Consider the following 54,521-nt stretch of genomic DNA (forward strand, 5'->3'; position numbering starts at 1 on the left):
GACATCCACGACTTCAACGGCCAGGTCGCCCTCGAAGACTGCCGGCTCGTCGACGAGTTCCGCTCGATCATCAACATGGGCGCGGAAGCCATGAGGTTCCTGAGCCCGGACGGAGAAGTGGTGGGCGAGCTCCCCGACGACGGGGAGCTGAGCAACCCTGAAGTCCTGCGCGGGGAACTCCGACGCATCCTCATCGATTCGCTGCCGGACGGCACGATCCACTGGGGCCGCAAGGTCGACTCGATCGACGCCACCGGCGGCGGGGCGTACCGGATCGCGTTCACCGACGGTTCGACGGTCGAGACCGACGTGCTGGTCGGCGCGGACGGCGCCTGGTCGCGCGTACGGACGTTCCTCTCCGGGGCCACGCCGGAGTACCTGGGCACGGTCTGGGTGGAGACCTTCCTCCACGACGTCGACAAGCGCCACCGGCGAAGCGCCGAGTTGGTCGGCCGAGGCGCGATGCTGGCGATGGAACCCGGACGAGGGATCTTCGGGCATCGTGAGGCCAACGATGTGATTCACACGTACGTCGTCTTGAAGAAGCCCCTCGACTGGGTGCACTCGACCGACTTCTCGAACCGCGAGCAGGCACTGACCGGCATCGCTACCGAACTGGGTGATGGATGGGCGCCCGAACTCCTGGAGCTGGTCACGAGCGGCGAGACCACGCCGGTCGCCCGGCCGATCTGGGGACTGCCGCTCGGGCACACGTGGGACCGGGCGCCGGGAGTCATGCTCATCGGGGACGCCGCACACTTGACGCCCCCGGACGGAGACGGAGCGAACTGGGCACTCTACGACGGCGCCCAACTCGGCAAGGCAGTTGCCGCGTCGCCCGACGACATCGAGTCGGCGTTCTCGGACTTCGCTGCCGAGATGCTGCCGCGCAGCGCGGCGTCCACACAGGAGGGATACCAGTCGTTCGAGCAGACGTTCGGGTACAACGCGCCCGAGAACCTGCGGAACATGATGGACCGCGTGACGACCGACGGCCATCGACGCCGATGACACACCGCCCGGGTGCGAGCCACCGCGAGTTCGAAGCGGCGGGCCGCGTCCGCCGCGGTCCGGCTCACTCCGGCAGACGCGTGGGCACGACGACGGACGTGAACGTGCATTCCCGGCGAGGGTCGGGTAAGTCTTGAGCAGTGCGCCGGCCAGAGGTAGTGATCTTCGACTGCGACGGGGTCCTCGTGGACAGCGAACGCCTCATCCAGGAGGTCGACCTGGAGCTGATCCGGGGCCTGGGCTGGCCCATCACCCGGGCGGAGATCTTCGCCGAACACCTCGGACGCAGCGAGGACGCGGTCGTCGCCAACATCGAACGGCGGCTGGGACACCCGGTGCCGGACACGTTCCTCCGGGAGAAGGCGGCGGCCTACGAGGCGGTGCTGCGCGAGCGGTTGGTCGCCGTGCCGGGCGTGGCGGAAGCGATCGTCCTCTTGCGCGAGGGCGGGATGGGTCTGTGCGTGGCGTCTTCGGCCGGGCACGCCAGGATCCGGCTGAGCCTGCGCTTGACCGGCCTGCAGACCCTGTTCGCCGAGGAGCACCTGTTCAGCGCCGAGGACGTGGTCCGGGGCAAACCCGCTCCGGACCTGTTCCTGTACGCCGCCGCGTGCCTGGCCGCGACACCGCAGGCGTGCGTCGTCGTCGAAGACAGCCCGGCCGGCGTCGAGGCGGCCCGAGCTGCGGGCATGCGCGTCATCGGATACTGCGCTCTCACCCCGGCCGAGCTGCTGCACGAGGCCGACGCGCTCGTCACCCGCATGACCGACCTCCCCGCGGTGATCGCCGCCCTCTGACGGCCCCCGCACCGAGCACTCCGCCCCCGGCCCGGGCCCTGGCGGCTCAGCCCCGCGGGCCCCTGGCGGCTCAGCCCTGCGGGCCGTACGTCCGGAAGATCGGCTCGGCGATGCAGACCGGCTTGGCGACGCCCTCGGCCTCGATCACGGCGCCTACCGTGAGCTGGTACCCGCCCGGCACCTCGTCGACGCTCTTCAGCGTCGCGGTGAGCCGGATCTTCGACCCCACCGGCACCGGCGCCGGGAACCGCACCTTGTTCAGGCCGTAGTTGACGCCCATCGTCGCGTCGGTGACGTTCAGGACCTGCGCCCACATCGGGATCAGGAGCGAGAGCGTCAGGTAGCCGTGGGCGATCGGGCCACCGAACGGGCTCTGCGCCTTCGCCCGCTCCGGGTCGACGTGGATCCACTGGTGGTCGTCGGTGGCGTCGGCGAACAGGTTCACCCGCTCCTGGGAGACCTCGAACCAGTCGCTGACCCCCAGCTCGGTGCCGGCGAGCTTCGGCAGTTCGGCGGCCGTCGTCGTGGTGCTCATGCGGTGACATCCTTCCGGAGATCGGGCTTGCGGATCTTGCCCGTGGCGGTCTTGGGAAGCTCGTCGACGAAACGGAACCGCCGCGGAATCTTGAACCCGGCCAGCCGGGTGCGCAGCGCTGCGCGCAGCGCGTCCGGATCGGGAGGAACGGAAACCACGACGAACGCGAGCCCGACCTCGCCCCACTTCTCGTCGGGCACTCCGATCACGGCGGCCTCGAGCACGCCGGGCACCTCCAGCAACGCGGACTCGACCTCGGCCGGGTACACGTTCTCGCCGCCGGAGATGATCATGTCCTTGTAGCGGTCGCGGATGTAGAGGAAGCCCTCGTCGTCCAGTGAGCCGGCGTCGCCGGTGTGGTACCAGCCGTCCACCAGCACCTCCGCGGTCCGCGAAGGGTCCTCCCAGTAGCCGGCCATGATGTTCGGGCCCCGCACGATCACCTCGCCGACCTCGTCGGCGCCGACGTCGGAGCCGTCCTCTCCGACCACCCGGAGGTCGGTGAAGAACACCGGTTTCCCGGCCGAGCCGACCTTGCGCTCGGCGTCGGCGACGTCGAGGACCGTGCAGCCGGGCGCGGCCTCGGTCATGCCGTAGCACTGCTGCATGGTGACGCCCCGCTCGAGCCAGGTGCGCAGCGTCGGCAGCGGGAGCGGGGCACCGGCGGCGCCGATCGTGCGCAGCGCGGAGAGGTCCCGCGTCCCGAAGTCGGGCTGCCTGGCCATCGCGTCGAGCATCGTCGGCACCGCGAAGAACGAGTTCACCCGCTGCTCCTCGATCACCGCGAGCGTCTGCGCGGGGTCGAACCCGCGGACGATCACCGCGCAGCCGCCGCGGAGCAGCGTCGGGTTGACGGTGCCGTTGAGGCCGCCGATGTGGAACAGCGGCGCCAGCGCCAGCGTGCGCTCGTCCTGTGCGAAGTCCATCCCCAGGAACTGGTTGACCGCGTTCCAGGTCATGTTCCCGTGGGTGAGGACCGCGCCCTTCGGCTTCCCGGTCGTGCCGGAGGTGTACATGATCAGGCAGGGATCGTCGAGCGATACGTCCACGTCCCGGGGCGAAGGGTCGGCGAGGGCCGCCTCGTAGGACCCGTCGTCCACCGCCAGCCAGTGGCGCACCGACGTCTGCGCGGGCAATCCCTCCGGAAGATTCCCGTGGACGACGACCGACGCGCCGGAATGGTCGAGGACGTACGACGCCTCGGACGCCGTGAGCCGCGCGTTGACCGGCACCCAGATCGCACCGAGCTGCCCGCAGGCGAACAGCGTCTCCAGCGCGGCCGGGTGGTTGACGCCGAGCCACCCCACGCGGTCGCCGGGCCGCACACCGAGCCCGGCCAGCGCACCGGCCACCCGCCGCACGCGGTCGGAGAACTCCAGGTGGGAGGTGGTGACGCCCTCGAACCAGAGCGCGTCCCGGTCCGGCGAGATCTTCCGGCGCCGCTCGGGCCAGGAGCCCAGCCCGGCGTTACGCACGGCCCAGTCCCAGCGCCCGGATCGCGTTCTGCTTCATGATCAGCGGCCGGACGTCGTCTTTGATCTCGAGCTTCTCGAAGTCGTTCATCCAACGCTCCGGACGGATCAGCGGATAGTCCGAGCCGAACAGGACCTGGTGCTTGAGCTGGCGGTTCGCCGCGTGCACGAGCTGCGGCGGGAAGTACTTCGGCGACCAGCCCGACAGATCAATGTAGACGTTGGACTTGTGGGTCGCGACCGAGATCGCCGCATCCTGCCACGGCACCGACGGGTGGGCCATGATGATCGTCAGCCCGGGGAAGTCGGCGGCGACGTCGTCGAGCAGCATCGGGTCGGAGTAGCGCAGCTTGATCCCGCGGCCACCGGGGAGCCCGGCACCGATACCGGTCTGACCGGTGTGGAACAGCGCCGGGACGCCGAGCGCCTCGATTTCGGCGTACAGCGGATACACCCGCCGGTCGTTCGGCTCGAACCCCTGGAAGCTGGGGTGGAACTTGAACCCGCGGACGCCCCGCTCTTCGACCAGCCGGCGGGCGGCCCGCACCCCCGCGACCCCGCGCGCCGGGTCGATCGACCCGAACGGAATGAGGACGTCGGAGTGCTGGGCGGCGAGGTCGGCGATCTCCTCGTTCGACAGCGCGGGCTGGCCGGTGGCGGCCTCGGCGTCGACGGTGAAGATCACCGCGGCCATCGCGAGCCGCCGGTAGTCGTCGGCGATCTCGGGGACCGTCGGGTCGTACGGGTCGCCCTTGAAGTACTTCGCGGCCGCGCCCGCCAGTTCGGGATCGATGGCCATGTGCCCGTGCTGGTCGGCGTGCACGTGCACGTGGACGTCGATCGCGGTCAGGGCGTCGAGGTTCATCGCGGGGCCTCCGGGAGCTGCTGGCCGACGGTCTGGGACGACGGGGCGAACCGGTCCGCCCAGACGTCCGCGATCGCGTCCGCCGACCACCCGGTTCCGTCGGCGAACTCCACCGCGACCTCCGCCGGATGGCTCCACAGCGCGAGCCGGTCACCACCGACGCCGATGGCCTGCCCGGTGATATCGGCAGCCGCGTCCGACGCCAGGAACGCGACCAGCCCGGCCGCGTCCTCCGGCGGGCCGAACCCGAGCTCCCGGCGGGCGAACGGCGGCAGCTCCTCGCCGTTGCGCAGTGCCTCGATGTACGGCTTGACGAACGGCAGCGTCTCGGTCATCGCGGTCGCCGCGACCGGCACGATCGCGTTCACGGTGATCCGCGCGCGGGCCAGTTCCATCGACCAGGTGCGCACCATGCCGACGATGCCGGCCTTGGCCGCGGCGTAGTTCGTCTGCCCGAAGTTGCCGACCTGCCCGGTGGGGGAGCCGACGCAGATGATCCGGCCCCCGTTGTCCGCGGCACGCATCTGGATCGCCGCGGCCCGCGTACACGTGAACGTGCCCCGGAGGTGCGTGGTGATCACCGCGTCGAACTGCTCGTCGGTCATTTTCCACAGCGTCGTGTCGCGCAGGATCCCGGCATTGTTGACGAGGACGTCGAGGCGTCCGAACTCGCCCACGGCCCGGTCGACCAGCGCCTGGGCCGCCTCGCCGGATCCGACCGCCGCCACCTCCGCGACCGCGGCGCCGCCGATCGATTTGACCGCGGCCTCGGCCGTCTCCGCGTCGGCGTCGTTGACGACGACCTTCGCGCCGGACGCCGCCAGCCGCTGAGCGTAGGCGAGACCCAGGCCCCGCCCGCTGCCGGTGACGATCGCAACCTTGCCGGACAGATCCATGTGGCGCCTCTTCGCGTCGCGGGGGAGATCTCCGTCGTTCCGAACGCTAGGGTCAACTATTGAGAGTGTCAATTGATGAGGAGCTCATCTAATGCCGTTCGTCGACGACATCGGGTTCCTCCTGTCCCGGGCCAGTGGCCAGCTGGTCCGGAGCGTGAACGCGGCGCTGGCCGAGGAAGGGCTGCGGGTGCGCCAGTACTCCGTGCTCTGCCTGTCGTGCGAGTCGGCCGAGGGGAGGTCGCAGCGCGATCTCGCCGAGGTGCTCGGCCTCGACCCGAGCCAGGTCGTCGCGTTCGTCGACGACCTGCACCGGGCCGGGCTGGTCGAGCGCCGCCCGTCGCCGGCCGATCGCCGGACGAAGCTCGTCGCGCCGACCGGGCCGGGCCGGGCCGTCGCGGAGCGCGCGACCGCCCGCGTGAACGCGCGGGTGGCCGAGCAACTCGGCGTGCTGACCGGCGGCGAACAGGACGTGCTGCGTGCGCTCCTCGCCCGGATCGTGTCGCTGCCGGTGGCCGCGAACTCCTGACCGGACGGCGACTTCGCTGTAGCCCAGGCGCGGCGTGTCGCTTTTTCTCGGGCCTTTCCCGCGGGCTGAGCGCGACGGCCGCCTCTCGCCCCGCGCGGACGTCGTCCCGGCCGCGAGTGGTCCAGACCCGCGTCGCCGAGGGAACAACACGCTGGTCAGGGGCTGTGGTGACCGCTCGGCCGCTCGCCAGGACGCCGGCGCCGCCGATTTGCGCCCTCCCTCGGGACCGCTGTCCGGGGTTTCCGGGCGACGCTCGAGGGGTGCCGAGTTCACGGTTTGAGGACCGAATCGGCGGGGCAAAGTTGGCAGGGCTTGTCAGGCCTGGAAAGCTATCGGTTGGTGGTCCGCAATGGGACCGCGTTTTCGGAGGAACAAAGTATGGCTACTGGCACCGTGAAGTGGTTCAACTCGGAGAAGGGGTTCGGGTTCATCGCGCCCGACGGGGGCGGCCCGGACGTTTTCGCCCACTACTCGGCGATCCAGACGCAGGGCTACAAGGAGCTCACCGACGGCCAGACCGTCGAGTTCGACGTGACCCAGGGTCAGAAGGGCCCGCAGGCGGCGAACATTCGTCCGCTCTGAACCAAGGGCTGATCACCAAGAGCCCGGAGCGCCTCGCGCGCTCCGGGCTTTTGCTTGCCCGCTCGCCCTCGGCCTTCGCCGCCCGGGTGGCCCACACTCCCGGCCCGACCTGCGGCGCCGCGTGACCGGAGCGCTGTCCGGCTCGCGCGAACCGGTATAGGCAGGGCTGATATTCGGTATCGCAGGTTCCGTCTTCCCGATGGCCGGGCTCGTCGCGGATAGTCGTGCGCACCGAGGCGTGACGCGCGCCACTCGGTTTCGTCGTTCACCGTCGAGGGGCGCCCTGATGCCGGAAGCTCTGTTGACCACGCCCACCGGGGCGCGGCGTCGCACGGCCGGGATGCCGCAGCTGATCCTGCTGCTCGCCGGTAGTTGCCTGTCGATCCTGGGTGCCGTGCTCATCGCGCCGGTGCTGCCGGCGATGACCGACCATTTCGAGGGCGTGTCCGGCGTCGACGTGCTCGTCCCGATCGTGCTGACGATCCCGGCGCTGCTGATCGGCGTCATGGCTCCGTTCGCGGGGCTGATCGCCGACGCGATCGATCGCAAGCGGGTGCTGATCGCCGCGATGATCGCGTACGCGATCGTCGGTACCGCTCCGCTGTACCTGAATTCGCTCGGGCTGATCATCGGCAGCCGCGCGCTGGTGGGCCTCTGCGAGGCCGCGATCATGACGTGCTGCACGACGCTGATCGCCGACTATTGGGACGGTCCGCAGCGCAGCCGGTATCTCGGCCTGCAGGTGCTGGTGGCGGCCGTGGCCGGAACCGTGTTCCTGGGTGTCGGCGGCGCGCTCGGAGGGGCCGGGTGGCGAGCGCCGTTCTGGCTGTATCTCGTCGCGCTGGTACTGGCGGTGCCGATGGCGCTGTTCATCTGGCAGCCGGCGCGGCCGGCGCTGTCGGCGCGGTCAGCCTCGTCGGTCCCGTCGGCGCTGTCGGCGCGGCGGGCGCGGCCGGACCCGTCGGCCTCGTCGGCCGGAGGCGGGTCGGCGAAGCCGGTCGGGACGCTGCCGTCGATGCCGTGGCGGGAGTTGCTGACGCCGTGCCTGGTGACGGTCGTCGGCGGCGTGGTGTTCTACGCGCTGATCGTGGAACTGTCGTTCGTGCTCGACGACGCCGGGGTGACGTCGACCGCCGCGATCGGCGGATTGTCGGCGCTGGCGTCGATCGCCACCGCGACCGGGGCCGGGATGTTCGGGCGGCTCGCGCACCGGAGCGCGCGCCAGTTGCTGCCGGTGACGTTCGGCCTCTCGGCGGTGGGGTTCGCGGTGGCCGCGGCGACCGACTCGGTCGTCGTGATCATGCTCGGGGCGGTGATCGCCGGCGCCGGCACCGGGCTGATGCTGCCGACGCTGCTGACCTGGGCGGTCAACCGTCTGCGGTTCGATCAGCGCGGGCGGGGGACCGGGCTCTGGACCGGAACCCTGTTCTTGGGCGAGTTCCTCGCGCCGCTGCTGATCGCGGGGCTGTCCGCGGGCGCCGGAGGGCTCCGCCCGGCCCTCGGCGTGCTGGCGGTCGTGGCGGTCGCGTTCGCCGTTCTCACGGTGCTCGTCGTCCCGCGCTCCGCGGGACCGCTGAACGTCACCGCCGAGAACTGACGTCCCCGGGCGCGGAGCGCTGCGCGGCCCGCCCCGGGCACGGAGCACCGGGCGGCCCGTCCCCGGGCACGAGCACCGGGCGGCCCGTCCCCGGGTGCGTTGCCTCCGCGTATCGTCGGCTCGTGACGCATCCGAGGAACTTCGACGATGCGGACCCCCTGCTGCGCCGGGTCCGCGCCCTCGCCCTCGCTCTCCCGGACGCGGCCGAGAAGATCTCGCACGGCATCCCGGCCTTCTACACGACGAAGGTCTTCGCCTACTTCGGCGGCTCGATCAAGATCGACGGCGAGTACCACCGGCACGAGCACTCGATCCTCGTACTGCTCGACGAGGAGGAGCGCACCGCGCTGACCGAGGATCCGCGCTGCTACGTACCGGCCTACCTCGGGCCCTCGGGCTGGCTGGGTATCGACCTCACGGCCGAGACCGACTGGAACGAGATCGCCGAGTTCCTCGATGCCAGCTACCGCCTGACCGCGGGCCCCCGCCGGGTGGCCCGCCTCGACGCCCGCTGATCAGCGGGGGACCGCACCGACCTCGGGCCCGCGCCGCTTCACCGGGGCCGAGGAGCAGTCCGAACCCGCGGCCGGGATCGCGGTCTCGCTCGCCGCTTTGCCCTGCTCGACGCCGACCTGCGTCAGGACCCCGTTCGTGTACCGGTAGTAGGTCAGGCCCCACGCGTACGACTGGGGCGGCCCGAAGTCGGTCAGCGAACTCCGGGTGACGAACAGCGGCTTCCCGCCCGAGCGCACGCACCCGAACCCGAACCCGCTCGTGTACCCGGCCCCACCGCCGTCGGCCAGATCGAACACGTCCGCACCGGACCGCACCGCTCGCAGGTCGTTGCCGACCAGGGCCAGCACGACGCTGTGCGTCGTGCTGCTGCCCAGTACGAGAGACACCACGGCCGCCGCCCGCGTGTCCGCACCCAGGTGCACGACCTGACGGAAGTGGAACAGGCTCCCTCCGCCGAGGTCCGGACCCCACCCCCCGACGGGGTCGGCCATCCGGTGGAACGACCCGTCGTCGAGGTACGCCACCGCGCCGAGGCTGGCCGCGTCGAGCGGCGTGAACAGGTCCGGCGATCCCGGACGCCAGAGAATCAGCCGGTCCGGCTTCCCGTTCCCGTTCAGATCCAGGGGGACGCTCTGGTAGCAGAGCGACGGATCGGGCATCCCGGCCGGAGGGAACCGGGCCGACGGCAGACGTGCACACCCGGTGGTGAACGAGCCGGCCGGATCCGCGGCGGCGACCGGCAGCGCGGCGGCCTCCGGCGACGTCATCACCCGGCTCGGCTGGATCGTCACCGACGTGTCGAGGTGGCCGAAGAGCTGCGCCGGGATCGTGGTGAGCCCTGCGATCTCCGAGCGCGCGATGTCCATGAAGTCCTCGATCTTGGCGACGACGTCGAGCTGCCGCCCGAGGAACCGGCCCAGCCGCTTGGCGAGCCCGTTCGACACCGCCTTTCCCGCGATCTTCGTCAAACCGGCTTCCAGCGCCTCGTAGATCGCGCCCTTGCACTTCCAGACGAACGTGAACAGCGTCCGGAACGTGCTGCCGGACGACTGCTTTTCGCCGGCCGCGTCGGCGACGCAGTTCCAGAGTTCAGTGAGCCGGAACGAGGCGTCGAGGAACTCCCGGGCCTTCGAGTTGTCCGGCTCGTCCGCGCCGAGCATCGCCGACATGATCTGACGCATCATCGTGACGAGGTAGATGCTCCAGTCGATCTCGCCGTCGAACTGCGTGGTAGCGGAGACGGCGCTGCCCGGGAACGTCACCTCCAGCGACTTGCCCGGCCGCACGATCACCCCGTCCAGATGCTGGTGTTTCTGCAGAACCGTCTGCAGAAAGACGTCCGAATGAAGGTCTTTGGCGGCGGAGCGGAAGCCCGGCGGCAGGTCGGACACGACCGGCAGGCCGGTCGTGTTGACCCAGTGCAGACGGTAGGTGCCGTTGTCGAGGGCCTCCTGGCACAGGGGGATCTCACCGAGGGCGATCGTGCTGGAGATCCGGGCCGGGAGGAGCAGGTGCTTCGCGTCGCAGCTGAGCGGATCCTGCTCGCCGACCGTCATCAGCGAGGCGATCCGGCCGCTGAGCGTCCAGTTCATCCGCTCCTGGAACGCCTTCATGTCGTCGAGCTTCCGCGGGTCGGTGACGGCGAGGACCCAATCGGACAGGTGCGGAGTGGACGCGGTGATCGTGTGCGCGCCGGTGTCCACCGTCCCGGCGGCCGGGAGCCACAGGCCCGCGTCCGGGACGAACGTGAGGATCTGCAGGTCGGCAGTCGGGTCCGCTCCCTTCGGGAGCGTCGCCGGGCCGTAGGTCATCGTGACGCGGGCGTCGCCGTCGAAGCTCCCGGCTTCGATGCGCACCGGCTTCGACAGCGCCTGCACCGCGCTCGGCAGCCGCGCCGGGTCCACGGCCGGTCGAGCCTCGATCGTCGGCTTTCCCGCCTCACCGGGCACGGTCACGGTCACCGGTGCGACGCCGTCGGCGGCGAACTCCGCCGTGTACCTGTCCGGACGCAGGGCGCGGACGACGAGGAGCGTGGCGACGATCGCGACGACCACGACCGCCGCGACGATCGACAGAATGACGAAACGGCGACGCATGCCGTTCATCGTCGGAACCGGACACCCGATAACACATCGGTCGCGAGACTGACGTCCGGCGCCGAAGCGTCCCACTCCGGTGGCGAATCGGCGGGGCAGCCGCGCTGTTCGGGTGGCGGCCTCCTCCTCCGGCACGAGCTCCCGGATCGAGATCTCCCGCATCTCGGTCCTCCGGACCGTGCCGGTCACCCTGCTCCACGCACCGCCGTCGGGCGGCTCGTCGTCCCGGACGCGTCCGATCAGGACGTCGGTGCGCAGGCGCCGTCGGAGCCTTCATCCTCGCCGTACTGCAGGACGAGCCGCTCTACGGCTACGCGATCATCAAGAAGGCCGACCTGCTCTCCCACGGGCGGGTCACGCCGGCGACCGGCACGCTTTACTCCGCGCTCGTCGCGGTGGGGGCAGCGCTCGTCCGCGGCCGGGTCGTCGGCCCGGATCCGTCGGCGTTCCTGTTCCTGGCGGCGGCGGCCGGTCTCGGACCGGTGGTGCTGCTCACCGTGTCCACACTGGCCGTCCGTCACCAGGCCCGCGTCTGAGCGCGGCGCAGTCGGTCAGGAGGTCCGGGGAAACCTGGCGGCCGGTGAGTCGTTCGAGGTCTTCGCGCAGGTGGTCGGCCTCGGCGCCGCGGGGGCGGCCGGCGCGATCGGACGGGCGGCCCGGACCGTCGCCGCGATCCGGTCGCCGGTGGCCCTGACCGTGACGGTCTTGACCCCGACGACCCGGTCCACCGCGCGCTGGACGGCGGCGTGGACCACGTCGGCGTCGGCGTGGTGGTGGAGGGTGACGGCGTCGTCGGCCCTGGTGCAGGCGTGAGCGGTCTCGCCGGAGAGGTCGAGGTCGGCGGAGGGGTGGACGATCGGGAGAAGCTCGCGGCGGGCGACCGTGTACGTCTCGCCCGGCCGCGGCCGTCCGGGCGCCGGGCCGGATGGCCGCGGGCGGGGCCGGCCGCGGGCGGGGCCGGACGCGGGCCTATCCGGTCCGCGGTCAGTTCAGCAGGCCGGCGATCAGGTTCACCGACCCGCCGACGATGACCGCGCCGAACAGGTACGAGAGCAGGGCGTGGGTGAGCGCGGTGCGGCGAATCGTCCGGCTGCGCAGCGTGGTGTCGGACACCTGGTAGCACATGCCGATCGTGAACGCGACGTAGGCGAAGTCGCGGTAGTCGGGCTTCTCGTCGCCGTCGGAGAACTCGATCTTCGGCGCGCGGTGGTTCAGGTCGGCGTAGCGGGTCGTGTAGACCGTGTTGATGACCAGCCAGGACAGGGCGACGGTGAGGATCGCGGCGCCGGTGAGCAGAGCCCGGGTCTGACCGTGCTGGCCACCGGCGGCTCCGAGCGCGGACGCCGCCCCGAAGAGGCTGCCGACGCTGGCGCCGATCAGCAGCACGGCGGCGGCGCCGCGCCGTTCGTCCTCGCGCTGGGCGAGTGCCTCGGCGCGGTCGCCGTCGGCGCGCAGGATGATCGGCCAGATCGTGGCCAGGTAGGTGAGGGCAGCGGCGTCCCAGCCGGTGACCACGGCGAGTTCCCAGCGGACGAACGTGCCGGTGACGGCCCCGACCAGGGTGCCGACGAGGACGGCGAGCACGGCCCGCCGCAGCGCGGGGGCGTGCCAGCCGAACAGGCGGTGGTACAGGGTCTTCGGAGGCATGCCCAGACTGTAGAAGCGCCGGCCTCGAATCAGCGCGACCGCCCGAGCGGCCACCGCCGCGTCGGCGATCCGGATGTGCCGCGTCAGTGCACGGCCGGCAGGTACGGGTCCAGGTTGCGCCAGGCCCGTTCGACGTACTCGTCCTTCTCTCCGACCGGGGCGACGTAATGCAGGGCGTACCCGGCGCCCATGATCGCCGGATCCTCGACCATCTCCCGCGTCGCGATCCCGCTGCCGACGATCACCGCGTCGGCGTCGCACGCCTCGGTCAGCGGGGCCATCGCCTCGATCACCACGCCGTTCATCGAGCGCACCCGCCGCGACGGCGACGCGATCGTGACGCGCAGACCCTGCACCCGATTCAGCACGCCCAGGGCGATCAGGGAATCCAGCTCGTTGTAGCCCTCGAAGGTCAGAATCGCGATGTGCATGGCTCGCACGGTAGGAGCGCAGAACCAGTACAGTCCACAAATTGTTCTGCATACACTCGCGGCATGGCCGCACCGCGTTACAAGGCCCTGGTCGACGCGTTCGCCGCCGACATCCGCAGCGGACGGCTGGGTCCCGGCGCCCGCCTGCCGACCCACCGCGCGCTCGCCGGCGACCACGGCATCGCCGTCGTGACCGCGACCCGGGTCTACGCCGAGCTCGAAGCGATGGGCCTGGTCAGCCGCGAACAGGGCCGCGGGACGTTCGTGCGCGACCTCGCGCTGCCGCCCGGCCACGGCGTCGACCAGGACACGGTCGCCGCGGACGCCACCGACCTCAACTTCAACTACCCGTCGCTGCCCGGCCAGGCCGACCAGCTCCGCCGCGCGCTCCGCGACCTCGCCGCCTCCGGCGACCTCGAGGGCCTGCTCCGCTACCAGCCCCACCGCGGCCGCAGCCGCGACCGCGAGGCGATCGCCGGCCATCTTCGCCGCCGCGGGCTCCCCACCCTCGCGGAGCAGGTCCTGATCGTCAGCGGCGCCCAGCACGGGCTCGCCTCCACGCTCATGGGGACGCTCGGCCCAGGCGACGTCGTCGCGGTCGACGCGCTGACCTACCCCGGCTTCCGGGCACTGGCGTCGACGCTGCACCTCGAACTCGCGCCCGTTCCGGCGCACGGCGACGGCCCGGACCTCGACGCGCTCGAACGTCTCTGCGCGGCACGGCCGGTACGCGCGATCTACACTATGCCGACGCTGCACAATCCGCTCGGCTGGGTGATGCCCGCCGCCGACCGGCAGCGGCTGGCCCGGATCGCCCGGCGCCACGCACTGCTCCTCGTCGAGGACGCCTCCTACGCGTATCTGGTCGACGACCCGCCGCCGCGCTGGCCGCGATCGCGCCCGACGTCACCGTCCACGTGTCCGGCCTCTCCAAGAGCGTCGCGACCGGCCTGCGGGTGGGGTTCGTCGTCGCGCCTGCGGCGCTGGTCCCCGCGGTGGAGCGGGCGATCCGCGTCACGACCTGGAACACGCCGGCGCTGACCACCGCGATCGCCTGCCGCTGGCTCGAGGACGGCACGGTCGACTCGCTGGAGTCGCAAAAGCGTGCGGACGCGCGGACCCGGCAGCTGATCGCCAGGGCCGAGCTCGCCGGCCTGCCCTACGTCAGCCACCCGTCGTCGTACTTCACCTGGCTACCGCTGCCGGAGGACGCGCGGGCCGACCGGCTGGTCGCCACGCTCGCGCGGCAGCGCATCTCGGTCACCACGGCCGAACCGTTCGCCGTCGCGAGCCCCGCGCCGCAGGCGCTGCGCCTCGCCCTCGGGTCGACCGACCCGGAGACCCTCCGGACGACGCTGCGGACGGTCCGCCGCGTGCTGTTCGAGGACGCCTACCAGTGAGCCGCCGCGACGAGGAGTTCCGGTCCTTGACCTTGACCCTCGGTGAAGCCGCAGCGTAGGGCACGCCGGTCACGGTGACCGGTGCGAGGAGGATGTCACCGGTGCAGCTGCTGACGATCGGCGCGTTCGCGCGCGAGACCGGTCTGACGCCGAAGGCGCTGCGGCTCTACGACTCGTCGGGGCTGCTGCCGCCGGTGGCGGTGGATCCGGAATCGGGCTACCGGTTCTACTCGGCCGCGCAGCGCGACACCGCGCGGCTGATCGCCGAGCTACGGCGGATCGGGATGCCGCTGGCGGCGATCCGGGACGTCTGCGAGCTGGACGGTCCGGCGGCCGCCGAGGCCATCGGCGCCTACTGGGCGCAGGTGACCGCGGAGACCGCCGCCCGGGCCAGGGTGACAGCCCTCCTCGTCGAGCACCTCTCAGGGAGAGCTGCGATGTCCGACGTCATGAGGATCCGATTCGCCGCCGCGTGCGAGGCAGGCGCGGTACGAACCACCAACGAGGACGCGGTGCACGCCGACGACGGGCTGCTCGCCGTGGCCGACGGCGTCCGGGGCGGCCGGGGGGCCGCGGCGGCCGAGGCGGCGATCGCCGCGCTGCGCCCGGCCGCACCCGAGTCGGCCGGGCGGTCCGGCGGGGGGTTGCTGGCCCGGCTGGCCGAGGCGGTCGAGGAGGCGGACCGCGCGGTACGGGCCGCGAGCTCCGGCGGTGAGCAGGCCGCGACCACACTGACCGCGCTGGTGCGGCAGGGTTCCCGGCTGGGGCTGGTGCACGTGGGTGACACCCGGGCGTACGTCGTACGCGGTGGTGAGCTGGTCCGGCTCACCACCGACCACACCTGGGTGCAGTCCCAGATCGACCAGGGCAGGCTCGACGTCGCCGGTGCCGCGGCCCACCCGGACCGGCCGCTGCTGACCCGGGCCCTCGGTGTGGACGCGCCTCCGGTCGAGGCCGACCTCGCGCTGCGGACCGCGCTGCCCGGCGACCGCTACCTGCTCTGTTCCGACGGTCTGTGGGCGGCCGTCGACCGTCGTGCGCTGCACGCGACGCTCCGCGCCAATTCCACTCCGGAGGAAGCGATTCTGGAATTGGTGCGTCTCGCCTATGCCTCCGGCGCACCCGACAACATTGCGTGTGTCGTCGCCGACGTGGAATGAATTCGACTCGCTCGCGCGCCTCGCGCAATTCGCGGGTCGCCCCCGTAGGTTGAGCGCCGAATCGTTCAGCGCGCTCGCAATTCCGGAGCGCACGGGGGAGGAGTTTGCCATGCCGGTGAGGCCGTACGGAGTTCTGTCCGGTGTCGTGGTCGACGTCAAACGCGAGGGCGGCCACGACGACACACCCCACTACCAGGTACATGTCGTCGACAACAACGGCATCAATTACCGGGTCGCGGTCAACGTGCGATCGCAGGAAGAGCCGTCGGAACTGCTGTATCTGGTCGACGAGAATTTCGACGCGTCGAAGCTCGGCGAAATGCCGGCCGGTGGCAGTGGGTGGACGGAGCTCCGGTCGGACGAGGGCGGCGCGGCGCTGGACTACCTCCGCGGGAATCTGTTCGACAAGGGGTCGATGCGGACTCTCCCGTCGGAGATCGGCGGTCCCGACAACGATCTCGCCGATATCTTCGACCACTACGTACGCGGGGCGATGGGCGACCGCAGCGTGGTGATCTACGTCTTCGGTGAGCGCTGGGGGCCGGAGAGCAAGCGCGACAAGGTCTTCCATTTCGAGCCCGGTAACGGCGTCCACAACGTCCATCTGAACCAGGGCAACGTGCGGCGGTTCCGCGGTGACGACGGCATCTGGCAGGACGGCGGCGTGCTGCTGCACCTGACCCGCGAAGAGCGCTGGGTCGCGGTGTTCCTCGCGTTCCAGAGCCAGGTGTGGCAGACCGACGAGGACGGCCACGCGGTGCCGGGCGTGCCCCCGGGGCCGTTCGCGACGCACGTCCACGGGATGGCCTGATCTCCGGCCGGACGTTCTCCCCGCTCGCGGGCAGGGAGAACGTCCGGATGGGTAGCGTTGCGCCGGAACCGCTGACCGGCAGGAGCCGGGCGCGATCCTGAACCCGTGCAACACGGGGGTGCCGGGCGGTGACTGACTAGTGTGACGACCTCCGATCGGCAGTTGTGGGCGGCCACGGCCGCCGGTGACGACGACGCCTTCGGCGTGCTGTTCGATCGCTACCTCAAAGCGGTGAACAACCACTGCTTCCGGCTCACCGGCAACTGGGCGCTGGCCGACGACGCGACGTCCTCGACGTTCTTCGCGGCCTGGCGGCAGCGCAACGCCGTGACGCTGGTGCACGACTCCGCGCTGCCGTGGCTGCTGACCGTGGCGACGAACACGATCCGCAACGAGTACCGCTCCCGGCGTCGACGGGAGGCGCTCCTCGAACGCCTCCCGTCGCCGGTCCCGACCCCCGACCACGCCGACGACGTCGCCGAACGCCTTGACGACGAGCAGCGGATGGCTGAGGTTCTGGCCGCCTCCGAGGAGTTGCCCCGCGCCGAGCGCGAGGCCCTGGCCCTCTGCGTGTGGGCCGGTGTGTCCTATGCGGACGCCGCTGAGGTGCTCGGTATCGCGGAGGTGAGCGTCCGCTCCCGGGTGAGCCGGGCGAAGTCCCGTCTGACCAGAAGATTCGAACCGGCGAACGTCGGGAGGGGGAACCGATGACCAGCACGATTCCGACGCCACCCCCGGAGCGCGACGTCTCGGCCGAGCGCCGCGACGCGATGCGCGACGCGGTCCGCCGCCGGATCGCGGCCGAGCGCCGCCGTCCGGGCCCGCGGGCGGCGGGGATCCGGCGGCACCTGATGCCCCTGCTGGCCGCCGCCGCCGTCGCGGTGCTGCTCGGCGCGACCGTCACCGTGCTGAGCCTGATGCGTTCCGCCACCCCGCCGCCGGCGCACCCCCCGGCCCCCACGTCGTCCCCGGCGCCGTCCCCGTCGGCCACGCTCGAAGGCTTCAGCGACGTCCAGAAAACCGTGCTGCGCAACGCGTGCGTGACCGAGCTGAAGAACCAGGTGCCCGGTCAGAACAGCGCGCAGCCGCGGATGGCGAAGGAGTTCGTCGACCTCGACGCCCTCCGGCTGATCAATGCCGTCACCAACACCGACAAGACCGTCACCGTGCTCACCGATGACGAGACCCTGGTTTTCTGCAGCTGGCATTCGGTCGCGCACGGCTCCTCGCTGCCGCCGGCGTCCCGGCTGGATCTGGTCGGTTACCGCGCGCACGCGCAGTGGATGCCCGGCCCGATCACCATGGAGCTCGCGGTCGGGCCCGGCCTCGCCCCGAGCTGGTATCTCGTCGTCGGCCGGACGCGTCCGGAGGCACACACGGTCCGGGTGACCGCCGGGGACGGAACGGAGACGGTTCCGGTCGTCGACGGCACGTTCGCCGCGTCGGTCAGCCTGCGCCGTGAGACCGGTGTCGTCCCGGCCGTGCAGGCGCTGGACCGGAACGGGCAGTTCCTCGCCGAGTGGCACGCGGGTCAGCGGGCCTGCGCGGTCGATCCGCGCGGGACCGTGGTGTTCGGCGTCAGGGGGGACCCGCCGGAGTGCGTGAAGGCGGTGCCGTGGCACTGAAACCGGTACGGCCGGTGCAACCGGCCGGGAGCTGACCCACCGACGTGATTGTTGGCACGATCGTGGGTAAGCCGGTCGGCACCAGCGTCGCTGCCGCACCGGGAGGCCAGATGAGTCAGGTCCAGTCACCCCCACAGCAGAACGATCGGCTGACCGGGTCCGTGATCGTGGTCGCGCTGGTCTCGGCGATCTCCGGGCTGTTGTACGGCTACGACACCGGAATCATCTCCGGCGCGCTACTCCAGATCGGCGACGACTTCGGGATCGGCCACGTCTGGGAGCAGACGATCGCGGCCTCGATCCTGGTCGGCGCGGTCATCGGCGCGCTCACCTCGAGCCGCTTGGCCGAACGGCGCGGCCGGCACGGCACGCTGCTGCTGATCGGCATCGTGTTCGTCGTCGGTGCGGTCGCGGCGTCGCTCTCGCCCGAGCCGATCACGCTGTCGCTGAGCCGTCTGGTGCTCGGCTTCGCGGTCGGCGGCGCCACCCAGACCGCGCCGGTGTACGTGGCCGAACTCGCGCCGTCGGCGTACCGGGGACGTCTGGTGCTGTTCTTCCAGATCGCGATCGGCGTCGGGATCGTGATCGCGACGATCGTCGGCGCGACCGAGGTGATCGACTGGCGGGTCGCGATCGGCCTGGCCGCGGTTCCGGCGGCGCTGATGTTCGTTCTGATGCTGCGGTTGCCGGAGAGCCCGCGCTGGCTGGCCCGGGAGGGCCACGACGACCGGGCCCGCGAAGCGCTGGGCCGGGTACGGCACGAGGACGCCGACCTGACCGCCGAGCTGGACGAGATCCAGGAGAACGTCCGCGCCGAGCGGGAGGCCCGTACCCGCGGCTGGGCCGGGCTGAAGCAGGCATGGGTGCGACCGGCGCTGGTCGTCGGCTGCGGGCTCGCGATCTTCACCCAGCTGTCCGGCATCGAGATGATCGTCTACTACACGCCCACGATCCTCACCGACAACGGCTTCTCGGACTCCACCGCGCTGCGGGTGTCGGTCGCGCTCGGGCTGACGTACCTGATCGCCCAACTCGTCGGGCTGGCGATCATCGACAGGGTCGGCCGTCGCCGGCTCACGCTGATCACGCTGCCGTTCGCGGCGGTGGCGCTGTTCGTGCTCGGGCTGTTCTTCGTCACCGGCAACAGCGGCAAGTCGATGGTGCCGTGGATCATCGCGACGCTGATCGCGTTCATGGCGTTCACCGCGGGCGGCATCCAGCTCATGGGCTGGCTGACCGGCTCCGAGATCTACCCGCTGGCGACGCGCGCCGCCGGGGCCGCCGCGCAGTCCGCGTCGCTCTGGGGCACGAACGTGCTGATCACGCTGACGCTGCTGAGCCTGATGAACGCGATCGGCACCGGGCCGACGTTCTGGTTGTACGCGGCGTTCAACGTCCTCGCGTTCGTGTTCTTGTACCGGAAGATGCCGGAACTGACCGGCCGGAGTCTGGAGCAGATCGAAGACCACCTGCACGAGGGCAAGTTCAAGCCCGCCGACTTCTGATCCCCGCCGCCGCCGCGACGGTAATAGTCCGAAGTAGATTGACAGGCTCGTCGAGTTCCTCCCAGGATGGAAACCTTAGGTCGTCGCGGCGCACGGGGGTGCCATGCAACGTCCACGGATCAAACCTGAGCTGGCACCGAATCGCATCTCCGCCGGTCGTATCCGTCTCGGCGGCCACACGTACGGCGTCGCGGCCGAGGTCGCCGACCCGACCGGCGCGGTATGGACGCTGCTCGAAAGCATGGACGGTCACCACGACGTCGAGCAGATCGTCCGCCGGGTGCGGGCCGCCCACCCCACCGAGTCGGAGCAGTCGGTCCGCGACGGGCTGGACGCCTTCGCCGGCTCCGGTTACGTGGAAGACCTCGGCGCGCCCGACCCGCCGGAGCTGACCGAGCGCGACAAGGACCGCTACTCCCGCAGCCGGGCGTACTTCCGCTGGCTGGACGGCACTCCCCGGGTCAGCACCTGGGAACCGCAGGTCGCGCTGAGCCGGGCCCGGGTCACGCTGATCGGGCTGGGCGGCACCGGCGGGACGGCGGCGCTGGCGCTGGCGGCCAGCGGCGTGGCCCGGCTCCGCTGCGTCGACCCGGACGTCGTCGAACTCTCGAACCTCAACCGTCAGGTGCTCTACGGCGAGGCCGATCTGGGCCGGCCCAAGGTGGAGGCCGCGGCCGACCGGCTGGCCCAGCTGAACTCCGACGTCGAGGTCGTGACGCTGCGGGAGCGGGTGACGAGCACCGCGGACGTCGAACGACTGGTCGCCGACTGCGACGTGCTGGTTCTCTCGGCCGATCGCCCGACGGCCCTGCGCCGGTGGACGAACCGGGCCTGCCTGGCCACCGGCACGCCCTGGGTCGACGCCGGCTACCACGGTCCGATGGTTCAGGTCGGCCGCTACGTGCCCGGCGCCGGTCCGTGCTGGGAGTGCATCCGCACGGCCGACAACGCGCACTTCCGCGAGATCGGCGTCAACCTGGACGACGCCGAGCCGCGCAACGCCGCGGTGGCCAACGCCGTCGCCGCGCCGACCGCGGGCATCTCGGGATACCTCGCCGCGCACCACGCGATCGCGCTGATCACCGGCGTGCCCGCGCTGCCGGCCGGCCGGATCGACGCGCTGAACCTGCTGGCGCCGGACGCGACGTTCGTCCGCGACGATCCCCGCCACCCCGACTGCCCGGCGTGCGGCGGTGCGGCGTGAGCGCCCCGGTCAGCGACGCCACCCGGGTCCGCCTGCACCACCTCCACCTGCGCGAGGACGGCGAATCGTGGATCGTCGGACGGGTCGAGACCGGTGACTTCATCGCGATCCCGCCGGTCGGGCGCCGCGCTCTGACCCTGCTGCCGGACCACACGGTCGCCGAGGTCCGCACCCGGTTGCGGGACGAGACCGGGGACGAGATGGACGTCGTCGACTTCGTGTCGTCGCTGGTCGAGGTCGGTTTCGTGGCCGAGGTCGACGGCACCGAGGTGGACTCGGCCCCGGTACCGCGTTCGATGCTGGCCTGGCTGCGCCCGGCGCACGTGCGATGGCTGCTGCACCCGGCGTCCGCGCTGGTCTCGGTGGCCGTCGTGCTGGCCGGGCTGGCGGTCCTCGGGTTCCGGCCGGAGCTGACGCCCGCGCCGCACGACCTGCTCTGGAGCGACCTGGGTGCGGTGGTTCTGCTCGGCAACCTCGCCATTCTCTGGACGCTCATCCTGCTGCACGAGTTCGCGCACCTGCTGGTCGCCAGGGCGACCGGTGCGCCCGGCCGCATGAGCCTCGGCACCCGGCTGCAGTTCCTGGCCGCGCAGACAGACGTCAGCGGCGTATGGGCGGCGCCGCGCCGGGCCCGGTTCAGCGTCTATCTCGCCGGCATCGTCACGAACCTGGTTCTGGCCGCGGTGGCCGTGCTGGCGCGCGCCGCCGGCATCGGGGGGCGTCCGGGCGAGGTGCTGGCCGCGGTCGCCCTGCTCTCGGTCAGCCTCATCCCGGCCCAGTTCCTGGTGTTCATGCGCACCGACCTCTACTTCATCCTCCAGGACGTCGCCGGCTGCGCGAACCTGTACGCGGACGGCTCCGCGTACGCCCGCTACGTGGCCGGCCGGCTGGTGGGCCGGGCGACGCCGGACGACGACCCGAGCCGTCGGCTGCCCGGCCGGGAGCGCCTCGCCGTCCGCTCGTACACCGTCGTGCTGGTGGCCGGAACTCTCGCCTGCCTGGCGGTCGAGCTCCTGGTGACGCTGCCGGTGGCGATCGCGGTGCTGACCTCGGCCGCCGACACGGCGCTGACCGGCGGCACCGGCACCCAGCTCGCCGACGCGGGCGCGCTGGCCTTCGCCACCGTCCTGTTCGCCGTCCTGTGGTCGCGCGCCTGGTGGCGCCGGCACGGAGCCCGGGTCCGCCGGGGAATCAGCCGCGTCCGCGGCTCGGAGACGGAGGGAGGTGAACGGCCATGAAGAAGACCGAGACGGAGAAGGTCGAGAAGGTCCAGCCGGGCAAGCTCAGCAAGATCGAGATCCGCAAGCTCGACAAGATCGAGACGACGTCGCTCGTCAACAGCAACCCGTCGGGCTGACCGGCACCCGGGCGGGCGCCGGCAGGGGGCCGGCGCCCGCTCCGCTACTTGAACGCGATCGCGTTCGCCGGTGAGCCCACCCCGCCGACGATGTTCAGCGGCTTCGCCGTGACGAAGAAGTCGTACCGGCCGTCCGCGGCGCACGCCGACGCCAGCTCGTCGAGCTTCCACATCTCACCGACCGCCATTCCGAGCAGCGCGATCAGCGGCCGGTGCAGCATGCCGTTGTGGTTCACCCCGCGCGGCGGGGGCGGTGCGTCCGGCAGGAAGAAGTCGGACGACACCACCGGGTCGGCCTCCAGCGCGAGGTTGTCGGCCGCCGTCAGCGCGATCTCGTGATCCCAGAGCCAGCGCAGCACGTCGGTGGTCTGGGCGAGGCCGGGACCCTTGTTGCGCCGGGTGAACTCCACCCGCTCGTCGTGCGACTTGGCCAGGTAGTTCTCGGTCCACCCGGTGCGGATCAGCAGCAGGTCGCCGCCGTGCCAGCCGACGCGCTGGTGAGCCGCGATCTCGTCCAGCAGGGGAGCGTCGAGCGGCACCGTCGACTCGACGTCGTAATCCCGGCCGGACTCCGCGAAGAACCGCGGCACGTCCAGCAGCACACCCCGGCCGGCGATGCCGGGGCCGGCCCAGTTGTGGATGCCGAGCCGGGGCCCGGTGTTCTCCGCGGGCGGCAACCCGCCGTAGAAGCCGAACGTCGGATGACCGATGTGCCGCAGCGAATCGATCTGCGTCGTCGACTGCAGATAGAACGAGTCGAGCCAGTCGTCCCGGTGGAACTCGTTGTTCTCGAACACGTGGTGCTGCGTCGCGGGCCGGGTGCCGGTCGGATACGGCTCGAACACGTTCACGGGATAGTCCAGCCCGAACTGCTGCCCCGTGCGGACCAGCTGTGCCGCCGCCGCCACGCGGGCAGGTGTCAGGAAGTTGATCGTGCCCCGCTCGTCCGACGGGCCGAAGTACTCCCACGACGAGTACGGCGGCCGCGCCGCGGCCAGGTCGTCGAAGGACGGACGGTCACGCTCCGGCACGCGAGGCTCCCGCTCCGAGTTGCGCACTGATCGCGTTCGCGGTCGCGAGCAGTTGGTCCAGCGCCGGGGCCAGATCGGGGATGTCGCCGGGGGACAGGATCGCCAGTGTGGCGACGAGCTCGCCCTCGTCGAACACCGGCGCCGCGACGACGCTCGGCGCGCCGCTCGGCCGGACGAAGCTGAAGCCCTGCTGGCGGGCGGTGTTCACCTCGGCGTCGAGGCGGGCGCGCTCCACCGGGGTGAGTTCCGTCAGCAGGTGCTCCATCGTGGAGCCGTCCGTGTACGCGAGGAACAACCGGGTCTGCGCCGCCCCGGCGTCCAGCCGCGTACCGGGATGGACGGTCACCACGACCATCCGGCTCGTGTCTTCCTCGACCAGGGTGGCCACCGGCCCCTGTGCGCCCGGGACACTGAGCACCGCCGTCATGCGGACGGCGGCCCTCAGCTTCTGCAGATGCGGACGGGCGATCTCCACGATCCGCTGACGCCCGAGGGCCAACGCCCCCAGCTCCAGCATCAGCGGGCCGAGCGCGAAGGTTCCCCGCCGGGTTCCTCTTTCGAGGATCCCGGCGGCGACCATCGAAGCGCAGTACCGGTAGGCCGTGGTGCGGTTCAGGCCGGTGCGGTCGGCGACGTCCGCCGCCGTCAGCTCGGAAGTCCGAGGGCCGAACAGTGCACAGATCTGGCCAACACGGGCGACCGCCTGGATATCGGAGGTCGAGGCATCGCTCGGTTCAGAGTTCGCCATGTACGAATCCTAGTTCACATAGAGGACGTTATCCGACGAGCCAGTTGTTCAGCTGAGTCGTGACCTGGTCGAAGTTCTTCGCGTACCAGCCGACGTCCTGCTGGACCGTCACCCCGGTGTTCTGCGGACCCGCGACCTGGACCTTCTTCGCGTTCTCCGACAGATCGAGCTTCGCGTTCTTGTTGATCGGCTGGGTGCCCAGCGCCTCGGAGATCGCCTTGACCCCCTCCGGGCTCACGACGGTCTCGATGAACCGGCGCGCGGCCTCCTTGTTCGGCGATCCCTTCGGGACCGCGAACGCGTTGAGGGCGGTGACGGTCTTGTCCCAGATCACGGTGATCTTCGTGCCCGAGTTCATCAGGGGGACGAGACGCGAGTCCGGCATGATGAACATGTCCACCTGCCCGGCGCCCGCCGCCTGCTGGAGCGCACCGACGTTCGGGGCGAACGTCGTCGACGCGCGAATCGTGTCGAGCTTCTTGAGCGCCCGGGGCACGTCCAGGGGGTAGAGCTTGTCCGGCGCCACACCGTCGGCCAGCAGCGGGTACTCGAGGATCCCGTTCTGCAGGTTGGTGAGCATGCCGCGCTTGCCGGGGAACTTCTTCAGGTCGAAGAAGTCCGCGACCGTCTTCGGCGCCTTGCTCGGATCCGGGTAGGCGTCCGTGCGGTAGGCGATCGGGTTCGCGTTGATCCAGTTCGCCAGGTAGCAGTCGCTGACCACGCCGTCGACCAGGCCGGACTTGTCCACATCGGAGAAGTCGAGCTTCTCGAACAGCTTCCCGCAGTTCTGCTGCGCCGCCGCCGGTGCGACCGCGACGACGTCCCACTTCACGGACTTGCTCAGCACCTGGGCCTTGACCTGCGCGAGGTCCGGGGGAGAGGTGTTCACGAACGAGATGTTGGTGTGGGCGGCGCTGTAGGGCTTCTGGTACGAGCTGATCATCGCCTTCTGGCCGTCGCCGCCGTAGGCGGTGAACGTCAGGGTGATCTTGCCGTCCGGGTCGTTCGCGGCGGAAGTGCCGCCGCCGCCGCAGCCGGCCAGCAGCGCGACGGCGACCGCCGCGCTGAGGACGGCCAGGGCACGTCTGGTCTTCGGCATCGTTGCCTCTTCTCTGAAAGGGGGGGTCAGACAGCGACGAGATGTTGACGTTCGACCGGCCACCACGCGGTGACGGTCTGGCCTTCGGTTACTTCGCTCTCCCGCGCGCCGAGGCGGGCTTTTCCGGCCGTCGGACCACGGCCGATCGACAGCACGGCCATCCGGTACGAGCCGAGGTACTCGATGTCCCGCACGGTGGCGGTCACCGCGTTGCTGCCGCTCGGCGGCTCCGCGCCGTCCACGGCGATCCGGACGTCTTCCGGGCGCACGACGAGGGCGACGCGCGCCTCGGCGGCGGACGCCTGCGCGGACACCGTCTCGGGGGCGATCGACCAGACGTTGTCCTCCCAGGGGATGCTCTCGCCGAGCGGCCCGGACAACTCGAAGACGTTCGAGTCGCCCAGGAACCGGGCCGCGAACAGCGTCTCGGGAGACTCGTACAGCGCTTCGGGCGTCCCGATCTGCTCGATCCGCCCGTTGTTGAACAGCGCGATCCGGTCCGAGAGGTTCATCGCCTCTTCCTGGTCGTGGGTGACGAACACGAACGTCGTCCCGACCTCGCGGTGGATGCGGTGGATCTCGGCCTGCAGCGTGGCCCGGAGGTTGCGGTCCAGCGCCCCGAGCGGCTCGTCCAGCAGCAGTGCGTTGGGGCCGAACACGATCGCGCGGGCCAGCGCGACCCGCTGCTGCTGCCCACCGGAGAGCTGCGACGGGTAGTGGTCGTCCCGGCCGGTCAGCTGCACCAGCTCGAGCACCTCGCCGACCTTGCGGGTGATCTCGGGCTTGCCGAGGCGACGCTCTTTCAGCGGGTAGGCCACGTTCTGCGCCACGGTCATGTGCGGGAACAGCGCGTAGTTCTGGAACAGCATCCCGAGGTTGCGCTTGTGCGGCGGCAGCGCGCTGACGTCGGCACCGTTGAACTCGATCGCGCCCGAGGTCAGCGTCTCGAACCCGGCGATCAGGTTCAGCGTCGTGGTCTTTCCGGAGCCGCTCGGCCCGAGCAGCGTCATGAACTCGCCCGGTTCGATCGTGAGCGAGACGTCGTCCACGGCCGGCGTCGCCAGCCCGTAGTGCTTGGTGACGTTCGTCAGCAGGATCTGCGTTCCGGCGGACGCGGTGACCGTCGCCGGCGCGGCCGGACGCCCGGTCGTGGAACGTGCAGTGGTGGCAGGCATTTACTTCTCCTGTTTCTTGCGGCCGCCCACGAGTTGCAGGAGGAGGCAGGCGACCGTGACGACGGTGACCACGACGCTGGACGAGGCCGCGATCGTCGGGTCGATCTCGACGGTCACGCTGTTGTACATCTGCACCGGCAGCGTCTGGAGCGCCGGTGAGCGCAGGAACAGCGCGATGACGACCTCGTCGAACGACGTCACGAACGCGAACACCGCGCCGGTGAGGATTCCTCGGCTGATCAGCGGCGCCGTGACCCGGAGGAACGTCCGCACCGGCGGCGCGCCGAGCGACGCGGAGGCGCGCAGCAGCTTCGGGTCGAAACCGCTGAGCGCACTCGACACCGACACCAGCACGAACGGGACGCCGATCGCGGCGTGCGCCAGGACGTAACCGCCGAGCGTCCCGACCAGCTGCCACTGCAGGAACGAGATGTAGATCGCGACCGCGATGACGATCGCCGGGGTGACGATCGAGATCATCAGCAGCGTGCGGGCGAACTGCGCCAGGCGTCCCTGCAGGTTGTGCAGGCCCAGCGCGGCCGCGGTGCCGACGACGGTCGCCAGCAGCGAGGCCAGCAGCGCGACGACGACAGAGTTACGCAGTGCATCGAGCCAGACCGGGTTCGTGAAGAAGTTCTGGTACAGGTGGAGTGAGAAGCCCTTCGGAGGGAACTGGAACGTCGTCGCGGTGCTGAAGCTCATCGGGATGACGAACAGCGTCGGCAGGATGAAGTACACCGAGACGACGCCGGCGACGAGCTTGAGCCACCAGGGGATCGCGTCGACGCCGCGTTCCTTCTTCGGAGGCGCTTTCTCCAGCGTGACGGTCATCGCCGGCCCTCCGTCCGGGTAGCGGCGACGGCACCGATCGCCGAGATCGTTCCGCCGACCCGGTTGGCCCAGGCGACGAGCACCAGCGTCACGACCAGCACGAGCATCCCCAGCGCGCTCGCTCCCTCGAAGTCGAGCAGCTGGGTCGTGCGCTGACCGAGCAACTGGGCGACCAGCGACTCCTGCGGCGACCCGAGCAGTGCCGGGGTCACGTAGAAGCCGAGGCTGAGCGTGAAGACGAGGATCACGCCCGACACCACGCCACTGCGGGAAAGCGGCCAGTAGATCCGCCAGAACGCCTTCACCGGGTGCGACCCGAGCCCACGGGCGGCCAGCAGCAACCGCCGATCGATGCTCGACAGGGCACTGAACAGCGGCAGGACCATGAACGGCAGCAGCACCTGGCTCATCGCCACGACCACGCCGGACACCGACTCGTAGAGCACCACGTCGAGGCCGAAGAGCTGGAAGAACGAGTCAACTGGTCCGTTTCGTTGCAAGATGAGAATCCACGCGAAGTTTCGCGCCATGACCGACGTCCAGAACGGGACCAGGACGATCACCATGAGGAGGCCGCGCATACGAGGACCGACGCGGGTCATCACGTACGCGTAGGGATAACCGAGCAGAAGTGCGATCACGGTGACCGCCGCCGCGGTCATGGCCGTGCGGCCGAGCACCGTGAGCGTCACGCCGTCGGTGAACAGCGCCTTGTAGTGCTCGAAGGTCCAGTCGGGTGCCCCGATGCTCCGCCCTACGCTGCGGCCGAGCGGCACGAGCAGGATCACGGTGAGCAGCGCGAGCGCCGGTAGTACGAGAAGCCATTGCGGGCTCGGAACGCGCCGCTTGCTCATCTCACGCCTCCTTGCGTGCGGGGTGAACGGCGTTTGAAGTGCCGCTAGTGAAGCAGGCTAAAGTTCAACATGCAACCTCAAGGATCGCATTGCGAACTCAAGCCGCGTAGACGATGCTGTGTTGCGTCCGTAGTGTGAACACGCATTGCGTCATACGAACAAAGGAGGCTCCCGGATGGTTACGACCCCGGAGGCAACGCCGGCCCTGCTCAAGGTCCTGGACGGCACCGTCGACCTCCACTGCCACTCCGGTCCGAGCCCGTTCCCCCGCCGGTTCGACCACGTCGACGCCTCGCACGACGGCGCCCGGATCAACATGCGCGGCATCCTGGTCAAGTCCCACCACCACAACACGGTGATGGACGTGCTGGCGATGAAGAAGCTGCTCGACGGCGCGCCGACGCCGGTGTTCGGCGGCGTCGCACTGAACTCCGAGGTCGGCGGCATCAACCCGTCCGCCACCGCGCTGGCGATCAACATGGGCGGGCGCTGCGTCTGGGGCCCGACGGTCTCGGCCAAGCAGCACATCTGCGCGCACAGCCACGGCGACGGCTTCCCCAGCGCGGCCGGCGAGCTCTACGAGAAGGAAGTCTCGATCTACGACGAGTCGGGCGACGTCTCCGCCGACACCCACCTGGTGTTACAGCTGGTGGCCGACGCCGGGATCATGCTCACCGGCGGTCACCTCGACGGGCCGGCGATGAAGACGTTCTTCCGGACCGCCCACGACAAGGGCGTCCGGCGGATGCTGCTGCACCACCCCGACTACATCGTCAACGTCGCCGAGAACGACATCGACGACATGCTCGCGCTCGGGGTGTACGTCGAGCACGACCTCGCGATGTACCACCCCGACGTGAAGGCCGTCGGGTGGCCGATCGAGCAGCTCGTCGACTGGATCCGCAAGATCGGCCCGGAGCGCACGGTCATCAACTCCGACCTCGGTCAGGAGGGCAACCCGCTGCCGGTCGACGCCTACCTGCACATCGTCTCCGGCCTGCTCGACCACGGGATCCCGGCGTCCGACGTCCGGCAGATGATCTGCCACAACACCGCCTACCTGCTCGGCCTCGAAGAGAAGGCCTGATGCGGCGCGCGGACAAGGTCATCATCAGCACGGCGGTGACCGGGTCGGTGAACGTCCCGTCGCAAAGCCCGTACCTGCCGGTGACGCCGGCCGAGGTCGTGCAGGCGGCGATCGAGGCGGTCGAGGCCGGGTCGGCGATCGTGCACCTGCACGCCCGGCACCCCGACGGGCGTCCGGCGTTCGAACCGGAGGTGTTCGAACAGATCGTGCCGCCGATCATGGAGCGCACCGACGCGGTCATCAACATCACGACCGGCGGCTCGTCGGCGATGACGATGGACGAGCGGCTCGCGGCGGCGATCCGGTTCGAGCCCGAGATCGCGTCCCTGAACATGGGGTCGATGAACTTCGTGTACTCCGGCATCGCCGACAAGGTGACCGACTGGAAGCACGACTGGGAGAAGCAGTACGTCCTGAACACGTACTCGCACCCGTTCATCAACTCGTTCGACCGCATCGAGCACACGCTCAAGACCCTGGGCTCGAAAGGCACCCGGTTCGAGTTCGAGTGCTACGACATCGGGCACCTGTACTCGCTGGCGTACTTCGTCGACCGGGGGCTGGTCCCCACCCCGCTGCTCATCCAGGGCGTGTTCGGGATCCTCGGCGGCATCGGAGCCGACCACGAGAACCTCGCGCACATGGTCCGGATCGCCGACAAGCTGTTCGGCGACGACTACCAGTTCTCGGCGTTCGCGGCCGGCCGTGACCAGATGCAGTTCGGCACCCACAGCGCCTGGCTCGGCGGCCACGTCCGCGTCGGGCTGGAAGACAGCCTCTGGATCGGCAAGGGCCGGCTGGCGAAGTCGAACGCCGAACAGGTGCTGAAGATCCGCGACATCGTCGAGGATCTGGGCAAACAGATCGCGACCCCCGACGAGGCCCGCGCGATGCTCGCGCTGCGCGGCCGGGAGAGGACGAACGCATGAGCACCTACGCGGCAGATGACATCCGGTCGCAGCTCGCGGCGGCGGCGCCGGTCCGCACGATCGACCCGTCGACCCCGATCAAGGCGTCGCAGTGGATCGAGTTCCTCTCGAACCCGCCGACCGAGACCGCGCCGAACGGCAGCCGGACCTGGCTGGCCCGCGCGACGAACCTGGTGATCGCGTACACCGAGGCCCGCGCCGGAGACGTGTTCCCCCGGGCCGGTCAGCCGGACGAGTACGCGGTGCTCCAGTACTCCGACAGCGCGCCGGTGACCGTGACCGCGGGTGACGCGACCGCGTCGGTCGACGAAGAAGCGTTCGTCGTGGTTCCGCCCGGTGACAGCGAGGTCCGCGCCGACGCCGACGGCGTCCTGATCCGGCTGTTCTCGACCGCGGCGTCCGACCTGGCCGACGCGGCGCTCAACGCGGACGCCTACGCCGAGCCGGACGCCCGGGCGACGCCGCTGCAACCGTGGCCGGACCCGGTCGGCGGGTTCGCGCTGCGCGTGTACCGGCTGGCCGACACCCCGATCGCCGAGGGCCGGTTCGGGCGCATCTTCCGGACGACGAACCTCATGGTGAACTTCCTCGCCGAGGAGTCGCAGCCCCGCAACGTCCGGAAGCTCTCCCCGCACCACCACGACGACTTCGAGCAGATCTCGCTCGCGGTCAAGGGCCGGTTCAAGCACCACATCCGGTATCCGTGGGGGCCGGACTCGTCGCAGTGGCGCGCCGACGAACACGCCGAGATCGCGACGCCGTCGATCTGCGTCATCCCGCCGCCCACCGTGCACACCACCCAGGGCATCGGCGACCACCAGCAGCTCATCGACATCTTCTCCCCGCCGAGGGCCGACTTCTCGGCGTCCGGCTGGGTGCTGAACGCCGACGACTACCCGGCGAAATGAGCCCGTTCCAGGAGGCTCTGCGCACCAAGCCGCTGGTGCTCGGGACGTGGGTGAAGATCCCGGCGATGGAGATCATGGAGCTGGTCGCGCTGGCCGGTTTCGACTTCGTGGTGATCGATCTCGAGCACTCGCCGATCAGTGTCGAGACCGCGTACCGGCTGATCGGCACCGGCCTGCAGACCGGGGTGGCGCCGATCGTCCGGGTGCCGCAGGTCGACGGGCTCGTCGGGCGTCTGCTCGACTCGGGCGCGGCCGGGATCATGGTGCCGCACGTCGACACCCCCGAGCAGGCCCGGGCGGCCGCCAACGCGGTGCGGTTCCCACCGCGCGGCACCCGCGGGGTCGGGTCCACCAGCCGGGCCGGCGCCTGGGGGGCGATGCCCCGCGACGAGTACCTCCGGTACGGGCAGGAGGAGGTCGTGCTCATCGCCCAGATCGAGAGCGCGGAAGGCGTCCGCAACGCCGGACGGATCGCCGCGACCGACGGCGTGGACGCGCTGCTGGTCGGTGCGGCCGATCTGGCCGTGAGCGAGGGCCGCACGGACGTCGGCGACCTGATCGCCGAGACGGTCGCGGCCGCCGGGGAGGCGGGCGTGCCGGTCGGCAACGCCGGCGCCGCGACCGAGAACTCGGCGCGCGTGGCCCTGGCCGCGGGCTTCAGCTTCACGATGCTCGGCAACGACGCCGGCCTGTTCGGTGCCGCCGCCAAGGCAGCGGTGACGGCCGGGCGTGCCGCCGCGTCGGACCCCACGACAGCGTCGCGCGGAGTCGCGCGCGAAAGGAGTGCGAATGCCTGACCTCGACGGCAAGGTCATCCTTCTCGTCGGCGCGAGCGGCGGGATCGGCGCCGAGGCGGCGCGGGTCTTCGCCGCCGACGGGGCCAAGCTCATGCTCGTCGCACGCTCCGAGGAGCCGCTCGCCGAGCTCACCGCCGAGCTCGAGAAAGAGGGCCACGACGTGGCCTACACGACCGGTGACGTGTCGGTCGCCGCCGACGTCACCCGGTTCGTCGACGCGACCGTCGAGCGCTTCGGCCGCCTCGACGGCGCGTTCAACAACGCCGCGATGACCCAGGCCGGCCGCCTCGACCAGGTTTCCGAAGACGACTTCGACCGCATCCTCGCGATCAACGTCAAGGGCACCTGGCTCTGCCTGCGCGAAGAGGTCAGGGTGATGCGCGACCACGGTTCGATCGTCAACGTCAGCAGCATCGGCGGCCTGCGCGGCAGCTCCGGCATGGGCGCCTACCAGGCCAGCAAGCACGCGGTCATCGGCCTCACCCGCACCGCCGCGCACGACTTCGGCCCGCTCGGCATCCGGGTCAACGTCCTCGCGCCCGGCCCGACCGAGTCGCCGATGCTCGACGCGACCCGCCGGGCGATCCCCGGCGGCGTCGAGGCCCGGATCGCGGCTACCCCGCTGCGCAAGGCCGGCACCGGCACCGAGGTCGGCGCGACCGCGTCGTTCCTGCTCAGCGACCGCGCGTCGCATCTGTCCGGGGTGATCCTCCCGGTGGACGGAGGCTTCGTTGCCTAGCGTCGGAACCCTTCGCCTGCCCGACCGGGTGCATTTCGGCTACGGCGCCCGCGCCCAGCTTCCCGAGGCGGTGCGCACCCACGGGCGCCGCGCGCTCCTGGTCGTCGACCCGTTCCTCACCACCACGCCGTTCCTGGCCGAGGCGGTCGACGGGCTCACCGCCGCCGGGGTCGAGGTCCGCGTGCATTCCGACGTCACCCCGGAACTGCCGGTCGGCTCTCTGGACGCCGCCGGCGCGGTCGCGCTCGAGTTCGCGGCCGACGTCATCGTGGCCATCGGGGGCGGCAGTGCCCTGGACGCCGCGAAGCTGATCGCGCTGCTGGCGGTGTACGGCGGCCCGCTCTCGAGCTACTACGGCGAGAACCTGGTGCCGGGGCCGGTCGTCCCGATCGTCGCGCTGCCGACCACGGCCGGGACCGGGTCGGAGGTGACACCGGTCGCGGTCGTGTCGGATCCGGACCGGGAGCTGAAGGTCGGCATCTCGAGCCCGTTCCTGGTGCCCGCCGTGGCGATCGTCGACCCGGAGCTCACGCTGGGGTCGCCCGCGACCGTGACCGCGTACTCCGGGATCGACGCGCTGGTGCACGCGGTCGAGTCGTACACCGCGCGACCGCTGGAGCTCGACTTCGTCGGCGCGCTGCCGGTGTTCACCGGGCGTAACGTCCTGATCGAGCCGATCGCGCTGCAGGCGGCGCGGCACCTCGGGCCGTGGCTGGAGGTGGCGGTCCGGTCACCCGGAGACCGGCGGGCCCGCGAAGAGGTCGCGGCCGGCGCGCTGCTGGGTGGAGCCGCGTTCGGCTCGACCGGCACCCACCTGTGCCACGCCCTGCAGTACCCGATCGGTGCGATGACCAAGACCCCCCACGGCCTGGGCACCGGGTTGATGCTCCCGTACGTGCTCGACGCGATCTCCGCGGATGCCGCGACCGCGGACCGCGTCGCCGCGCTGGGCGCCGCGATCGACGGCAGCCAGGCCGCGGACGGCCACGCCGCGGACGGCCACGCCGCGGACGGCCACGCCGCGGACGGCCACGCTGCGGACGGCCGGGCTGCGGACGGCCGGGCCGCGGACGGCGGCGGGGGTGAACGGTCGGCTGCGCGGACGATCGCGCGCGTCGCGGCGATCAACCGGGCGATCGGGGTGCCTCGCACGCTGGCCGAGATCGGGCTCTCGCGGGATCAGCTGCCGCGGATCGCGGAGCTGGCGATGGGGTCGCAGAGATTGCTGGCGATCGCCCCGATCGAACCGTCCCGGGATGTTCTGCTAGAGATCTTGGTACGGGCCCACGACGGGCTGCTCAGCGATCGGAGTGCCGCATGAACTTCTTCACCGACCTGTTCATCGACGGTGAGTGGCGGCCCGGCTCGGACGGACGTCGCTTCGACGTCATCGACCCCTCGGACCTCTCCACCCTGGCCGAATTCGCGATCGCGACCGAAGACGACTGCCTGGCCGCGGTCGACGCGGCCGCCGCCGCGCAGGAGTCCTGGGCCGCGACCGCCCCGCGCGAGCGCAGCGAGATCCTGCGCAAGGCCTACGAGATCCTCACCGAAGAGGCCGAGCTCTTCGCCGAGATCATGGTCCGCGAGAACGGCAAGTCCTGGGCCGACGCCAGCGGCGAAGCGAACTACGCCAAGGAGTTCTTCCGCTGGTTCGCCGAGGAGGCCGTCCGGGTTCCGGGTGACTACCGGCTCTCCCCGGCCGGCGACAAGCGGATCATCGTCGACCGGCAGCCGATCGGCGTCTCGCTGCTGATCACGCCGTGGAACTTCCCAGCCGCGATGGCGACCCGCAAGCTGGCACCGGCACTGGCCGCGGGGTGCACGACGATCCTCAAACCGGCCCGCGAGACGCCGCTGACCGCCGCGTACGTGGTCGACGTGCTGCGCCGGGCGGGCGTCCCGCGCGGCGTGGTCAACCTGGTGACGCCGGTGCCGACCGGTCCGCTGGTCAAGCTCATGATCGACCGGCCCGAGGTGCGGAAGCTGTCGTTCACCGGTTCGACCGAGGTAGGCCGTGACCTGCTGCGGGCGTGCGCCGACTCGGTGGTGAGCACGTCGATGGAGCTCGGCGGCAACGCGCCGCTGGTCGTGCTGCCCGGCGCCGACCTCGACGAGGCCGTGGCCGGTGCCCTGCTGGCCAAGATGCGTAACGGTGGTTCGGCCTGCACGGCGGCCAACCGGTTCTACGTCCACAGCTCGGTGCACGACGAGTTCGTCGAGCGGATGGACGCGGCACTCGCGAAAGTGGCCGTCGGGCGCGGTCTCGACCGGTCGAACGACTTGGGCGCGCTGGTCTCGGTCGGGGAGCGCGACAAGGTCGCGGAGCTGGTCACCGGCGCACTCGCCGACGGGGCGACGCTCGTGCGCGGCGGGCACTCGTCCGAGGAGGGCGCGTTCTACGACGCGACGCTGCTGACCGACGTGCGGCACGGGTCGACGATCAACACGACCGAGATCTTCGGGCCGGTCACCGCGGTCGTGAAATTCGACGACGTGGACGAGGCCGTACGGATGGCCAACGACACGATCTACGGGCTGATGGCCTACGTGTTCGGCGAGGAGCGCGAGGCGATCGCGGTGGCGCGGCGCCTCGAGGCGGGCATGGTCGCGGTGAACCGCGGGGTGGTGAGCGACCCGGCCGCCCCGTTCGGTGGCGTGAAGCAGAGCGGTCTCGGTCGCGAGGGCAGCTCCGAGGGCATCCTGGAGTTCCTCGAGGAGAAGTACATCGCGCTGACCGCGTAGGCGCGGCGGGGCGCCGGTCCACAGTGGCCGGCGCTCCGAGCAGAACTACTCAGGCGCCCGGCGGCGAAACCCGAGAACCTCGTTCCATGATGGATACGGATTCTCGTGAAAGCGCGGGGTTGCCCGATGACCTTCTACATCATTGACGTCAGCCGGTACAACGGGTCGATCGATTACGAACTGGTCGACAAAGCAGGTATCAAGGGCGTGGTCTGCAAGGCCACCGAAGGTGTCCCTTCGCAAACCTCGGCGCTGACGCGGAAGCATTTCTCCGCCACCGCGGAGCGGATCAGGGGATTTCCGATCCGGGGCGGATACCACTGGCTGCACCGCGGGAACTACGAGGCTCAGGCCCGCCATTTCCGCGACACGCTTGTCGCCGGGTTCGGATCGCTGCACGGGCTGACGCTGCAGCTGGACGCCGAGGGATCCGGCGTCACCGTCGCTGACGTGCGCGGATTCCTGGCCGCGTGGAACCGGCTCACCGGCGGGTATCCGCTCCTGGGCTACTTTCCGCGGTGGTACTGGACGGGGCTGGGTGCGGATCCCCTCGTGCTGCTCCGCGGATTCGCCGGTTGGTGGCAATCCGCCTACGTTTCGGGCACCGGGGACTACTTGGCTCTCGCCTCCAAGATCGGCAACGGCTGGGACAAGTGGGGGCACGACCCACTGATTCTTCAGTATTCGAGCAAGGCGCACATCCCCGGTGGCACTGCCGTGTGCGACGTGAATCAGATCAAGATGTCGGTGCCGGACTTTCTCGCGGTCACCACGAAGAATCAACCGAAAATCAACGAGCAGGAGGACGAAACAATGGCGAAACTCGTGAAGTCGGTGGCCGACGGTCCGGCGATCTGGCTGGTGTACGACCGCACCATCGAGCACATCCCGACGATGGAGGAGGTCAAGAACCTCGAGCTCGTGTACGGCAAGACGGTCACGGTCCCGTCGCTGGCCGGCCTGGGCCGGAGGGTCGAGGAGCCGAGCGTCTAGTACGCGGGCCGTACCGTGTGGGGATGAGCGGCGGGGAGCAGTTGGCGCAGATCCGGGCCGGGATCGACGGGCTCGATCGGCAGATCGTCGCGTTGCTGGGGCAGCGCGAGGAGCTCGTCCGCCGGGCCGGGCGGCTCAAGGCCGACACCGCGGCCGTGCGAGCGCCGGCCCGGGTCGAGCAGGTGATCGGCAAGGTCCGTGCGCTGGCCGCGGAGTCGGGCGCCGATGCGGACGTCGTCGAGGCCACGTACCGGGCGATGATCGCCGCGTTCATCAACCTCGAACTCGACGTCCACCGTGGATCCGACTGACCCACCGCAGTGGCCGGAGCTCCGGCTCCCGGCCCGCGACGGAGCCCGACGGCTACCACGGCCCCCCGGCCGACGGATTCTTCCGGTACTGGCCGGGCGTGGTGCCGATCAGCCCGGCGAAGGCCTCGATGAAGCTGCTGGGGTTGGCCCAGCCGCACGCGCGGGCGGTGCGGTTCGTGTCGTACCCGTCGGCGAGGAGCATCAGCGCGTTGGCGATGCGTATCTGCGTACGCCACTCGTAGAACGTCATGCCGAGCTCGGAGCGCAGCAGCCGGCTGAGCGTGCGGCCGCTGGCTCCGGTCCGGCGGCCGAGGTCGGCCAGCGAGGTGTTGTCGGCCGGGTGTTCGTACAGCAGCCGGGCGACGGCCCGCAGCCGGTCGTCGCGGGGCTCGGGCAGGTGCAGCGACTGCTCGTCCGCCTCCTGCAGGTCGTCCACGAGGACGCGGTTCAGCCGGGCGCGGGCGGGACCGTCGAACGTCCGCGGGCCGGTGAGCGTGAGCACGAGCTCGCGGGCCAGACCGGTGGCGACGAACACCACCGGCCGGTCCGGCAGGAGCCCGGCCAGTGCCGCGGGCAGGAAGACGATCCGCATGTCGGTGTCGCCGTGCGCCCGGTGGTGGTGGGCGAACCCGGCCGGAGTCCACGCGGCGCGATTGGCCGGGACGATCGACGTACCGCGTTCGGTGTGGACGGAGAGCACCCCGCGGGCCGCGTAGACCAGATGCCCCCGGCGATGGGTCTGGCGGACGCTCGTTTCGCCGGACGCCCACAGGTGCACGCCGCCGGCCGGCCAGACACGATGGCGGCTGACGAGCACGATTTGGCATTCTACCGGTGGTCGGCCACGCCGGGCCGGGCGAGAGTGGGCCCCATGATGACGACGATGCGTGCGGCGGTCTGTACCCGGGCCGGTGGCCCCTCGGTGCTGGAAGTGCGGGACCTTCCGGTCCCGGAGGTGCGGCCGGGCTGGAGCCTGGTGCGGGTGAGGGGAGCGGGCCTGAACCGGTCGGAGCTGCGGACCCGCCAGGGCCACTCCCCGGGCGTCGCCTTCCCGCGGGTGCTCGGGATCGAGTGCGTGGGGACGCTGGCGGCGTCGACCGATCCGGCGCTGGCCGAGGGGACGACCGTCGCGGCGATCATGGGGGAGATGGGCCGGGCCTTCGACGGCGGCTACGCCGAGTACGCGCTGGTGCCGAACGCGCTGCTGATGCCGCTGGTGACGACGCTGCCGTGGGACGTGCTGGCCGCGCTCCCGGAGACCTACCTCACCGCCCAGGGTGCTCTGGACGCGCTGGGTCCGTGCGAGCGGCTGCTGATCCGGGGCGGGACGTCGTCGGTGGGGATGGCGGCGGCGGTGATCGCGTCCGGCCGGGGCATCGCGACCGCGGCCACCACCCGGCAGCCGGCCAAGGCCGGTGCGCTGGGTGTCGACACCGTGCTGATCGACGACGGCGGACCGCTGGGCGAACGGCTGCGGGAGCTCTGGCCGTCGGGCCCGGACGCGGTGCTGGACCTGATCGGGGCCAGGACCGCGGTGGAGTCGCTGGGACTGGTCCGCCGGGGCGGGACCGTGTGCGTGGCCGGGTCGCTCAGCGGGTGGGTGATTCCGGAGTTCGAGCCGGTGGCGATGATCCCGCCCGGGACCCGGCTGACCGCGTTCCACAGCGACTCGATGAAGGGCCGGGCCGGTGGCGACGTGCTGCAACGGGTGGTGCGGGAGGTCGAGGGCGGCCGGTACCGCCCGCACGTCGACCGGGTGTTCGCGCTGGAGGAGGTCGCCGAGGCTCACCGGTACCTGGAGGACGACCGCGCGACCGGGAAAGTGGTCCTGCGTCCGTGACCGCTCGGAGCCGGGCACCGGTGCGCCCGGCCGGTGCCGCGGGTCACGGCGCCGGGACCGCCGTCCACAGCCGGAGTTTCTCCGGGTTGCGCACGACCCAGATGCGGGTGATCCGGTCGTCGGCGAAGCCGAACGCGAACACGGTCACGACGGCGCCGTCCTGTTCGACGACCAGGCCCGGCTGGCCGCTGACGGTTCGCTCCCGGATCGTCTGGCCGCCGGTGGCGCGGGCGGCGAGCGCGATCCAGGTGCTCGCGACCGCGTCGCGGCCTTCGATCGGGTGCGGGAACGTCAGCGCGAGCCCGCCGCCGTCGGCGACCGCGGTGGCGTCCGGGTCGAGCAGTCCGAGGAGCGCGCCGAGGTCCTGCGCTTCCCAGGCGCGTCGGAAGTCGCGCACGAGCCCGGCGTGCTCCGCGGCCGTCCCCGGCCGGGCCGGGCCCGACCGGAGGCGCCTGCGGGCCGAGGACGCCAGCTGCCTGCTGGCCGCCGGCGTGCGGCCGACGACCTCGGCGATTTCGGCGAACGAGAAGCGGAAGACGTCGTGCAGGATGAACGCGACGCGTTCGGCCGGGGTCATCGCATCGAGCATCACGAGGAACGCCATGCTGACGGACTCGTCGAGCGTGACGTGCTCGGCGGGGTCGCTGATCGGGTCGGGCAGCGGCTCCGGGATCCAGTCGCCGACGTAGCGCTCGCGCCGAGCCCGGGCCGAGGTGAGCTGGTTGAGGCTGAGCCGGCCGGCGACGGTGCTCAGCCAGGCGCCCGGGGAGTCGATGGCCTCCTGCTCGGAGCGCGTCATCGCGTACCAGCGGGCGTAGGTCTCCTGCACGACGTCCTCGGCCTCGGCGAGGGAGCCCAGTAGCCGGTAGGCGAGGTTCAGCAGGTGGCGGCGTTCGCTGATCGCGGTCATCGTGTCTCTCCCGGGAGGTGGCTCTCCCAGTACGACACGACAGGGGACCGGAGTGTGAGGTGCCTGCCTCACACTCCGGTGCGCTGATTTGTCGGAGCGGCATGGACACGATCACTGCACCGGGAGTGGAGCGGGCCGCCGCCGCGCTCACCGCCCACGGATTCACCGTCGAGATCCTGGACGACGCCGGGGCCGCGCGGGCCCGGGTCCGGGACCTGGTTCCGGCCCGGGCGAGCGTCTTCACCGGCGCCAGCGAGACCCTGCGTCTCTCCGGGATCGACGAGGACCTCAACGCGAGCGGGCGCTACGACGCTCTCCGGCCCCGCGGCCTCACGATGGATCGGGCCACCAGGGCGGACGAGATCCGGCGGATGTTCGCCTGCCCCGACGTGGCGATCGGCAGCGTCGCCGCGGTGACCGAGACCGGTTCGCTGGTGATCGCCAGCGGTAGCGGGAGTCAGTTGCCGGGATACGCGGGCGGCGCGGCCACGGCGATCTGGGTGGTGGGAGCGCAGAAGGTGGTACCGGATCTGGAGGCGGCGCTGCGGCGGGTGTGGGAGCACTGCCTGCCGCTGGAGAACGAGCGGGCGCTGCGGGCCTACGGGGTTCCCAGCGCGGTGAATCGTCTGCTGGTCCTGAACGCGGAGCCGCGGCCCGGCCGGGCAATCGTGCTGCTCCTGCGCGAGGAGATCGGCTTCTGAGTGGCGGATCGACGGGTGACGTAGGTTCCGAATCGAGATAGCCGGTATCGGCTACCAGCTCGATAGGGTAGACAAGAACGAGGTGTCCGGGGAGCGACGGGGGAGACATGTACTTCGATCCGGCGGTCAGCCTTGCGGGTCTCCTCGTCGGTTTCGTCATCGGCCTGACCGGTATGGGCGGCGGTGCCCTGATGACCCCGGTTCTGGTGCTCGTGTTCGGCGTTCAGCCGTTAGCAGCCGTGTCGAGTGATCTGGTCGCGTCGCTGGTCATGAAGCCGTTCGGCTCCGCGGTGCACATGCGGCGCCGCACGGTCGACTGGGGGCTGGTCCGCTGGCTGGCGCTCGGCGCGGTCCCCTCGGCGTTCGCCGGTGTGCTCGTGATCCGGCTGCTCGGGCGCGGTACCGACGTCCAGCACCTGGTCACGGTCTCGCTCGGCGTCGCTCTGCTGATCGCCGCGGTGGCGATGGTGGCGCGCCTGCTCCTCGACAGCGCCGGGGCGCGCCGGGAGGCTCCGGAGGGCCCGGTTGCCGTGCGGCGGCTGCCCACGGTGCTGACCGGCATTCTCGGCGGCCTGCTGGTCGGCATGACCTCGACCGGTTCCGGCACGGTCATCATCGTCTGCCTCACGCTGATCTATCCGCTGCTGCCGCTGCGCCGGCTGGTCGGCACCGACCTGGTGCAAGCGGTCCCGCTGGTCGGCGCGGCCGCGCTCGGCCACCTGCTGTTCGGTGACTTCCAGCTCGGACTGACGACGTCGCTGCTGGTAGGGGCCATTCCGGGGGTGCTGCTCGGCGCGCGGCTCTCGTCCCGTGCGCCGGACCTGCTGGTCCGTCCGGCGCTGGTCTTCGTGCTCACCGGTACGGCGCTGAAGCTCCTCGGGGCGTCCACCCCGACGCTCGGTCTGACGCTGCTCTTGCTGGCGTTGGTCGGTCTGCCGGCCTGGGCCCTGTTCGACGCCGGACGCCAGGCCCGCAGCGGGTGGGCGTCGGCCGGCGTCGATCGCGGCCGGATGCTGGCGCTGCAGGCGGTGGGCCTGCTCCTCGGGCTCGGGCCGGTGGTCGCCGCGGTGTACTTCGCCCGGGTGCGCCCGCGGTTGCGCGCCGCGGCCGAGGTGCGGCCTCCGCTGGCCGCGCTCGAGCCGGTGTCGTAGCCGCCGGCCCGCCGCGTCAGGGGGTCGTTGATCGCTCCTGCACGTAGGCGAGGAGCGAGGCGAAGCCGTCGGGCATGTCGGCGTCCGTGGCCGACAGCGTGGCGCCGTCGTCGAGCGCGAGCCGGTACGTGGCCGCATCCGGTACGGTCCGGCCGGTACGGCCGGGCTGCGGTTCGGCCCGCGCCGCCGCGACCAGCGCGCTGAGCTGCCGGGCCTCCTCGTCGCTGAGCGTCGCACTGTCGAGAACCTGGGGCGGGCGGCCGAGGTTCAGGGCCGCGCCCCAGCCCCCGGACGTCGTCAGGCTGATCCTCATCCGGCCCCCTCCACGCCGACCTGCTCCCAGGCGTCCCTCACCGCTTGCTGCTCGGTCTGGCCGTAAAGGCGCACCGCCTGAGCGTAGGTGGTGGCGGCGAAGGCGGAGAAGTCCGTGGTGGCGGTCGAGGCCTTCAGCGCCTCGTACCAGATGTGGCCGGGCGCGTTCCAGGAGTTCCCGCCGATGGCCGTGGCGACCAGGTAGAACGCCTTGTTGGGGATGCCGGAGTTGATGTGCACGCCGCCGTAGTCACCCTCGTCGGTGTCGGGGAGGTCGGCGTACCGGTCCATGTGATCGGGCTGCGGGTCCTGGCCGAACTGCGCGTTGTCGTAGGCCGTTCCCGGCGCCCTCATCGAGCGCAGCGCGTCCGCGTCGACGCCGGGCGTGAAGATCTCGGTGCCGACCAGCCAGTCGGCCTCGTCCGCGGTCTGATTCAGCGTCCATTGCTTGACCATCTCGCCGAACGCATCGGAGATGCTCTCGTTGAGCGCGCCCGGCTGGTGGTGGTACTCCAGCGCCGCCGTGTGCTCGGTGACGCCGTGGGTCAGCTCGTGCGCGATGACGTCGATCGAGCCGGTGAAGTCGGTGAACAGCACTCCGTCGCCGTCGCCGAAGACCATCTCGAGGCCGTCCCAGAACGCGTTGTTGAACCGCACGCCCCGGTGGATGTACCCGTTGAGGCGTAACCCGCGGTCGTCGATCGAGTTGCGCCCGAACACCTCGGCGTAGAACTGACGGGTGTCGCCGAGACCGTCGAAAGCCTTGTTGGCGCTGTCGTCCGCCGCGGGCGGGCCGTCTTCGGTCCGGACCACCGCCGCCCGCGCCAGCGCGGAGCCGTTCTCGACGTCGAAGATCGTCCGGCGGCCGTCGGCGGCCATGCCCAGTGACCCGGCCAGTGCGGTGCGCCGGCCCCGGATCGACGCGGAGGTCAGGAGCGAGTTCAGCGCGGTCCGGCGCACGGACCCGTCGTCGCTGTCGAGCAAAGCGCGCAGCAAATAGGGCGGAACGATGCAGTGACGTCGTGTGTGAACAGTCGACATGCGAGTGCTCCCCCAGTGGCCGAGTAAATCGGACGCGACCACCGTAGACCCGCGCGCGGGGCCCGGCTAGAAGATTCGTGGCCGAGACCCGGGCCCCGCGTCGTCTCGGCGGACGCGCGCCGGGAGGCCTCAGGGGCCGAAGGCCCAGGCGCCGGATCGAAGCGCGGCGAGTACTCGTGGCCGCCCACCGTCGTAGGCGAACGTCTCGGTGACGAACTCTCCCGCGACGGACACGCGTCGCTACGCCGGCTCGGCCGCGGCCAGGTAGGCCGCGGCGAGGCGCTCGCGGACGCTCGGTGAGCGCGGCGGGGGCCCGGACCCGAGATGCGCGTGCCGCAGCTCGTCCATGAACTCCTCCCACAGCGCGGGCCCGCCCGCCTCGAGCAACTCGGCACGGATGCGCAGCGCGGGCGACGTGGGCCGGTGCCGGAGCCCCCAGCTGCCGAGCTGCGCGAACACCGGCACGAGCTGGATCGCGGGTTCGGTCAGGCTGTACCGCGCCCGCTGGCCCGGCCGGACGTCGTCGCGGGTGAGCAACTCGGTCTCGACGAGTCGTTTGAGCCGGTCGGCCAGGATGTTCGAGGCGATCCCCTCGATCGAGTTGGCCTGCAGCTCCCGGAAGTAGCGGCGATCTGCGAAGACGATGTCGCGGAGGACCAGCAGGCTCCAGCGATCGCCGAACACCTCGATGGCGGCGTTGATCGGGCACCCCGACCGCGGCTCGTGCGCCTCACCCATAGTGCTTGCAAGTTACCACCAGCGGAGCTACGGTCCGGCCAAGCGGTTGCAAACTACAAGCGGAAGGGGCCGCCGTGCTCACGCCGGTCGCGGAGGGCGTGCTGGTTCACCAGAGCGCGTTCATGCAGAGCAATGCCGTGGTCGTGCAGGGCCGGGACGGGGTGCTGCTCATCGATCCCGGGGTGCAGGACCACGAGATGGCCTGCCTGGACGACGACCTGCGCGGACTGGGCCGGCCCGTGGTGGCGGGCTTCTCCACCCACCCGCACTGGGACCATCTGCTCTGGCGGGCCGGGTTCGGCGACGCGCCCCGCTACGGCACGGCCCGCTGCGCGGCCACCGTCCGCGAGCGGCTGTCGGATCCGGGCGCGATGGCCCGCGTCGCGACGATGATTCCGTCGGACATCGTCGAACGGGTCCCGCTGGACCTGCTCGGTCGCATCGAGGGGCTGCCCGCCGGGACGACGCGGATTCCGTGGGACGGCCCCGACGTCCGGATCCTCGAGCATCAGGCGCACGCCCCGGGCCACGCGTCGCTGGTGATCGAGGATCAGCGGGTGCTGGTCGCCGGCGACATGCTCTCCGACGTCCTGATCCCGATGCTCGACCTGACCGACCCCACGGATCCGGTCGAGCACTACCTCGCGGGGCTGCTGCTGCTCGGCGACGCGGCGGACGACGTCGAGGTCGTCGTCCCCGGCCACGGCTCGATCGGCCGGGGTGCCGAGGTCCGCGCCCGGATCGACCAGGACCGCGCGTACGTGCAGGCCCTGCGCGATCCGGGACCCTCCGCCGACCCGCGCCTGGGCCCCTCGGCCACGTTCGGTCACGGCTGGCTCTCCGCCGCCCACGAACGCCAACTCCAGCGAGTCACGTGACAATTTGAGTCGAAGAGGTTCAATGCGGTAGTGAGCACACAGTCCTGGCAGGCTCCCGGCGATTTACTGGACCGCGCCGGTCGGTGGCTCGCTGCGAAAGTCTGGCTCGGCTGCCTGCTCTCCGGGCTGTTCGCGCTCGGGCGTCACTTCGGCTGGCCGGAAGCGTTGGTCAGCGCCATGGCGGCGCTGGGAGCCCTGGGTCTGGCGGTGGCCGCGGTGTGGCTCCCGGTCTGGACGCGCGAGTACCGGATCGGCATCCCGGTCGTCGACATCGGCCTTCGGCTGATCGTCTGGGCCGGGCTCGCGGCCGCGGTCGTGTCCCTGCTGATCGGCGATCCCGCCGTGGGAACGGTGGCCGGCGCACTCCTGCTGTCGACGGCCTGGCGGACGTTCGGCCGGTCGAGCGAGACCGTGTCCCAGCGAGGCCGGATCCCCGCGCCCCCGGGCAGCTTCTGAGGGTCGGTCACCCCGCCAGAACCAGCGTCTCGTCGGCCAGGGCCGCGTCCTCGGGACGGTGGGTGATCAGCACGGTCGCCCGGTCGGCCGTCGCGGCGAGCAGGTCGGCGGTGAGCGCGTCGGCCGTCTCCTGGTCGAGGTTCGCGGCCGGCTCGTCGAGCACGACGATCGGGAACCCGGCGAGCAGCACACGCGCGAGCGCGAGGCGCTGGCGCTGACCACCGGAAACACGGCTGCCACGCTCTCCGACGAGCGTGTCGAGGCCGCGCGGAAGGCTCCGCACCCAGCCGGCCGCCCGGGCGCGCTCCAGGGCGTCCCACAGAGCGGTTTCCGGAGCCTCCGGAGCGGCGAGCCGCAGGTTCGCACGGATGGTCGAGTCGAACAGGTGCGCGTCCTGCGCGCACCAGCCGACCATCCGTCGCACGTCGTCGGGATCAAGGGTGCCGACGTCGGCACCGCCGACGGTGTAGGTCCCGGAGGTCGGCGGCAGCGTGCGGACCAGCACCGCCGCGAGCGTCGACTTCCCCGACCCCGACGGGCCCAGCACCACGACCCGCTTTCCCGCCGTGAGCCTCAGCCGGACGCCCCGGAGCGCCGGTCGCTCCGCGCCGGGCCACGTGGCGTCGACGTCCGTGAGCACCAGCGGAAACGGCGACTCCGGGCACCGCGCGGGCGCACGCGGGACCGGCAGCACCGACGGGGCGTCGACGATCTCGGCCACCCGTCGCCGGGCCTGCCGGACCCGGGGGAGCGCCTGGGCCGCGGCCGGCAGGGCCGCGACCGACTCGAACGCGGCCAGCGGGAGCAGGACGACGGTCGCCAGCGCCACGCCGTTCAGGGTCCCGTCGTGGACGGCGGCCGCCCCGGCGACCAGCGCGGCGAGCACCGCCGCGCCGGAGCAGACGGCCACCAGTCCGGCTCCGAGCCCGGCGGCGTAGGCCGAGCGACCCGCCGCCCGGGTGAGGCGACGGTCGATCGCCGCGGTCGAGGCCAGCCGGGCGTCGAAGGCCCCGGCCACGGCGAGTTCCCGGCCGTGCGTCAGCAGTTCCACGACCCCGGAGGTGAGCCGGCCGCGGTCGGTGGCCAGAGCCTGCTCGGCGCGGCGGGCGACGACGGTCGTGAGCCAGGGGACGACCACCCCGGCGACGAGCAGCACGGTGCCCAGCGCCAGGCCGGCCGCGGGCAGCAGCAACGCGGCCACCAGCGCGGATCCCAGCCCGGTGACGGTAGCGATCCCGGCCGGAAGGAGAACGCGGAGGTAGCGGTCCTGCATCGTGTCGACGTCGGCGACGAACCGGGTCATCAGCTCACCGCGGCGGTAGGCCGGTACCCCGGCCGGACCGATCCGGACCAGCGCCGCGTAGACCCGGGTGCGGAGTCCGGCGAGGAGGCGGAACGTCGCGTCGTGGGAGAGGAGGCGCTCGGCGTACCGCAGCACGCCCCGGCCCAGGCCGAACGCCCGGACGGCGGTGACGGCGACGGCCAGGTCGAGGATCGGCGGGTGCTGCGACGCCCGGCTGATCAGCCAGCCGGAGGTCGCCAGCAGCGCGATCCCACACCCCAGCGCGGCGCTGCCGGCGGCGCCGGCCGCCAGCAACCGGCCACGCGGGGCGCCGGACCCGCCGTTCATGCGGCCACCCCCTCGGCCGCGGTCGGCGCCGGAGCAGAGGTCACGACGGTCGATCCGGACGTCACCGGGGCCAGCGACATCTCGTGGTCGGCCAGGGCGAGCAACTCGGTGCGGTGGGTGACGAGGACGGCGGTGCGGCCAGGGAGCCAGGTGCGCAGCGCCCCCCGGATGCGCTGTTCGGTCTGCGGGTCGAGGTTCGCCGTCGGCTCGTCGAGCAGCACGATTCTCGGGTTGCGCAGGAAGGCGCGGGCCAGCCCGACCCGCTGGCGCTCTCCGGCCGACAGGCCGGCGCCGTCTTCGCCGACGAGCGTCTCGAGGCCGTCCGGGAAGCTCGCCGGATCGAGGGCGGCCCGCTCGGCGGCGAGCGCCACCGCGGAGCCGGTCGCGTCCGGACGGCCCAGCCGGATGTTCGCCGCTATCGACCCCACCACCAGCGCGGGCCGCTGCGGCACCCAGGCCACGGACGCCCAGTAGGTCGCCGGATCCAGGTCAGCCACGTCGGTACCACCGATCCGCACCGTCCCCGAGACCGGCCGGACCAGCCCGAGCAGAGCCGCCACCACCGTGGACTTCCCGGTCCCGCTGGCCCCGACCAGCGCGGTCACCCGGCCCGACGGGAACGTCATCGACGCGTGGTCCAGCGCCGGTTCGCCCCGGTCGGGGTAGTGCACGGTCACGGCATCCAGCACCAGGTCACCGAGGACGAGGTCGGTCCGTGTCCCGGGCGTCGGCGCGGGAGACTCCAGCACCGCGAACACCTTCTCGGCCGCTTCGAGACCCTCGGCGCTGGCATGGAACTGCGCCCCCACGGCGCGCAGCGGCAGGTACACCTCCGGCGCGAGGATCAGCACGAGCAGTCCGGTCTGCAGGGTCAGGGATCCGTCGACCAGCCGCAGCCCGACCGACACCGCGACCAGCGCGACCGACAGCGTCGCGAGCAGCTCCAGCACGAGCGACGACAGGAACGCCGCGCGCAGCACGCCCATCGTCGTCCGGCGGTAGTCGTCGGTGATCCGGCGCACGGTCGCGACCTGCGCGGAGGCCCGCCCGAACCCGACCAGCGTCGGCAGCCCGGTCACCACGTCCAGGAAGTGCCCGGACATCCGCGACAGGGCGTCGAACTGCCGGTCGGTGCGGGCCTTGGTCCAGCGACCGATCAGGATCATGAACACCGGGATCAGCGGCAGCGTCAGCCCGACGATCAGCGCGGTCAGCCAGTCCGCGGCCAAGAGCCGAGTCCCGACGATCACCGGGACGACGACCGCCAGCACGAGCTGAGGCAGATACCGGGCGAAGTACCCGTCGAGCGCGTCCACCCCTCGGCTGACCAGCGCCGCCAGGCCCCCGGCCCCGTGGTCTCCCGCCCCGCCGCTCCCGTCCTGCGCGGCTCCCTCCTGTGCGGCTCCGTCCTCCGCGACGCCGGCCTCCGGAGCTCCGGCCGACGTGGCGGCCCGGCGGAGGACGGCCTGCCGGAGGTCGGACTTCACCGCGGCCGCGGCGCGGAAGGCCGCGACCTCCTGCACCCACGCCAGCCCCGCCCTCCCCGCGAGGATCAGCGCCAGCGCGACCAGCGTCCCCCGAATGCCGTCCGGGCCGGCGCCGGTCCGGAAGACGGTGACGATCGCCTCGGCGAGGAGCGTCGCCTGGGCCACGAGCAGCACCGCTCCGAGCACGCCGGTCAGCACGGCGGCGGCGAGGAACCAGCGGGTGGCCCGTGCGTAGCGCAGCAACCGCGGATCCAGGGGCTTCATCAGTGCGCGACCGGGATGTCGCTGGTGCCGATCCGCTTCCGGAACACCCAGTACGACCAGGCCTGATAGCACAGCACGACCGGCGTGACGATCCCGGCGACCCACGTCATGATCGTCAGCGTGTACGGCGTCGAGGACGCGTTCGTCGTGGTCAGGCTGTTGGCCGCCGTGGTCGTCGACGGCATCACGTCCGGGAACAGCGCGGTGAACAGGCTGGCCACCGCGAGCAGGATCGTGGCCCCGGTCGCGAGGAACGCCCACCCCTCCCGGCCCCGCCGTGCCAGCACCGCGGCGCTGATCAGCGCCACCGCGGCCAGCAGCACGGTCACCCAGGTGACCGGCTTTCCGTGCGCGAGTTGCGTCCAGAGAAGAAAGACGGCGGCGACGACGATCGTGGGGACCGCGATCCGGACGGCCAGCGCCCGCGCCCGGTGGCGGATCTCGCCGTGGGTCTTCAAGGACAGGAACACCGCGCCGTGGAACGCGAACAGCAGAAGGGTGGTGACCCCACCCAGCAGGCCGTAGGGGTTGAGCAGCGTGAACAGGTTTCCGGTGTACTCGTGGCCGCTGTCCAGCGGCACGCCCCGGACGATGTTCGCGAAGGCGACTCCCCAGAGCAGCGCGGGCACGAACGAACCCACGGTGAGGCAGAGGTCCCAGCCCCGCTTCCAGGCCGCCGAGTCGCGTTTGCCGCGGTACTCGAACGCGACGCCGCGCACGATCAGCGCGACCAGGACCAGTAACAACGGCAGGTAGAAGCCGCTGAACAGGGTCGCGTACCACTCCGGGAACGCGGCGAACGTGGCGCCGCCGGCGACCAGCAGCCAAACCTCGTTGCCGTCCCAGACCGGACCGATCGTGTTGATCAGCACCCGGCGTTCGGCGTCGTCGCGGCCGAGGATCGGCAGCAGCATCCCGACGCCGAAGTCGAAGCCTTCGAGGAAGAAGTAGCCGATCCAGAGGACGGCGATCAGCAGGAACCAGACGGTAGTGAGCTCCATTGTCCTGTCCCTCTAGTAGGCGAATGCCATCGGGCGGTCTTCGGACGGCTCCACCGCGGGCTCGGGGCCGGCCTTGGCGTACTTGACCATCAGCCCGACCTCGATCACCGCGAGCACGCCGTAGAGCAGCGTGAAGACCGCGAGCGAGGTGGCGATCGTGCCGGCGGAGACGGTCGGCGAGACCCCGTCGGCGGTTTTGAGAGCGCCGTAGACCACCCACGGCTGGCGGCCCATCTCGGTGAAGATCCACCCGAACGAGTTGGCCAGGATCACCGCGGGCAGCGACCACACCGCGACCCGCCACAGCCATCGGGGCACGGCGTCACCCCCGCTGCGCCGCCGTCGCAGGCGGCGCCCCGGCCGGCCCAGCAGGAGGAGCAGGGCCGCGGCGACCCCGGCCGCCAGCAGGCCCAGGCCGATCATCAGGCGGAACGACCAGTACGTGATCGGGACGTTCGGGCGGTAGTCACCCGGTCCGAACGCGGCCTCGGAATCGCGCTGGACGTCGTTGACACCCTCGACCCGGCCGTTCCAGCTGCCGGTCGCGAGATAGGACAGCAGACGCGGGACGCGGATCGAGAACACCTCGTCGTCGCCGTTGAGCGACCCGATCGTGAACAGCGAGAACGACGCCGGGGCGACCGTGTCGTAGAGCGCCTCGGCCGCGGCCATCTTCATCGGCTGCTGCTCGGTCATGATCTTGGCCTGGGCGTCCCCGCTGATCACGACGCCGACGGCGGACCCGAGCAGCACCCACGCCGCGAGCTTCAGCGACGGACGCATCACGTCGGTGTTGCGGCCCCGGGCCAGGTGCCAGGCCGCGACCGCGATCATCAGCGCCGCCCCGGTCATGAACGCGGCCAGGACGACGTGCGGGAACGCGCCGAGCGTCGTCGAGTTCGTGAGGACGGCGGGGAAGTCGGTCAGCTCCGCCCGGTGGGTCGACGGGTTGATCCGGTAACCGACCGGGTGCTGCATCCAGGAGTTCGCGGCCAGGATGAAGTAGGCCGAGAGGATCGTGCCGATCGCGGCGGCCCAGATCGTCGCCAGGTGGACGCGCTGGGGCAGGCGGTCCCAGCCGAAGATCCACAGCCCGAGGAACGTCGATTCGAGGAAGAACGCGAGCAGGCCCTCGATGGCCAGCGGTGCGCCGAAGATGTCGCCCACGTAGCGGGAGTAGTCGCTCCAGGCCATGCCGAACTGGAACTCCTGGACGATCCCGGTGGCGACGCCCAGCGCGAAGTTGATCAGGAAGAGCTTGCCCCAGAAGCGGGCGGCGCGACGGTACACGTCGTTGCCGGTGCGGACGTACGCGGTCTGGAGGATCGCGGTCAGCAGCGACAAGCCGATGGTGATGGGGACGAAAATGAAGTGGTACACGGTGGTGACGCCGAATTGCCACCGCGCGATGTCGAGCTGATCCATGGCTCCCACTCGACCATCGGGTGGGCGTCCGGCGGCAGGGACGAAGGTCCCGGGACGTCGGGCCCACGGTCGTGGTCGGGAGGCCCGGCCGGCGGACGACGAGGGGGACGCCGGCGTTAGGGTCCGACGGTGCTGGTTGATCTCACCCAGGGCGTCGGCCTGCGCCGCGCGACCGAAGCCGACCTGCCGGCCGTGCTGGCGCTGCTGGCCGCCGACCAGCTCGGTGCCCGGCGCGAGAGCATCGACGACCTCGCCCCGTACCGGGCCGCGTTCGCGGCCATCGATGCGGATCCCGCGCAGCTGCTCCTGGTGGCCGAGGCCGGCGGCCGGGTGATCGGGACGTTCCAGCTGACGTTCATCCCCGGTCTGGCCCGGCGGGGTGCGCTCCGGGCCCAGATCGAGGCGGTCCGGGTCGCGGACGAGTTCCGCAGCCGGGGGCTGGGCGCCGCGATGATGCGGTGGGCGGTCGACGAATCCCGCCGGCGGGGGTGCGCCCTGGTTCAGCTGACGTCGGACAAGTCGCGGCCCGACGCGCACCGGTTCTACGAGCGGCTCGGCTTCGTCCGCTCGCACGACGGCTTCAAGCTGGCGTTGTAGCTCGTACCCGGGTCGCTCGGACGCAGGCGGGCGAAGCGTTCCCGGGCGAGTTCCTGGAGTTTGTCCCAGCCGGGCGACTGGTCGCAGACCGCGCTCCGGACGAGCGCCTGAAAGTCCGAGCCCCCGTTGAACGCCGAGTCGTCCCAGCCCGAGCGGCTCACGGTCAGGTCGACCAGGCGGCGCGCGATGTCCTCCAGCGCCGGATCGGACGGCTCCGCGTCGAACGCCCGGTCGAAGTCGCACAGCAGGGCCCGGATCGCCGGGTCGGCGAGCCCGGCGCTGCGCTCCCGGATCCGCGCCGTCACCACGTCCGGCTCCACCGCCCAGGCGAGCATCCACAGATCGCGTTCGATCCGGAGGTAGCGCTCGCTCGCACCGGCCGCGCGCAAAGCGTCCAGATAGTCGGCGATCAGTTCCGGGACGTACAGCCGGTCGCCAGCGGTCAGCGCACGCACGCGGTGCCGCGCCGCGGTGAGCTCGGTGATGCGTGCGGAGAGCGCGTAGTCGATCTCGTTGATGGCCTGGGTGAACTCGGCCGCCTCAGCGGTCCGCAGCTGCCTGATCCGCGCCAGCGGCACCCCGGCGGCCGCGAGCGTCGTGATCTGGACGAGGTCGATGACCTGCTGCGGGCCGTACCGGCGGTAGCCGGAGCCGTCCCGCTCGGGCTCGGCCAGCAGCCCACGCTGGTGGTAGTAGCGCACGGTCCGGACGCTCACCCCGGCGTAGGCCGCCACCTGCCCGATCGTGATCACGCGTCTCTCCGGTAGGAGCGGACCGCCCACAGGTAGCCGACGGTGGCCGTGCCCGTGCACCAGGCCAGCGCGATCCCGACGCTGCCACCGGCCGGTGCGCCCGTCAACAGCGCGCGGAGACTGTCGACGACGGGCGTCATCGGCTGGTGCTCGACGAACCAGCGGATGCCGCGGCTCGCCGACGCGGGCGGCACGAACGCGCTGGACAGGAACGGCAGGACGGTGGCGATGAGCTGCGCGGCGCTGTTCGCGCCGGTCGGCGTCCGGGCGGCGAGGCCGACCCCGACCGAGAGCCAGGTCAGCGCGAACGCGAACGCGGTGGCGACACCCGCGGCGGCCAGCCAGCCGGCCGGGCCGGCCGAGGGACGGAAACCGGCCACGACCGCGGTGCCGGTCACCGCGACGACCGCCAGCATCGTCCGCAGCAGCCCACCGGCGACGTGACCGGCCAGGACGGCACCGCGGGCGATCGGCATCGCGCGGAAGCGGTCGATGATGCCCTCCTTGGCGTCGGTGGCCACGCTGATCGCCGAGGGCGCCGAACCGGCCGCGATCGTCATCATCAGGATCCCCGGCGTGAGGAAATCCACGTAGTTCCCCGGCCCGACGCTCAGCCCGCCGAAGACGTACACGAACAGCAGCAGCATCAGGACCGGCAGCGCGACCGAGACGACGATGATCACCGGATAGCGCACCGCGTGACGCAGTTCGCGGCCGACCATCGTCGCCACGTCGTCGAGCGGCCTCATCGGGCGGCCCCGCCGCCGGTCAGCGCGAAGAAGACGTCGTCGAGATCGGGCCGGTGAACGGTGAGATCGTCGAGAGGCACCGTGAGGCGCCGCACCACGTCCGGAGCGCCGGGCACACGAAGTTCGAGCGCGTCGTCGTCCCGGGACCCTTCGGGCAGGTCGGCCGCAGCCCGGGCCAGGTCGGCGGGGGAGGCGAAGCGCAGCACGAGGTGCGCGCCCGGAACGCGTCGCTTCAGTTCGTCGGCCGTGCCTTCGGCGACGACCCGGCCGCCGTCGAGCACGGCGATTCGGTCCGCCAGCCGGTCGGCCTCGCCGAGGTACTGGGTGGTCAGGAAAACCGTCACGCCGTCGCGGACGAGTTCGCGGACGATCTCCCAGGTCGTGTGCCTGCTGCGAGGGTCCAGACCGGTGGTCGGTTCGTCGAGGAAGATCAGCCGGGGCCGGCCCATCAGCGTCATCGCGAGGTCGAGGCGGCGTCGCATGCCGCCGGAGTAGGTGGACGGCAGTCGGCCCGCGGCCTCGGTGAGCTCGAAGCGCTCGAGGAGACCGGCCGCGCGCCGTTGCCGCTCGGCCCGGGACAGGTGATGGAGCCGCCCCATCAGCCGGAGGTTCTCCGCGCCGGTCAGCATGTCGTCCACCGCGGAGAACTGGCCGGTGACCCCGATCGTGGCGCGGATCGCGTCCGCCTGGGTGCGGAGGTCGTGACCCAGGACCCGCACGGAGCCGCCGTCGGGTGCCCGCTGGGTCGAGAGGATCCGGACCATCGTCGTTTTGCCCGCGCCGTTGGGGCCGAGCAGAGCGAAAACCCCGCCCTGCGGGACGGTGAGGTCGACGTCGTTCAGGACGACGTGGTCACCGAAGCTCTTGCGCAGGCCGGTGACGACGATCGAAGGAATCATGGGCCCATGCTCGGGGCCTGACGCTGCGTCAGGGTCAAGTCGCGGACAGGGCCCGGGTATCGCCGGTCACGGAGGCCGCCCCGACGTCCTCTCAGGGCTCGGTGGGATGCAGGCCGATGTTCTCGTGAGGGACGTAAAGCTGCACCCACGAACCGTCCACTTCCTCCGGCGGTTCGCCTCCGGTGAAGTCCACCTGGATCAGCGAGCCGCCGAAATCGAGCACCCACGAACCCTCGGAGGTCCGCAGCAGCCGGCCACGGAAAACGAGGCAATGCCCGCCCGGCCGAATCGCCGGTCCGGGTTCGTCGGCCCGGCGCGTTCTGGTCCCCCAGGCGAACGGGAGATCGATCGTCCACTCGACGTGGTGGAGCCCCGGCGAAACGTCCCGCGGGCCGCACCACTGCACTGACGTCCTTCCCACGGGCGTCTGGATCTGTACGAGCGGGAACGGGCTCCAGGGAAACTCCTGGACTTTCTCCACCTCGATCAGCACTTCTCGATGGTGCCGGGGGCGCGCCACCGGAACCTCAGCGGCGCGGGGCGCGTGTCGTTGGGTGTGACCTCTCTCAACGCCCGGCTGTCGGCGCTCAAGGCTGACCCGATGAACTCGTCCCTCGAACGGTCGCTCGATTACTACTACGGGGACGCCGAGCGCGATGCGGCGCTCGACGCGTTCTACCGGCAGTTCGTGCGTCCGGGTGATCTGGTGTTCGACATCGGCGCGCACGTCGGTGACCACATCGGGTGTTTCCGCAGGCTGGGAGCCCGGGTCGTGGCACTGGAGCCCCAGCCGCTGTGCGGCCACGCACTCCGGACGCTCTACGGGGACGACCCGGACGTCGTGCTGGTTCCGGCGGCGTGCGGGGGCTCGTCGGAGGCGTCGGTGACGTTTTACGTGAACTCCGACAATCCGACCGTGTCGACCGTGTCGCGGGACTTCGTGGCCGCCGCCGACGGGGCGGGCGGCTGGGAGGGTCAGGTCTGGGACAGCGAGATCCAGGTGCCGGTGGTGACGTTCGACGAGCTGATCCGGGAGCACGGGACGCCCGCGTTCACGAAGGTCGACGTGGAGGGGTTCGAGGAGTCGGTGCTCGCCGGGCTGAGCGTGCCGGTGCCCGCGTTGTCGTTCGAGTTCACGACGATCGAGCGGGCGGTGGCGGCGCGGGCACTGGAGCGGGCGTCGGCACTGGGATTCGAGGCGTTCAACGTGTCGCTGGGCGGGAACCTGGCGCTCGAGTTCGCGCAGTGGGTGCCGGCGCCCGGCCTGGCCTCGTACCTGGCCGGGCTGCCGCACGACGCGAACTCCGGGGACGTCTACTGCCGTCCGGCCTGAGGCCGGGGGAGTACGTCCGGGTCTCGGCGCGTGAGGGTCACGCCCACGGCGAAGATCCAGTAGCCGATCAGGGACGCGGT

Annotated in this window: 58 protein-coding genes and 2 pseudogenes (1 of these 60 cut by a window edge); 34 read left to right on the forward strand and 26 right to left on the reverse strand. The window is 71.3% G+C overall.

The annotated features are described in order from the left end of the window. Positions 1-1,011, forward strand: the 3' portion of a protein-coding gene (locus ACIBZJ_RS37420; protein WP_395938361.1) for an FAD-dependent oxidoreductase. It extends 138 nt beyond the left edge of the window; 1,011 of the gene's 1,149 nt are visible here — the last part of the coding sequence; its start codon lies off the left edge, out of view; the stop codon is at positions 1,009-1,011. A 140-nt stretch (positions 1,012-1,151) separates the two neighbouring features. Next, positions 1,152-1,805, forward strand: coding sequence for an HAD family hydrolase (locus ACIBZJ_RS37425; RefSeq protein ID WP_395938363.1), 654 nt, complete (start codon positions 1,152-1,154; stop codon positions 1,803-1,805). Between the two features lie 70 nt (positions 1,806-1,875). On the opposite strand, the gene ACIBZJ_RS37430 is transcribed toward ACIBZJ_RS37425, so the two are convergent. The 4 genes from ACIBZJ_RS37430 to ACIBZJ_RS37445 are packed head-to-tail and all read right to left on the reverse strand — an operon-like array spanning position 1,876 to position 5,573. Then, on the reverse strand, positions 1,876-2,340 hold the full coding sequence (locus ACIBZJ_RS37430) for a MaoC family dehydratase (RefSeq protein ID WP_395938365.1): 465 nt from the start codon (positions 2,338-2,340) through the stop codon (positions 1,876-1,878). Continuing rightward, a complete protein-coding gene (locus ACIBZJ_RS37435) occupies positions 2,337-3,815 on the reverse strand; it encodes a long-chain fatty acid--CoA ligase (protein ID WP_395938367.1) in 1,479 nt (492 codons plus the stop codon). Before ACIBZJ_RS37435 ends, ACIBZJ_RS37430 begins: the two co-directional genes overlap by 4 nt. Then, positions 3,808-4,677 (reverse strand): amidohydrolase family protein, encoded by an 870-nt coding sequence (locus ACIBZJ_RS37440; RefSeq protein WP_395938369.1) that lies wholly within the window; start codon positions 4,675-4,677, stop codon positions 3,808-3,810. The genes ACIBZJ_RS37435 and ACIBZJ_RS37440 overlap by 8 nt, the downstream gene beginning before the upstream one ends. After that, positions 4,674-5,573 carry an SDR family NAD(P)-dependent oxidoreductase gene (locus ACIBZJ_RS37445; RefSeq protein ID WP_395938371.1) on the reverse strand — a complete coding sequence of 300 codons (900 nt, stop codon included), beginning with the start codon at positions 5,571-5,573 and terminating at the stop codon, positions 4,674-4,676. Before ACIBZJ_RS37445 ends, ACIBZJ_RS37440 begins: the two co-directional genes overlap by 4 nt. A gap of 91 nt (positions 5,574-5,664) precedes the next feature. On the opposite strand from ACIBZJ_RS37445, the gene ACIBZJ_RS37450 reads away from it, so the two are divergent. The 4 genes from ACIBZJ_RS37450 (at position 5,665) to ACIBZJ_RS37465 (ending at position 8,793) form a co-directional block, all read left to right on the forward strand. Beyond that, a complete protein-coding gene (locus ACIBZJ_RS37450; protein WP_395938373.1) occupies positions 5,665-6,099 on the forward strand; it encodes a MarR family winged helix-turn-helix transcriptional regulator in 435 nt (144 codons plus the stop codon). 378 nt (positions 6,100-6,477) lie between these two features. Beyond that, on the forward strand, positions 6,478-6,681 hold the full coding sequence (locus tag ACIBZJ_RS37455) for a cold-shock protein (protein ID WP_395938374.1): 204 nt from the start codon (positions 6,478-6,480) through the stop codon (positions 6,679-6,681). 286 nt (positions 6,682-6,967) lie between these two features. Beyond that, complete coding sequence (locus ACIBZJ_RS37460) at positions 6,968-8,278, forward strand: MFS transporter (protein ID WP_395938375.1); 1,311 nt, start codon at positions 6,968-6,970, stop codon at positions 8,276-8,278. A gap of 122 nt (positions 8,279-8,400) precedes the next feature. Further along, positions 8,401-8,793: an MmcQ/YjbR family DNA-binding protein gene (locus ACIBZJ_RS37465; protein WP_395938376.1), complete on the forward strand. Its 393-nt coding sequence runs from the start codon at positions 8,401-8,403 to the stop codon at positions 8,791-8,793. On the opposite strand, the gene ACIBZJ_RS37470 is transcribed toward ACIBZJ_RS37465, so the two are convergent. Further along, a complete protein-coding gene (locus ACIBZJ_RS37470; RefSeq protein ID WP_395938377.1) occupies positions 8,794-10,890 on the reverse strand; it encodes a hypothetical protein in 2,097 nt (698 codons plus the stop codon). Between the two features lie 287 nt (positions 10,891-11,177). Here ACIBZJ_RS37470 and ACIBZJ_RS37475 point away from each other — a divergent pair. The 3 genes and pseudogenes from ACIBZJ_RS37475 to ACIBZJ_RS37485 form a co-directional block, all read left to right on the forward strand. Continuing rightward, positions 11,178-11,267 (forward strand): annotated as a pseudogene (locus ACIBZJ_RS37475) (PadR family transcriptional regulator); the annotation flags it as partial. 18 nt (positions 11,268-11,285) lie between these two features. Then, complete coding sequence (locus ACIBZJ_RS37480) at positions 11,286-11,426, forward strand: hypothetical protein (RefSeq protein WP_395938378.1); 141 nt, start codon at positions 11,286-11,288, stop codon at positions 11,424-11,426. Between the two features lie 70 nt (positions 11,427-11,496). Continuing rightward, positions 11,497-11,703 carry a hypothetical protein gene (locus ACIBZJ_RS37485; protein ID WP_395938379.1) on the forward strand — a complete coding sequence of 69 codons (207 nt, stop codon included), beginning with the start codon at positions 11,497-11,499 and terminating at the stop codon, positions 11,701-11,703. Positions 11,704-11,874: 171 nt separating this feature from the next. On the opposite strand, the gene ACIBZJ_RS37490 is transcribed toward ACIBZJ_RS37485, so the two are convergent. After that, positions 11,875-12,537: a DUF1345 domain-containing protein gene (locus ACIBZJ_RS37490; protein ID WP_395938380.1), complete on the reverse strand. Its 663-nt coding sequence runs from the start codon at positions 12,535-12,537 to the stop codon at positions 11,875-11,877. 83 nt (positions 12,538-12,620) lie between these two features. Next, complete coding sequence (locus ACIBZJ_RS37495; protein WP_395938381.1) at positions 12,621-12,968, reverse strand: hypothetical protein; 348 nt, start codon at positions 12,966-12,968, stop codon at positions 12,621-12,623. Between the two features lie 63 nt (positions 12,969-13,031). On the opposite strand from ACIBZJ_RS37495, the pseudogene ACIBZJ_RS37500 reads away from it, so the two are divergent. The 9 genes and pseudogenes from ACIBZJ_RS37500 (at position 13,032) to ACIBZJ_RS37540 (ending at position 22,030) form a co-directional block, all read left to right on the forward strand. Further along, positions 13,032-14,368 (forward strand): annotated as a pseudogene (locus tag ACIBZJ_RS37500) (PLP-dependent aminotransferase family protein). Positions 14,369-14,469: 101 nt separating this feature from the next. After that, positions 14,470-15,528: a MerR family transcriptional regulator gene (locus ACIBZJ_RS37505; protein WP_395938382.1), complete on the forward strand. Its 1,059-nt coding sequence runs from the start codon at positions 14,470-14,472 to the stop codon at positions 15,526-15,528. 109 nt (positions 15,529-15,637) lie between these two features. Continuing rightward, entirely contained in the window at positions 15,638-16,339 is a 702-nt protein-coding gene (locus tag ACIBZJ_RS37510; protein WP_395938383.1) for a DUF2278 family protein, read from the forward strand. A 141-nt stretch (positions 16,340-16,480) separates the two neighbouring features. Continuing rightward, complete coding sequence (locus tag ACIBZJ_RS37515) at positions 16,481-17,050, forward strand: RNA polymerase sigma factor (RefSeq protein WP_395938384.1); 570 nt, start codon at positions 16,481-16,483, stop codon at positions 17,048-17,050. Continuing rightward, on the forward strand, positions 17,047-17,964 hold the full coding sequence (locus ACIBZJ_RS37520; protein ID WP_395938385.1) for a hypothetical protein: 918 nt from the start codon (positions 17,047-17,049) through the stop codon (positions 17,962-17,964). The genes ACIBZJ_RS37515 and ACIBZJ_RS37520 overlap by 4 nt, the downstream gene beginning before the upstream one ends. A gap of 110 nt (positions 17,965-18,074) precedes the next feature. Then, a complete protein-coding gene (locus tag ACIBZJ_RS37525; RefSeq protein WP_395938386.1) occupies positions 18,075-19,469 on the forward strand; it encodes a sugar porter family MFS transporter in 1,395 nt (464 codons plus the stop codon). A 103-nt stretch (positions 19,470-19,572) separates the two neighbouring features. Then, positions 19,573-20,673: a HesA/MoeB/ThiF family protein gene (locus tag ACIBZJ_RS37530; RefSeq protein ID WP_395938387.1), complete on the forward strand. Its 1,101-nt coding sequence runs from the start codon at positions 19,573-19,575 to the stop codon at positions 20,671-20,673. Continuing rightward, the gene (locus tag ACIBZJ_RS37535) at positions 20,670-21,911 is read left to right on the forward strand and encodes a hypothetical protein (protein ID WP_395938388.1); all 1,242 of its coding nucleotides are present in this window, start codon (positions 20,670-20,672) and stop codon (positions 21,909-21,911) included. Before ACIBZJ_RS37530 ends, ACIBZJ_RS37535 begins: the two co-directional genes overlap by 4 nt. Continuing rightward, positions 21,908-22,030, forward strand: a complete 123-nt coding sequence (locus ACIBZJ_RS37540; RefSeq protein WP_395938389.1) for a hypothetical protein — start codon at positions 21,908-21,910, stop codon at positions 22,028-22,030. The genes ACIBZJ_RS37535 and ACIBZJ_RS37540 overlap by 4 nt, the downstream gene beginning before the upstream one ends. A gap of 44 nt (positions 22,031-22,074) precedes the next feature. Here the strand turns inward: ACIBZJ_RS37540 and ACIBZJ_RS37545 are convergent, their stop codons facing one another. From ACIBZJ_RS37545 to ACIBZJ_RS37570, 6 genes are read right to left on the reverse strand one after another with little or no spacing between them, the layout of a single operon-like run. Next, positions 22,075-23,061: a cyclase family protein gene (locus ACIBZJ_RS37545; RefSeq protein WP_395938390.1), complete on the reverse strand. Its 987-nt coding sequence runs from the start codon at positions 23,059-23,061 to the stop codon at positions 22,075-22,077. After that, positions 23,048-23,809: an IclR family transcriptional regulator gene (locus ACIBZJ_RS37550; RefSeq protein WP_395938391.1), complete on the reverse strand. Its 762-nt coding sequence runs from the start codon at positions 23,807-23,809 to the stop codon at positions 23,048-23,050. The genes ACIBZJ_RS37545 and ACIBZJ_RS37550 overlap by 14 nt, the downstream gene beginning before the upstream one ends. A 28-nt stretch (positions 23,810-23,837) precedes the next feature. Continuing rightward, entirely contained in the window at positions 23,838-24,908 is a 1,071-nt protein-coding gene (locus tag ACIBZJ_RS37555; protein ID WP_395938392.1) for an extracellular solute-binding protein, read from the reverse strand. Between the two features lie 26 nt (positions 24,909-24,934). Continuing rightward, complete coding sequence (locus ACIBZJ_RS37560; protein ID WP_395938393.1) at positions 24,935-26,083, reverse strand: ABC transporter ATP-binding protein; 1,149 nt, start codon at positions 26,081-26,083, stop codon at positions 24,935-24,937. After that, positions 26,084-26,914 (reverse strand): ABC transporter permease, encoded by an 831-nt coding sequence (locus ACIBZJ_RS37565; RefSeq protein WP_395938394.1) that lies wholly within the window; start codon positions 26,912-26,914, stop codon positions 26,084-26,086. After that, positions 26,911-27,768 carry an ABC transporter permease gene (locus ACIBZJ_RS37570; protein ID WP_395938395.1) on the reverse strand — a complete coding sequence of 286 codons (858 nt, stop codon included), beginning with the start codon at positions 27,766-27,768 and terminating at the stop codon, positions 26,911-26,913. Before ACIBZJ_RS37570 ends, ACIBZJ_RS37565 begins: the two co-directional genes overlap by 4 nt. A gap of 175 nt (positions 27,769-27,943) precedes the next feature. Between ACIBZJ_RS37570 and ACIBZJ_RS37575 the strand changes: the two genes are divergently transcribed. The 9 genes from ACIBZJ_RS37575 to ACIBZJ_RS37615 all read left to right on the forward strand — a co-directional run bounded on the left by ACIBZJ_RS37575 (position 27,944) and on the right by ACIBZJ_RS37615 (position 36,277). Further along, positions 27,944-28,855, forward strand: a complete 912-nt coding sequence (locus ACIBZJ_RS37575; RefSeq protein ID WP_395938396.1) for a DUF6282 family protein — start codon at positions 27,944-27,946, stop codon at positions 28,853-28,855. Beyond that, complete coding sequence (locus tag ACIBZJ_RS37580) at positions 28,855-29,784, forward strand: 3-keto-5-aminohexanoate cleavage protein (protein WP_395938397.1); 930 nt, start codon at positions 28,855-28,857, stop codon at positions 29,782-29,784. The genes ACIBZJ_RS37575 and ACIBZJ_RS37580 overlap by 1 nt, the downstream gene beginning before the upstream one ends. After that, the gene (locus tag ACIBZJ_RS37585) at positions 29,781-30,692 is read left to right on the forward strand and encodes a hypothetical protein (RefSeq protein WP_395938398.1); all 912 of its coding nucleotides are present in this window, start codon (positions 29,781-29,783) and stop codon (positions 30,690-30,692) included. Before ACIBZJ_RS37580 ends, ACIBZJ_RS37585 begins: the two co-directional genes overlap by 4 nt. Beyond that, positions 30,689-31,489: an HpcH/HpaI aldolase/citrate lyase family protein gene (locus ACIBZJ_RS37590; protein ID WP_395938399.1), complete on the forward strand. Its 801-nt coding sequence runs from the start codon at positions 30,689-30,691 to the stop codon at positions 31,487-31,489. The genes ACIBZJ_RS37585 and ACIBZJ_RS37590 overlap by 4 nt, the downstream gene beginning before the upstream one ends. Then, positions 31,482-32,228 (forward strand): SDR family NAD(P)-dependent oxidoreductase, encoded by a 747-nt coding sequence (locus tag ACIBZJ_RS37595; RefSeq protein ID WP_395938400.1) that lies wholly within the window; start codon positions 31,482-31,484, stop codon positions 32,226-32,228. The genes ACIBZJ_RS37590 and ACIBZJ_RS37595 overlap by 8 nt, the downstream gene beginning before the upstream one ends. Continuing rightward, positions 32,221-33,549, forward strand: a complete 1,329-nt coding sequence (locus ACIBZJ_RS37600) for an iron-containing alcohol dehydrogenase (protein WP_395938401.1) — start codon at positions 32,221-32,223, stop codon at positions 33,547-33,549. Before ACIBZJ_RS37595 ends, ACIBZJ_RS37600 begins: the two co-directional genes overlap by 8 nt. Continuing rightward, positions 33,546-34,973, forward strand: a complete 1,428-nt coding sequence (locus ACIBZJ_RS37605; RefSeq protein WP_395938402.1) for an NAD-dependent succinate-semialdehyde dehydrogenase — start codon at positions 33,546-33,548, stop codon at positions 34,971-34,973. The genes ACIBZJ_RS37600 and ACIBZJ_RS37605 overlap by 4 nt, the downstream gene beginning before the upstream one ends. Positions 34,974-35,099: 126 nt before the next feature. Continuing rightward, on the forward strand, positions 35,100-35,966 hold the full coding sequence (locus tag ACIBZJ_RS37610) for a GH25 family lysozyme (protein ID WP_395938403.1): 867 nt from the start codon (positions 35,100-35,102) through the stop codon (positions 35,964-35,966). Positions 35,967-35,989: 23 nt separating this feature from the next. After that, complete coding sequence (locus tag ACIBZJ_RS37615; protein ID WP_395938404.1) at positions 35,990-36,277, forward strand: chorismate mutase; 288 nt, start codon at positions 35,990-35,992, stop codon at positions 36,275-36,277. Positions 36,278-36,329: 52 nt separating this feature from the next. Here the strand turns inward: ACIBZJ_RS37615 and ACIBZJ_RS37620 are convergent, their stop codons facing one another. Then, positions 36,330-37,055 carry an AraC family transcriptional regulator gene (locus ACIBZJ_RS37620; protein ID WP_395938445.1) on the reverse strand — a complete coding sequence of 242 codons (726 nt, stop codon included), beginning with the start codon at positions 37,053-37,055 and terminating at the stop codon, positions 36,330-36,332. Positions 37,056-37,151: 96 nt separating this feature from the next. On the opposite strand from ACIBZJ_RS37620, the gene ACIBZJ_RS37625 reads away from it, so the two are divergent. Continuing rightward, positions 37,152-38,117: a zinc-binding dehydrogenase gene (locus ACIBZJ_RS37625; RefSeq protein ID WP_395938446.1), complete on the forward strand. Its 966-nt coding sequence runs from the start codon at positions 37,152-37,154 to the stop codon at positions 38,115-38,117. Positions 38,118-38,160: 43 nt separating this feature from the next. Here ACIBZJ_RS37625 and sigJ read toward each other — a convergent pair whose 3' ends face one another. Continuing rightward, positions 38,161-39,027, reverse strand: coding sequence for an RNA polymerase sigma factor SigJ (sigJ, locus tag ACIBZJ_RS37630; protein WP_395938405.1), 867 nt, complete (start codon positions 39,025-39,027; stop codon positions 38,161-38,163). 101 nt (positions 39,028-39,128) lie between these two features. Between sigJ and ACIBZJ_RS37635 the strand changes: the two genes are divergently transcribed. Both ACIBZJ_RS37635 and ACIBZJ_RS37640 read left to right on the forward strand, forming a co-directional pair. Next, positions 39,129-39,728 carry an LUD domain-containing protein gene (locus ACIBZJ_RS37635; RefSeq protein ID WP_395938406.1) on the forward strand — a complete coding sequence of 200 codons (600 nt, stop codon included), beginning with the start codon at positions 39,129-39,131 and terminating at the stop codon, positions 39,726-39,728. Between the two features lie 107 nt (positions 39,729-39,835). After that, a complete protein-coding gene (locus tag ACIBZJ_RS37640; RefSeq protein ID WP_395938407.1) occupies positions 39,836-40,879 on the forward strand; it encodes a sulfite exporter TauE/SafE family protein in 1,044 nt (347 codons plus the stop codon). A gap of 16 nt (positions 40,880-40,895) precedes the next feature. Here ACIBZJ_RS37640 and ACIBZJ_RS37645 read toward each other — a convergent pair whose 3' ends face one another. The 3 genes from ACIBZJ_RS37645 to ACIBZJ_RS37655 all read right to left on the reverse strand — a co-directional run bounded on the left by ACIBZJ_RS37645 (position 40,896) and on the right by ACIBZJ_RS37655 (position 42,970). Continuing rightward, positions 40,896-41,192, reverse strand: coding sequence for a protealysin inhibitor emfourin (locus ACIBZJ_RS37645; RefSeq protein ID WP_395938408.1), 297 nt, complete (start codon positions 41,190-41,192; stop codon positions 40,896-40,898). Next, entirely contained in the window at positions 41,189-42,232 is a 1,044-nt protein-coding gene (locus tag ACIBZJ_RS37650; protein ID WP_395938409.1) for a M4 family metallopeptidase, read from the reverse strand. The genes ACIBZJ_RS37645 and ACIBZJ_RS37650 overlap by 4 nt, the downstream gene beginning before the upstream one ends. A gap of 240 nt (positions 42,233-42,472) precedes the next feature. Further along, the gene (locus ACIBZJ_RS37655; protein ID WP_395938410.1) at positions 42,473-42,970 is read right to left on the reverse strand and encodes a winged helix-turn-helix transcriptional regulator; all 498 of its coding nucleotides are present in this window, start codon (positions 42,968-42,970) and stop codon (positions 42,473-42,475) included. 74 nt (positions 42,971-43,044) lie between these two features. Between ACIBZJ_RS37655 and ACIBZJ_RS37660 the strand changes: the two genes are divergently transcribed. Together ACIBZJ_RS37660 and ACIBZJ_RS37665 are read left to right on the forward strand one after the other, a co-directional pair. Continuing rightward, positions 43,045-43,848, forward strand: a complete 804-nt coding sequence (locus ACIBZJ_RS37660; protein WP_395938411.1) for an MBL fold metallo-hydrolase — start codon at positions 43,045-43,047, stop codon at positions 43,846-43,848. A 30-nt stretch (positions 43,849-43,878) separates the two neighbouring features. Further along, positions 43,879-44,304: a hypothetical protein gene (locus ACIBZJ_RS37665; protein ID WP_395938412.1), complete on the forward strand. Its 426-nt coding sequence runs from the start codon at positions 43,879-43,881 to the stop codon at positions 44,302-44,304. A 7-nt stretch (positions 44,305-44,311) separates the two neighbouring features. Here ACIBZJ_RS37665 and cydC read toward each other — a convergent pair whose 3' ends face one another. From cydC to ACIBZJ_RS37685, 4 genes are read right to left on the reverse strand one after another with little or no spacing between them, the layout of a single operon-like run. Beyond that, positions 44,312-45,934: a thiol reductant ABC exporter subunit CydC gene (cydC, locus tag ACIBZJ_RS37670; RefSeq protein WP_395938413.1), complete on the reverse strand. Its 1,623-nt coding sequence runs from the start codon at positions 45,932-45,934 to the stop codon at positions 44,312-44,314. Beyond that, positions 45,931-47,685: a thiol reductant ABC exporter subunit CydD gene (gene cydD, locus ACIBZJ_RS37675; RefSeq protein ID WP_395938414.1), complete on the reverse strand. Its 1,755-nt coding sequence runs from the start codon at positions 47,683-47,685 to the stop codon at positions 45,931-45,933. The genes cydC and cydD overlap by 4 nt, the downstream gene beginning before the upstream one ends. After that, positions 47,685-48,686: a cytochrome d ubiquinol oxidase subunit II gene (gene cydB, locus ACIBZJ_RS37680; protein ID WP_395938415.1), complete on the reverse strand. Its 1,002-nt coding sequence runs from the start codon at positions 48,684-48,686 to the stop codon at positions 47,685-47,687. The genes cydD and cydB overlap by 1 nt, the downstream gene beginning before the upstream one ends. A 12-nt stretch (positions 48,687-48,698) precedes the next feature. Beyond that, entirely contained in the window at positions 48,699-50,111 is a 1,413-nt protein-coding gene (locus ACIBZJ_RS37685; protein WP_395938416.1) for a cytochrome ubiquinol oxidase subunit I, read from the reverse strand. Between the two features lie 129 nt (positions 50,112-50,240). On the opposite strand from ACIBZJ_RS37685, the gene ACIBZJ_RS37690 reads away from it, so the two are divergent. Then, positions 50,241-50,708 (forward strand): GNAT family N-acetyltransferase, encoded by a 468-nt coding sequence (locus ACIBZJ_RS37690; RefSeq protein ID WP_395938417.1) that lies wholly within the window; start codon positions 50,241-50,243, stop codon positions 50,706-50,708. Here the strand turns inward: ACIBZJ_RS37690 and ACIBZJ_RS37695 are convergent. From ACIBZJ_RS37695 to ACIBZJ_RS37710, 4 genes are all read right to left on the reverse strand, one after another. Next, on the reverse strand, positions 50,654-51,460 hold the full coding sequence (locus tag ACIBZJ_RS37695; protein ID WP_395938418.1) for a MerR family transcriptional regulator: 807 nt from the start codon (positions 51,458-51,460) through the stop codon (positions 50,654-50,656). The two genes, ACIBZJ_RS37690 and ACIBZJ_RS37695, sit on opposite strands and share 55 nt — an antisense overlap. Then, on the reverse strand, positions 51,457-52,209 hold the full coding sequence (locus tag ACIBZJ_RS37700; protein ID WP_395938419.1) for an ABC transporter permease: 753 nt from the start codon (positions 52,207-52,209) through the stop codon (positions 51,457-51,459). The genes ACIBZJ_RS37695 and ACIBZJ_RS37700 overlap by 4 nt, the downstream gene beginning before the upstream one ends. Beyond that, entirely contained in the window at positions 52,206-53,108 is a 903-nt protein-coding gene (locus ACIBZJ_RS37705) for an ABC transporter ATP-binding protein (RefSeq protein WP_395938420.1), read from the reverse strand. The genes ACIBZJ_RS37700 and ACIBZJ_RS37705 overlap by 4 nt, the downstream gene beginning before the upstream one ends. Before the next feature lie 91 nt (positions 53,109-53,199). Then, positions 53,200-53,601, reverse strand: a complete 402-nt coding sequence (locus ACIBZJ_RS37710; protein ID WP_395938421.1) for a hypothetical protein — start codon at positions 53,599-53,601, stop codon at positions 53,200-53,202. A 108-nt stretch (positions 53,602-53,709) separates the two neighbouring features. Here ACIBZJ_RS37710 and ACIBZJ_RS37715 point away from each other — a divergent pair, with 108 nt between their 5' ends. After that, positions 53,710-54,441 carry an FkbM family methyltransferase gene (locus ACIBZJ_RS37715; protein WP_395938422.1) on the forward strand — a complete coding sequence of 244 codons (732 nt, stop codon included), beginning with the start codon at positions 53,710-53,712 and terminating at the stop codon, positions 54,439-54,441. Positions 54,442-54,521: the final 80 nt, after the last annotated feature.

Source organism: Cryptosporangium sp. NPDC051539 (assembly GCF_044454545.1).
Lineage (GTDB): Bacteria > Actinomycetota > Actinomycetes > Mycobacteriales > Cryptosporangiaceae > Cryptosporangium.

Coding starts and splice junctions, on each gene's coding strand:
- ACIBZJ_RS37430 (WP_395938365.1), bottom strand. CDS start 2,340: ATGAGCACCACGACGACGGCCGCCGAACTGCCGAAGCTCGCCGGCACC.
- ACIBZJ_RS37440 (WP_395938369.1), bottom strand. CDS start 4,677: ATGAACCTCGACGCCCTGACCGCGATCGACGTCCACGTGCACGTGCAC.
- ACIBZJ_RS37445 (WP_395938371.1), bottom strand. CDS start 5,573: ATGGATCTGTCCGGCAAGGTTGCGATCGTCACCGGCAGCGGGCGGGGC.
- ACIBZJ_RS37450 (WP_395938373.1), top strand. CDS start 5,665: ATGCCGTTCGTCGACGACATCGGGTTCCTCCTGTCCCGGGCCAGTGGC.
- ACIBZJ_RS37455 (WP_395938374.1), top strand. CDS start 6,478: ATGGCTACTGGCACCGTGAAGTGGTTCAACTCGGAGAAGGGGTTCGGG.
- ACIBZJ_RS37460 (WP_395938375.1), top strand. CDS start 6,968: ATGCCGGAAGCTCTGTTGACCACGCCCACCGGGGCGCGGCGTCGCACG.
- ACIBZJ_RS37470 (WP_395938377.1), bottom strand. CDS start 10,890: ATGCGTCGCCGTTTCGTCATTCTGTCGATCGTCGCGGCGGTCGTGGTC.
- ACIBZJ_RS37490 (WP_395938380.1), bottom strand. CDS start 12,537: ATGCCTCCGAAGACCCTGTACCACCGCCTGTTCGGCTGGCACGCCCCC.
- ACIBZJ_RS37495 (WP_395938381.1), bottom strand. CDS start 12,968: ATGCACATCGCGATTCTGACCTTCGAGGGCTACAACGAGCTGGATTCC.
- ACIBZJ_RS37510 (WP_395938383.1), top strand. CDS start 15,638: ATGCCGGTGAGGCCGTACGGAGTTCTGTCCGGTGTCGTGGTCGACGTC.
- ACIBZJ_RS37520 (WP_395938385.1), top strand. CDS start 17,047: ATGACCAGCACGATTCCGACGCCACCCCCGGAGCGCGACGTCTCGGCC.
- ACIBZJ_RS37525 (WP_395938386.1), top strand. CDS start 18,075: ATGAGTCAGGTCCAGTCACCCCCACAGCAGAACGATCGGCTGACCGGG.
- ACIBZJ_RS37530 (WP_395938387.1), top strand. CDS start 19,573: ATGCAACGTCCACGGATCAAACCTGAGCTGGCACCGAATCGCATCTCC.
- ACIBZJ_RS37540 (WP_395938389.1), top strand. CDS start 21,908: ATGAAGAAGACCGAGACGGAGAAGGTCGAGAAGGTCCAGCCGGGCAAG.
- ACIBZJ_RS37550 (WP_395938391.1), bottom strand. CDS start 23,809: ATGGCGAACTCTGAACCGAGCGATGCCTCGACCTCCGATATCCAGGCG.
- ACIBZJ_RS37555 (WP_395938392.1), bottom strand. CDS start 24,908: ATGCCGAAGACCAGACGTGCCCTGGCCGTCCTCAGCGCGGCGGTCGCC.
- ACIBZJ_RS37560 (WP_395938393.1), bottom strand. CDS start 26,083: ATGCCTGCCACCACTGCACGTTCCACGACCGGGCGTCCGGCCGCGCCG.
- ACIBZJ_RS37565 (WP_395938394.1), bottom strand. CDS start 26,914: ATGACCGTCACGCTGGAGAAAGCGCCTCCGAAGAAGGAACGCGGCGTC.
- ACIBZJ_RS37570 (WP_395938395.1), bottom strand. CDS start 27,768: ATGAGCAAGCGGCGCGTTCCGAGCCCGCAATGGCTTCTCGTACTACCG.
- ACIBZJ_RS37575 (WP_395938396.1), top strand. CDS start 27,944: ATGGTTACGACCCCGGAGGCAACGCCGGCCCTGCTCAAGGTCCTGGAC.
- ACIBZJ_RS37580 (WP_395938397.1), top strand. CDS start 28,855: ATGCGGCGCGCGGACAAGGTCATCATCAGCACGGCGGTGACCGGGTCG.
- ACIBZJ_RS37585 (WP_395938398.1), top strand. CDS start 29,781: ATGAGCACCTACGCGGCAGATGACATCCGGTCGCAGCTCGCGGCGGCG.
- ACIBZJ_RS37590 (WP_395938399.1), top strand. CDS start 30,689: ATGAGCCCGTTCCAGGAGGCTCTGCGCACCAAGCCGCTGGTGCTCGGG.
- ACIBZJ_RS37595 (WP_395938400.1), top strand. CDS start 31,482: ATGCCTGACCTCGACGGCAAGGTCATCCTTCTCGTCGGCGCGAGCGGC.
- ACIBZJ_RS37605 (WP_395938402.1), top strand. CDS start 33,546: ATGAACTTCTTCACCGACCTGTTCATCGACGGTGAGTGGCGGCCCGGC.
- ACIBZJ_RS37610 (WP_395938403.1), top strand. CDS start 35,100: ATGACCTTCTACATCATTGACGTCAGCCGGTACAACGGGTCGATCGAT.
- ACIBZJ_RS37615 (WP_395938404.1), top strand. CDS start 35,990: ATGAGCGGCGGGGAGCAGTTGGCGCAGATCCGGGCCGGGATCGACGGG.
- ACIBZJ_RS37625 (WP_395938446.1), top strand. CDS start 37,152: ATGACGACGATGCGTGCGGCGGTCTGTACCCGGGCCGGTGGCCCCTCG.
- sigJ (WP_395938405.1), bottom strand. CDS start 39,027: ATGACCGCGATCAGCGAACGCCGCCACCTGCTGAACCTCGCCTACCGG.
- ACIBZJ_RS37635 (WP_395938406.1), top strand. CDS start 39,129: ATGGACACGATCACTGCACCGGGAGTGGAGCGGGCCGCCGCCGCGCTC.
- ACIBZJ_RS37640 (WP_395938407.1), top strand. CDS start 39,836: ATGTACTTCGATCCGGCGGTCAGCCTTGCGGGTCTCCTCGTCGGTTTC.
- ACIBZJ_RS37645 (WP_395938408.1), bottom strand. CDS start 41,192: ATGAGGATCAGCCTGACGACGTCCGGGGGCTGGGGCGCGGCCCTGAAC.
- ACIBZJ_RS37650 (WP_395938409.1), bottom strand. CDS start 42,232: ATGTCGACTGTTCACACACGACGTCACTGCATCGTTCCGCCCTATTTG.
- ACIBZJ_RS37655 (WP_395938410.1), bottom strand. CDS start 42,970: ATGGGTGAGGCGCACGAGCCGCGGTCGGGGTGCCCGATCAACGCCGCC.
- cydC (WP_395938413.1), bottom strand. CDS start 45,934: ATGAACGGCGGGTCCGGCGCCCCGCGTGGCCGGTTGCTGGCGGCCGGC.
- cydD (WP_395938414.1), bottom strand. CDS start 47,685: ATGAAGCCCCTGGATCCGCGGTTGCTGCGCTACGCACGGGCCACCCGC.
- cydB (WP_395938415.1), bottom strand. CDS start 48,686: ATGGAGCTCACTACCGTCTGGTTCCTGCTGATCGCCGTCCTCTGGATC.
- ACIBZJ_RS37685 (WP_395938416.1), bottom strand. CDS start 50,111: ATGGATCAGCTCGACATCGCGCGGTGGCAATTCGGCGTCACCACCGTG.
- ACIBZJ_RS37700 (WP_395938419.1), bottom strand. CDS start 52,209: ATGAGGCCGCTCGACGACGTGGCGACGATGGTCGGCCGCGAACTGCGT.
- ACIBZJ_RS37705 (WP_395938420.1), bottom strand. CDS start 53,108: ATGATTCCTTCGATCGTCGTCACCGGCCTGCGCAAGAGCTTCGGTGAC.
- ACIBZJ_RS37715 (WP_395938422.1), top strand. CDS start 53,710: ATGAACTCGTCCCTCGAACGGTCGCTCGATTACTACTACGGGGACGCC.